This is a genomic window from Citrobacter youngae (genome assembly GCF_003818115.1).
Taxonomy (GTDB): Bacteria; Pseudomonadota; Gammaproteobacteria; order Enterobacterales; family Enterobacteriaceae; genus Citrobacter; species Citrobacter youngae.
Genome location: NZ_RPOI01000023.1, coordinates 115,344 through 173,014, shown reverse-complemented (window position 1 = coordinate 173,014; position 57,671 = coordinate 115,344). Strand labels below are relative to the sequence as shown.

The 57,671-nt window shown below is 51.3% G+C and carries 55 protein-coding genes and 1 pseudogene (2 of these 56 cut by a window edge); 31 read left to right on the top strand and 25 right to left on the bottom strand.

Annotated features, from left to right (window positions below; translation table 11 throughout):
- The 3 genes from mtlA to mtlR all read left to right on the top strand — a co-directional run.
- Positions 1-1,668: the 3' portion of a PTS mannitol transporter subunit IICBA gene (mtlA, locus tag EHN13_RS19365; RefSeq protein WP_061066820.1), read on the top strand. Its footprint begins 249 nt before the window's first position; only the last 1,668 of its 1,917 coding nucleotides appear in the window; the start codon falls outside the window, past its left edge; its stop codon occupies positions 1,666-1,668.
- Positions 1,669-1,888: 220 nt separating this feature from the next.
- Complete coding sequence (gene mtlD, locus EHN13_RS19360) at positions 1,889-3,037, top strand: mannitol-1-phosphate 5-dehydrogenase (protein ID WP_124021920.1); 1,149 nt, start codon at positions 1,889-1,891, stop codon at positions 3,035-3,037.
- Positions 3,034-3,624, top strand: coding sequence for a mannitol operon repressor MtlR (gene mtlR / locus EHN13_RS19355; RefSeq protein ID WP_048213698.1), 591 nt, complete (start codon positions 3,034-3,036; stop codon positions 3,622-3,624). The genes mtlD and mtlR overlap by 4 nt, the downstream gene beginning before the upstream one ends.
- 12 nt (positions 3,625-3,636) lie before the next feature.
- Here the strand turns inward: mtlR and EHN13_RS19350 are convergent, their stop codons facing one another.
- Complete coding sequence (locus EHN13_RS19350; RefSeq protein ID WP_124021919.1) at positions 3,637-3,843, bottom strand: hypothetical protein; 207 nt, start codon at positions 3,841-3,843, stop codon at positions 3,637-3,639.
- 292 nt (positions 3,844-4,135) lie between these two features.
- On the opposite strand from EHN13_RS19350, the gene EHN13_RS19345 reads away from it, so the two are divergent.
- The 6 genes and pseudogenes from EHN13_RS19345 (at position 4,136) to trmL (ending at position 10,432) form a co-directional block, all read left to right on the top strand.
- The gene (locus EHN13_RS19345; protein ID WP_048213700.1) at positions 4,136-4,498 is read left to right on the top strand and encodes a YibL family ribosome-associated protein; all 363 of its coding nucleotides are present in this window, start codon (positions 4,136-4,138) and stop codon (positions 4,496-4,498) included.
- 262 nt (positions 4,499-4,760) lie between these two features.
- A pseudogene (lldP, locus tag EHN13_RS19340) lies at positions 4,761-6,415 on the top strand (L-lactate permease).
- A complete protein-coding gene (lldR, locus tag EHN13_RS19335) occupies positions 6,412-7,188 on the top strand; it encodes a transcriptional regulator LldR (protein ID WP_048213701.1) in 777 nt (258 codons plus the stop codon). The pseudogene lldP and the gene lldR overlap by 4 nt, the downstream one beginning before the upstream one ends.
- The gene (lldD, locus tag EHN13_RS19330) at positions 7,185-8,375 is read left to right on the top strand and encodes an FMN-dependent L-lactate dehydrogenase LldD (protein ID WP_124021918.1); all 1,191 of its coding nucleotides are present in this window, start codon (positions 7,185-7,187) and stop codon (positions 8,373-8,375) included. The genes lldR and lldD overlap by 4 nt, the downstream gene beginning before the upstream one ends.
- A gap of 196 nt (positions 8,376-8,571) precedes the next feature.
- Positions 8,572-9,912 carry an MFS transporter gene (locus EHN13_RS19325; RefSeq protein WP_101742502.1) on the top strand — a complete coding sequence of 447 codons (1,341 nt, stop codon included), beginning with the start codon at positions 8,572-8,574 and terminating at the stop codon, positions 9,910-9,912.
- Positions 9,913-9,958: 46 nt separating this feature from the next.
- On the top strand, positions 9,959-10,432 hold the full coding sequence (gene trmL / locus EHN13_RS19320; RefSeq protein ID WP_003024163.1) for a tRNA (uridine(34)/cytosine(34)/5-carboxymethylaminomethyluridine(34)-2'-O)-methyltransferase TrmL: 474 nt from the start codon (positions 9,959-9,961) through the stop codon (positions 10,430-10,432).
- 86 nt (positions 10,433-10,518) lie between these two features.
- Here the strand turns inward: trmL and cysE are convergent, their stop codons facing one another.
- The 5 genes from cysE to EHN13_RS19295 form a co-directional block, all read right to left on the bottom strand.
- Complete coding sequence (cysE, locus tag EHN13_RS19315; RefSeq protein ID WP_003024160.1) at positions 10,519-11,340, bottom strand: serine O-acetyltransferase; 822 nt, start codon at positions 11,338-11,340, stop codon at positions 10,519-10,521.
- A 78-nt stretch (positions 11,341-11,418) separates the two neighbouring features.
- Complete coding sequence (gene gpsA, locus EHN13_RS19310) at positions 11,419-12,438, bottom strand: NAD(P)H-dependent glycerol-3-phosphate dehydrogenase (protein WP_061066824.1); 1,020 nt, start codon at positions 12,436-12,438, stop codon at positions 11,419-11,421.
- Positions 12,438-12,905 (bottom strand): protein-export chaperone SecB, encoded by a 468-nt coding sequence (gene secB / locus EHN13_RS19305; protein ID WP_003024155.1) that lies wholly within the window; start codon positions 12,903-12,905, stop codon positions 12,438-12,440. The genes gpsA and secB overlap by 1 nt, the downstream gene beginning before the upstream one ends.
- 47 nt (positions 12,906-12,952) lie before the next feature.
- On the bottom strand, positions 12,953-13,204 hold the full coding sequence (gene grxC, locus EHN13_RS19300) for a glutaredoxin 3 (protein ID WP_003024152.1): 252 nt from the start codon (positions 13,202-13,204) through the stop codon (positions 12,953-12,955).
- Positions 13,205-13,255: 51 nt separating this feature from the next.
- Positions 13,256-13,687: a rhodanese-like domain-containing protein gene (locus tag EHN13_RS19295; RefSeq protein WP_005120473.1), complete on the bottom strand. Its 432-nt coding sequence runs from the start codon at positions 13,685-13,687 to the stop codon at positions 13,256-13,258.
- 249 nt (positions 13,688-13,936) lie between these two features.
- On the opposite strand from EHN13_RS19295, the gene gpmM reads away from it, so the two are divergent.
- Genes gpmM through EHN13_RS19280 form a run of 3 tightly spaced genes read left to right on the top strand, consistent with a single transcriptional unit; the run spans position 13,937 to position 17,749 of the window.
- Positions 13,937-15,481 (top strand): 2,3-bisphosphoglycerate-independent phosphoglycerate mutase, encoded by a 1,545-nt coding sequence (gene gpmM / locus EHN13_RS19290; protein WP_061068778.1) that lies wholly within the window; start codon positions 13,937-13,939, stop codon positions 15,479-15,481.
- Positions 15,482-15,514: 33 nt separating this feature from the next.
- Positions 15,515-16,774 carry a murein hydrolase activator EnvC gene (gene envC, locus EHN13_RS19285; protein ID WP_232034726.1) on the top strand — a complete coding sequence of 420 codons (1,260 nt, stop codon included), beginning with the start codon at positions 15,515-15,517 and terminating at the stop codon, positions 16,772-16,774.
- A gap of 3 nt (positions 16,775-16,777) precedes the next feature.
- Positions 16,778-17,749 carry a divergent polysaccharide deacetylase family protein gene (locus EHN13_RS19280; RefSeq protein ID WP_124021916.1) on the top strand — a complete coding sequence of 324 codons (972 nt, stop codon included), beginning with the start codon at positions 16,778-16,780 and terminating at the stop codon, positions 17,747-17,749.
- On the opposite strand, the gene EHN13_RS19275 is transcribed toward EHN13_RS19280, so the two are convergent.
- A complete protein-coding gene (locus EHN13_RS19275; protein WP_124021915.1) occupies positions 17,736-18,770 on the bottom strand; it encodes a glycosyltransferase in 1,035 nt (344 codons plus the stop codon). The genes EHN13_RS19280 and EHN13_RS19275 overlap by 14 nt on opposite strands.
- A gap of 247 nt (positions 18,771-19,017) precedes the next feature.
- Between EHN13_RS19275 and rfaY the strand changes: the two genes are divergently transcribed.
- Positions 19,018-19,704 carry a lipopolysaccharide core heptose(II) kinase RfaY gene (rfaY, locus tag EHN13_RS19270; RefSeq protein ID WP_124021914.1) on the top strand — a complete coding sequence of 229 codons (687 nt, stop codon included), beginning with the start codon at positions 19,018-19,020 and terminating at the stop codon, positions 19,702-19,704.
- A gap of 67 nt (positions 19,705-19,771) precedes the next feature.
- Here the strand turns inward: rfaY and tdh are convergent, their stop codons facing one another.
- The 3 genes from tdh to EHN13_RS19255 form a co-directional block, all read right to left on the bottom strand.
- Positions 19,772-20,797 carry an L-threonine 3-dehydrogenase gene (gene tdh, locus EHN13_RS19265; RefSeq protein ID WP_005120462.1) on the bottom strand — a complete coding sequence of 342 codons (1,026 nt, stop codon included), beginning with the start codon at positions 20,795-20,797 and terminating at the stop codon, positions 19,772-19,774.
- 9 nt (positions 20,798-20,806) lie between these two features.
- Positions 20,807-22,003, bottom strand: coding sequence for a glycine C-acetyltransferase (gene kbl / locus EHN13_RS19260; protein WP_101742506.1), 1,197 nt, complete (start codon positions 22,001-22,003; stop codon positions 20,807-20,809).
- A gap of 153 nt (positions 22,004-22,156) precedes the next feature.
- Positions 22,157-23,308, bottom strand: a complete 1,152-nt coding sequence (locus tag EHN13_RS19255; RefSeq protein ID WP_115601299.1) for a glycosyltransferase — start codon at positions 23,306-23,308, stop codon at positions 22,157-22,159.
- A 297-nt stretch (positions 23,309-23,605) separates the two neighbouring features.
- On the opposite strand from EHN13_RS19255, the gene rfaD reads away from it, so the two are divergent.
- From rfaD to rfaC, 3 genes are read left to right on the top strand one after another with little or no spacing between them, the layout of a single operon-like run.
- Positions 23,606-24,538 carry an ADP-glyceromanno-heptose 6-epimerase gene (rfaD, locus tag EHN13_RS19250; RefSeq protein ID WP_124021913.1) on the top strand — a complete coding sequence of 311 codons (933 nt, stop codon included), beginning with the start codon at positions 23,606-23,608 and terminating at the stop codon, positions 24,536-24,538.
- Positions 24,539-24,550: 12 nt separating this feature from the next.
- Positions 24,551-25,597, top strand: coding sequence for an ADP-heptose--LPS heptosyltransferase RfaF (rfaF, locus tag EHN13_RS19245; RefSeq protein ID WP_048213711.1), 1,047 nt, complete (start codon positions 24,551-24,553; stop codon positions 25,595-25,597).
- A 3-nt stretch (positions 25,598-25,600) separates the two neighbouring features.
- Positions 25,601-26,560: a lipopolysaccharide heptosyltransferase RfaC gene (gene rfaC, locus EHN13_RS19240; RefSeq protein ID WP_115601298.1), complete on the top strand. Its 960-nt coding sequence runs from the start codon at positions 25,601-25,603 to the stop codon at positions 26,558-26,560.
- 128 nt (positions 26,561-26,688) lie between these two features.
- Here rfaC and EHN13_RS19235 read toward each other — a convergent pair whose 3' ends face one another.
- The 5 genes from EHN13_RS19235 to EHN13_RS19215 form a co-directional block, all read right to left on the bottom strand.
- Entirely contained in the window at positions 26,689-27,459 is a 771-nt protein-coding gene (locus EHN13_RS19235) for a glycosyltransferase family 25 protein (protein ID WP_048213713.1), read from the bottom strand.
- Positions 27,460-27,586: 127 nt separating this feature from the next.
- Positions 27,587-28,384, bottom strand: coding sequence for a lipopolysaccharide core heptose(I) kinase RfaP (gene rfaP, locus EHN13_RS19230; protein ID WP_048213714.1), 798 nt, complete (start codon positions 28,382-28,384; stop codon positions 27,587-27,589).
- Entirely contained in the window at positions 28,377-29,501 is a 1,125-nt protein-coding gene (locus EHN13_RS19225; protein ID WP_124021912.1) for a glycosyltransferase family 4 protein, read from the bottom strand. Before EHN13_RS19225 ends, rfaP begins: the two co-directional genes overlap by 8 nt.
- A 21-nt stretch (positions 29,502-29,522) precedes the next feature.
- Positions 29,523-30,527, bottom strand: a complete 1,005-nt coding sequence (gene rfaQ / locus EHN13_RS19220; protein WP_061068779.1) for a lipopolysaccharide core heptosyltransferase RfaQ — start codon at positions 30,525-30,527, stop codon at positions 29,523-29,525.
- Between the two features lie 280 nt (positions 30,528-30,807).
- On the bottom strand, positions 30,808-32,058 hold the full coding sequence (locus tag EHN13_RS19215) for an O-antigen ligase family protein (protein WP_124021911.1): 1,251 nt from the start codon (positions 32,056-32,058) through the stop codon (positions 30,808-30,810).
- A 310-nt stretch (positions 32,059-32,368) separates the two neighbouring features.
- On the opposite strand from EHN13_RS19215, the gene EHN13_RS19210 reads away from it, so the two are divergent.
- The 3 genes from EHN13_RS19210 (at position 32,369) to coaD (ending at position 35,369) form a co-directional block, all read left to right on the top strand.
- On the top strand, positions 32,369-33,358 hold the full coding sequence (locus tag EHN13_RS19210; protein ID WP_124021910.1) for a glycosyltransferase: 990 nt from the start codon (positions 32,369-32,371) through the stop codon (positions 33,356-33,358).
- 245 nt (positions 33,359-33,603) lie between these two features.
- On the top strand, positions 33,604-34,881 hold the full coding sequence (waaA, locus tag EHN13_RS19205; RefSeq protein WP_048213717.1) for a lipid IV(A) 3-deoxy-D-manno-octulosonic acid transferase: 1,278 nt from the start codon (positions 33,604-33,606) through the stop codon (positions 34,879-34,881).
- Positions 34,882-34,889: 8 nt separating this feature from the next.
- Positions 34,890-35,369, top strand: a complete 480-nt coding sequence (gene coaD / locus EHN13_RS19200; RefSeq protein WP_048213718.1) for a pantetheine-phosphate adenylyltransferase — start codon at positions 34,890-34,892, stop codon at positions 35,367-35,369.
- A 49-nt stretch (positions 35,370-35,418) separates the two neighbouring features.
- On the opposite strand, the gene mutM is transcribed toward coaD, so the two are convergent.
- The 4 genes from mutM to radC all read right to left on the bottom strand — a co-directional run bounded on the left by mutM (position 35,419) and on the right by radC (position 37,637).
- On the bottom strand, positions 35,419-36,228 hold the full coding sequence (gene mutM / locus EHN13_RS19195) for a bifunctional DNA-formamidopyrimidine glycosylase/DNA-(apurinic or apyrimidinic site) lyase (protein WP_061066832.1): 810 nt from the start codon (positions 36,226-36,228) through the stop codon (positions 35,419-35,421).
- A gap of 98 nt (positions 36,229-36,326) precedes the next feature.
- On the bottom strand, positions 36,327-36,494 hold the full coding sequence (gene rpmG / locus EHN13_RS19190; protein ID WP_003024094.1) for a 50S ribosomal protein L33: 168 nt from the start codon (positions 36,492-36,494) through the stop codon (positions 36,327-36,329).
- Between the two features lie 22 nt (positions 36,495-36,516).
- Complete coding sequence (gene rpmB, locus EHN13_RS19185; RefSeq protein ID WP_002436699.1) at positions 36,517-36,753, bottom strand: 50S ribosomal protein L28; 237 nt, start codon at positions 36,751-36,753, stop codon at positions 36,517-36,519.
- 218 nt (positions 36,754-36,971) lie between these two features.
- Positions 36,972-37,637: a RadC family protein gene (radC, locus tag EHN13_RS19180; protein WP_124021909.1), complete on the bottom strand. Its 666-nt coding sequence runs from the start codon at positions 37,635-37,637 to the stop codon at positions 36,972-36,974.
- A gap of 171 nt (positions 37,638-37,808) precedes the next feature.
- Between radC and coaBC the strand changes: the two genes are divergently transcribed.
- From coaBC to slmA, 3 genes are all read left to right on the top strand, one after another.
- Positions 37,809-39,029, top strand: coding sequence for a bifunctional phosphopantothenoylcysteine decarboxylase/phosphopantothenate--cysteine ligase CoaBC (coaBC, locus tag EHN13_RS19175; protein WP_124021943.1), 1,221 nt, complete (start codon positions 37,809-37,811; stop codon positions 39,027-39,029).
- Positions 39,007-39,465 carry a dUTP diphosphatase gene (dut, locus tag EHN13_RS19170; RefSeq protein ID WP_061066835.1) on the top strand — a complete coding sequence of 153 codons (459 nt, stop codon included), beginning with the start codon at positions 39,007-39,009 and terminating at the stop codon, positions 39,463-39,465. The genes coaBC and dut overlap by 23 nt, the downstream gene beginning before the upstream one ends.
- A gap of 116 nt (positions 39,466-39,581) precedes the next feature.
- Positions 39,582-40,178 (top strand): nucleoid occlusion factor SlmA, encoded by a 597-nt coding sequence (gene slmA / locus EHN13_RS19160; RefSeq protein WP_048213722.1) that lies wholly within the window; start codon positions 39,582-39,584, stop codon positions 40,176-40,178.
- Positions 40,179-40,260: 82 nt separating this feature from the next.
- On the opposite strand, the gene pyrE is transcribed toward slmA, so the two are convergent.
- Positions 40,261-40,902, bottom strand: coding sequence for an orotate phosphoribosyltransferase (pyrE, locus tag EHN13_RS19155; protein ID WP_061066836.1), 642 nt, complete (start codon positions 40,900-40,902; stop codon positions 40,261-40,263).
- A 65-nt stretch (positions 40,903-40,967) separates the two neighbouring features.
- Complete coding sequence (gene rph, locus EHN13_RS19150; RefSeq protein WP_003024054.1) at positions 40,968-41,684, bottom strand: ribonuclease PH; 717 nt, start codon at positions 41,682-41,684, stop codon at positions 40,968-40,970.
- Positions 41,685-41,809: 125 nt separating this feature from the next.
- Between rph and EHN13_RS19145 the strand changes: the two genes are divergently transcribed.
- Together EHN13_RS19145 and EHN13_RS19140 are read left to right on the top strand one after the other, a co-directional pair.
- Entirely contained in the window at positions 41,810-42,673 is an 864-nt protein-coding gene (locus EHN13_RS19145; protein ID WP_005122606.1) for a YicC/YloC family endoribonuclease, read from the top strand.
- A gap of 258 nt (positions 42,674-42,931) precedes the next feature.
- Positions 42,932-43,549, top strand: coding sequence for a trimeric intracellular cation channel family protein (locus tag EHN13_RS19140; RefSeq protein WP_003024049.1), 618 nt, complete (start codon positions 42,932-42,934; stop codon positions 43,547-43,549).
- Here the strand turns inward: EHN13_RS19140 and ligB are convergent.
- Complete coding sequence (ligB, locus tag EHN13_RS19135) at positions 43,546-45,225, bottom strand: NAD-dependent DNA ligase LigB (RefSeq protein WP_124021908.1); 1,680 nt, start codon at positions 45,223-45,225, stop codon at positions 43,546-43,548. The genes EHN13_RS19140 and ligB overlap by 4 nt on opposite strands.
- A gap of 261 nt (positions 45,226-45,486) precedes the next feature.
- Between ligB and gmk the strand changes: the two genes are divergently transcribed.
- The 5 genes from gmk (at position 45,487) to recG (ending at position 51,479) form a co-directional block, all read left to right on the top strand.
- On the top strand, positions 45,487-46,110 hold the full coding sequence (gmk, locus tag EHN13_RS19130) for a guanylate kinase (RefSeq protein ID WP_124021907.1): 624 nt from the start codon (positions 45,487-45,489) through the stop codon (positions 46,108-46,110).
- Positions 46,111-46,164: 54 nt separating this feature from the next.
- Complete coding sequence (rpoZ, locus tag EHN13_RS19125) at positions 46,165-46,440, top strand: DNA-directed RNA polymerase subunit omega (protein ID WP_000135058.1); 276 nt, start codon at positions 46,165-46,167, stop codon at positions 46,438-46,440.
- 18 nt (positions 46,441-46,458) lie between these two features.
- Positions 46,459-48,573, top strand: coding sequence for a bifunctional GTP diphosphokinase/guanosine-3',5'-bis pyrophosphate 3'-pyrophosphohydrolase (gene spoT, locus EHN13_RS19120; RefSeq protein ID WP_003024038.1), 2,115 nt, complete (start codon positions 46,459-46,461; stop codon positions 48,571-48,573).
- A gap of 129 nt (positions 48,574-48,702) precedes the next feature.
- Positions 48,703-49,392, top strand: coding sequence for a tRNA (guanosine(18)-2'-O)-methyltransferase TrmH (trmH, locus tag EHN13_RS19115; protein ID WP_061066857.1), 690 nt, complete (start codon positions 48,703-48,705; stop codon positions 49,390-49,392).
- A gap of 5 nt (positions 49,393-49,397) precedes the next feature.
- On the top strand, positions 49,398-51,479 hold the full coding sequence (gene recG / locus EHN13_RS19110; protein WP_003837591.1) for an ATP-dependent DNA helicase RecG: 2,082 nt from the start codon (positions 49,398-49,400) through the stop codon (positions 51,477-51,479).
- 42 nt (positions 51,480-51,521) lie between these two features.
- Here the strand turns inward: recG and gltS are convergent, their stop codons facing one another.
- A complete protein-coding gene (gene gltS / locus EHN13_RS19105) occupies positions 51,522-52,727 on the bottom strand; it encodes a sodium/glutamate symporter (RefSeq protein ID WP_003024029.1) in 1,206 nt (401 codons plus the stop codon).
- A gap of 225 nt (positions 52,728-52,952) precedes the next feature.
- On the opposite strand from gltS, the gene xanP reads away from it, so the two are divergent.
- Positions 52,953-54,344, top strand: coding sequence for a xanthine/proton symporter XanP (xanP, locus tag EHN13_RS19100; protein ID WP_003024026.1), 1,392 nt, complete (start codon positions 52,953-52,955; stop codon positions 54,342-54,344).
- Positions 54,345-54,465: 121 nt separating this feature from the next.
- Positions 54,466-56,175 (top strand): AsmA family protein, encoded by a 1,710-nt coding sequence (locus EHN13_RS19095; RefSeq protein WP_003844524.1) that lies wholly within the window; start codon positions 54,466-54,468, stop codon positions 56,173-56,175.
- A gap of 42 nt (positions 56,176-56,217) precedes the next feature.
- Here EHN13_RS19095 and EHN13_RS19090 read toward each other — a convergent pair whose 3' ends face one another.
- Both EHN13_RS19090 and EHN13_RS19085 read right to left on the bottom strand, forming a co-directional pair.
- Positions 56,218-56,895 carry a D-lyxose/D-mannose family sugar isomerase gene (locus EHN13_RS19090; protein WP_124021906.1) on the bottom strand — a complete coding sequence of 226 codons (678 nt, stop codon included), beginning with the start codon at positions 56,893-56,895 and terminating at the stop codon, positions 56,218-56,220.
- 49 nt (positions 56,896-56,944) lie between these two features.
- Positions 56,945-57,671 carry the 3' portion of a ketose-bisphosphate aldolase gene (locus EHN13_RS19085; RefSeq protein WP_124021905.1) on the bottom strand. It continues 134 nt past the right edge of the window, so only the last 727 of its 861 coding nucleotides appear in the window; the start codon falls outside the window, past its right edge — the gene reads right to left on this strand; the stop codon is at positions 56,945-56,947.

Sequence of the window (57,671 nt, the reverse complement as noted above, 5' to 3'; positions counted from 1 at the left end):
ACCACCATGGGCGTGATCGTCGGTGCTGATATGCCGATGTTCCTCGGTGCGATGATCGCAGGTCCGCTGGGCGGCTGGGCTATCAAGCATTTCGACGGCTGGGTAGACGGTAAGATCAAGTCCGGTTTTGAGATGCTGGTGAATAACTTCTCCGCTGGCATCATCGGGATGATCCTCGCCATTCTGGCATTCCTTGGCATTGGCCCATTGGTTGAAGCACTGTCCAAAATCCTGGCGGCAGGCGTTAACTTCATGGTTGTCCATGACATGCTGCCGCTGGCGTCTATCTTCGTTGAACCGGCGAAAATCCTGTTCCTCAACAACGCCATCAACCACGGTATTTTCTCACCGCTGGGCATTCAGCAGTCCCATGAGATGGGTAAATCCATCTTCTTCCTGATTGAAGCTAACCCGGGTCCGGGTATGGGCGTTCTGCTGGCATACATGTTCTTCGGTCGCGGCAGCGCTAAGCAGTCTGCAGGCGGCGCGGCTATCATCCACTTCCTGGGTGGTATCCACGAAATTTACTTCCCGTACGTGCTGATGAACCCGCGTCTGATCCTGGCCGTTATCCTCGGCGGTATGACTGGCGTATTTACGCTGACTATCCTGAACGGTGGTCTGGTGTCTCCGGCCTCTCCGGGTTCTATCCTGGCCGTACTGGCAATGACGCCGAAGGGCGCTTACTTCGCCAACATCGCGGCAATTTGTGCGGCAATGGCGGTCTCCTTTGTGGTCTCGGCGATTCTGCTGAAAACCAGCAAAGTGAAAGAAGAAGATGACATTGAAGCCGCAACCCGTCGTATGAACGACATGAAAGCGGAATCCAAAGGCGCATCTCCGCTAGCAGCGGGCGACGTAACCAACGACCTGAGCCATGTGCGTAAAATCATCGTCGCCTGCGATGCCGGCATGGGTTCCAGTGCCATGGGTGCGGGCGTACTGCGTAAGAAAGTGCAGGATGCCGGCCTGTCGCAGATTTCCGTCACCAACAGCGCGATTAACAATCTGCCGCCGGATGTGGATCTGGTCATTACCCACCGTGACCTGACCGAACGCGCTATGCGCCAGGTTCCGCAGGCACAGCACATTTCGCTGACCAACTTCCTCGACAGCGGTCTGTACTCCAATCTGACCGAACGTCTGGTCGCTGCACAGCGCCACAACGTAAACGAAGAGAAAGTCCGCGACCACCTGAAAGACAGCTTTGAAGAGGGTGATACCCACCTGTTCAAACTGGGTGCGGAGAATATCTTCCTGGGCCGTAAAGCCACCAACAAAGAAGAAGCGATTCGCTTTGCCGGTGAGCAACTGGTGAAAGGCGGCTATGTTGAGCCAGAGTACGTCGAGGCGATGCTGGACCGCGAAAAACTGACCCCGACTTACCTCGGCGAGTCCATCGCTGTACCGCACGGTACGGTTGAAGCCAAAGACCGCGTGCTGAAAACCGGCGTGGTGTTCTGCCAGTATCCGCAAGGCGTACGCTTCGGCGAAGAAGAAGACGATATCGCCCGTCTGGTCATTGGTATCGCTGCACGTAACAACGAGCACATCCAGGTGATTACCAGCCTGACCAACGCGCTGGATGACGAATCCGTGATCGAACGTCTGGCTCATACCACCAGCGTGGATGAAGTTCTGGCGCTGCTGGCGGGTAAAAAAGCTTAACGGTTAAGTATCTCCAAAATAGTTCGAGCTGCAGGAAGGCGGCAACGCAGTGAATCCCCAGGAGCGTACATAAGTACGTGACTGGGGTGAGCGAGGAGAGCCAACGCATCTGCAGTTCGAAATATGAAGGCGATATCCTCTCCCTTGTGGAGAGGGTTAGGTTGAGGGAAAAGCCTCACCCCAGCCCTCTTGGGTAAAAACATTAATGAAGGTTAATACTATGAAAGCATTACATTTTGGCGCAGGTAATATCGGTCGTGGCTTTATCGGCAAACTGCTGGCGGACGCGGGGATACAGCTGACGTTCGCGGATGTAAACCAGGTCGTGCTCGATGCCCTGAATGCCCGTCATAGCTATCAGGTTCATGTGGTCGGTGAAAACGAGCAGGTTGATACCGTTTCCGGCGTCAACGCGGTGAGCAGCATCGGCGATGATGTCGTTGAACTGATTGCCCACGTAGATTTAGTCACCACCGCCGTTGGTCCGGTCGTGCTTGAGCGCATCGCACCTGCCATCGCTAAAGGGCTGGTTAAACGCAAGGCGCAAGGCATCGCGACTCCGCTGAATATCATCGCCTGTGAGAACATGGTGCGCGGCACGACCCAGTTGAAAGGCCACGTCATGAACGCGCTGGCAGATGAAGACAAAGCCTGGGTCGAAGAACACGTTGGTTTTGTCGATTCCGCCGTAGACCGCATCGTTCCCCCTTCCGCTTCTGCGACCAACGATCCGCTGGAAGTCACCGTCGAAACCTTCAGCGAGTGGATTGTCGACAAAACGCAATTTAAAGGCGAACTGCCAAACATCCCGGGAATGGAATTAACTGATAACCTGATGGCATTTGTCGAACGTAAACTCTTCACGCTGAACACCGGGCATGCTATAACCGCGTACCTCGGAAAATTGACCGGTCATCAGACCATCCGTGACGCGATTCTCGACGAGAAAATCCGCGCAGTGGTAAAAGGTGCGATGGAAGAGAGCGGCGCGGTACTGATCAAACGCTATGGCTTTGATGCGGCAAAACATGCAGCATATATTCAGAAAATCCTCGGTCGCTTTGAAAACCCGTATCTGAAAGATGACGTTGAGCGCGTTGGCCGTCAGCCACTGCGTAAACTGAGCGCGGGCGACCGTCTGATTAAACCGCTGCTGGGCACGCTGGAGTACGGCCTGCCGCACACGAATCTGGTTATCGGTATTGCGGCAGCAATGCACTATCGCAGCGAAGAAGATCCGCAGGCACAGGAACTGGCCGCGCTGATTGACGAAAAAGATCCGCAGGCCGCGCTGGCGCAGGTTTCCGGTCTGGATGCCAATAGTGATGTGGTGGCGGAGGCGGTTAACGCATATAACGCGACCAAATGATTGAGAATGTGGCGCAGGTCTGCCTGCGCCCAAATGACAGATTGTCAGATATGCAGGCAATAATGGAACAAACGCAGGCCTTTGAAAATCGTGTGCTTGAGCGTCTGAATGCTGGCAAAACCGTACGCAGCTTCCTCATCACCGCCGTAGAACTGCTCACCGAGGCGGTGAATATCCTTGTGCTTCAGGTATTTCGCAAAGATGACTATGCGGTAAAATATGCCGTAGAACCGTTGCTCGACGGCGACGGTCCGCTGGGCGATCTTTCCGTTCGTCTCAAGCTCATCTACGGTCTGGGCGTACTCAGCCGCCCGGAGTATGAAGATGCGGAACTACTGATGGCGCTGCGGGAAGAGTTAAACCATGACGGCAATGAATACGCGTTCACCGACGATGAGATTCTTGGTCCGTTTGGCGAACTTCACTGCGTAGCAGCACTCCCGCCGCCACCGCAGTTTGATACCTCAGACTCAGGTCTGCACGCCATGCAAATCCAGCGCTACCAGCAAATGGTACGCTCCACGATGGTACTTTCCCTGACCGAGCTGATTTCTAAAATCAGCTTAAAAAAAGCCTTTCAAAAATAAGACCCTGCAGGCTTACTTCTCTTCCTGCTGCGGTCGATACAGTTGCCGATAGTACGCCAGACGTTGCAGATACAGCTGCGCGCTCTCCTGTGGTATTTCAGAAGGGACTACGTCGCGCGGCGGTGTTTTATTCAGATATTCGCGAAAAGCCTGGCTGGAAGCCATAAAATCGACCGTCTTATCAATCAGAACCGAAACGTTCTCACCTATTTTCGCCATAATCTTCCCTCCTCCATGTATTAACCGCGCTCAGCCTGTGCGGTTGCTCATTTAAGTTTAGGATCGGTTGGGCGATTATATTGAGGAAAACGTGCTTCGCTATAAACCCGCCAATAAAAAGCGCCATGGCCAATCTTATCGCTTAAAGTTCCTTATTAATCAAAAAAGTAGCATTACCATTAGCTTAATAATACTTGCGGCATTTGATTATTTATCTTCGATTAGTTGTGAATAATCCCGCTCTGCGCGCATACTATAGGATATTCATCCTATTTTTATCAGAAGCTATCCTATGAAAGAAGTCGAAAAAAACGAAATTAAACGCCTGAGCGATCGTCTTGACGCTATCCGCCACCAGCAGGCTGACCTGTCCCTGGTTGAAGCCGCCGACAAATATGCCGAGCTGGAGCAAGAGAAAGAAACTCTGGAAACTGAGATCGCACGACTGCGTGAAGTACACGGCCAGAAGCTGAGCAAAGAAGCGCAAAAGCTCAGCAAACTCCCGTTCCGTCGTGCCATCACCAAAAAAGAACAGGCCGACATGGGCAAGCTGAAGAAGAGCGTGCGCGGCCTGATCGTCGTTCACCCGATGACCGAGCTTGGCCGTGAAATGGGCCTGAAAGAGATGACGGGCTTCGCGAAAAGCGAGTTCTAATCTGTCACCGGGCAACACTCGCTTGCCCGGTCCTTCGCTTCCCCTCGCAATTGGCCCTACCAATTTCAGTCAGATCCTACCAATACCTCACATTTCATTAAAATGTGCGTACAATACCGTTGCCAATAAATAACATTTGATTAACCATTCATTGTCATTACCCCTACACAACAATATTGGCAGGGCCACTTTTACACATAGTGTGACGAAGAGATGAGCACAGACTCATTGCATTATGTCAGCGACCCCCAGGAGACCTGCAATGAATCTCTGGCAACAAAACTACGACCGGCCGGTAACATCTGGCTTTCCAGTCTGATCGCATCGCTCCCCATCCTGTTCTTTTTCTTCGCCCTGATTAAGCTCAAGCTGAAAGGCTACGTTGCGGCGTCATGGACGGTGGTGATCGCTTTGTCGGTCGCCCTGCTGTTTTACAAAATGCCGGTCGATCACGCGCTGGCCTCCGTGGTGTACGGTTTCTTCTACGGTCTGTGGCCAATTGCCTGGATCATTATCGCCGCGGTATTCGTCTATAAAATCTCGGTAAAGACCGGGCAGTTCGACATCATCCGCTCCTCGATACTCTCGATTACCCCAGACCAGCGTCTGCAAATGCTGATTGTCGGTTTCTCCTTTGGGGCATTCCTCGAAGGGGCCGCGGGCTTCGGTGCGCCGGTGGCGATAACCGCCGCGCTGCTGGTTGGCCTTGGCTTTAACCCACTGTATGCAGCAGGTTTGTGCCTGATCGTAAACACCGCGCCAGTAGCGTTTGGCGCGATGGGAATTCCTATTCTGGTTGCCGGTCAGGTCACCGGGCTGGACAGCTTTGAGATTGGTCAGATGGTTGGCCGCCAACTACCGTTCCTGACGATTATCGTACTGTTCTGGATCATGGCGATTATGGACGGCTGGCGCGGCGTGAAAGAGACCTGGCCTGCGGTGATGGTCGCGGGCGGCTCGTTTGCTATCGCGCAGTACCTCAGCTCTAACTTTATCGGGCCGGAACTGCCGGACATCATCTCTTCTCTGGTTTCTCTGGTGTGTCTGACGCTGTTCCTGAAGCGCTGGCAGCCGGTACGCATCTTCCGTTTTGGCGATATGGGGGCTTCACAGGTCGATATGGACCTGTCGCGCACCCGCTACACCGCCGGGCAAATCATCCGCGCCTGGTCGCCGTTCCTGTTCCTGACCGCCACCGTCACACTGTGGAGCATCCCGCCGTTTAAAGCGCTGTTTGCCCCTGGCGGGGCGATGTACCACTGGGTCGTCAACATTCCGGTTCCGTTCCTCGATAAGCTGGTAGCCCGCATGCCGCCGGTGGTACACGAAGCCACAGCCTACGCGGCGGTGTACAAGTTCGACTGGTTCTCGGCAACCGGCACCGCCATCCTGTTTGCCGCGCTGCTGTCTATCGTCTGGCTGAAGATGAAACCCTCCGCCGCTCTGCAGACCTTTGGCAGTACGCTGAAAGATCTGGCGCTGCCTATTTACTCCATCGGAATGGTGCTGGCATTCGCCTTTATCTCTAATTACTCCGGGCTGTCTTCAACGCTGGCGTTAGCACTGGCTCACACGGGCAGCGCGTTCACTTTCTTCTCGCCGTTCCTCGGCTGGCTGGGGGTATTCCTGACGGGCTCTGATACCTCGTCAAACGCCTTGTTCGCAGCGCTACAGGCAACGGCAGCGCAGCAAATCGGTGTTTCTGACGTATTGATGGTGGCTGCAAATACCACCGGCGGCGTGACCGGAAAGATGATCTCTCCGCAGTCTATCGCCATCGCCTGTGCGGCAGTGGGACTGGTTGGCAAAGAGTCTGATCTGTTCCGCTTCACCGTCAAACACAGCCTGATTTTCACCTGCATGGTGGGTGTGATTACCACGCTGCAGGCCTATGTCTTAACCTGGATGATTCCATGATTGTGATGCCCAGACGCCTGTCAGACGAGGTCGCATCTCGTGTGCGGGCGCTGATTGAAGAACAACAGCTGGAAGCGGGCATGAAGTTGCCCGCCGAGCGCCAGCTGGCCGTACAGCTCGGCGTGTCGCGCAATTCGCTGCGCGAGGCGCTGGCAAAGCTGGTAAGTGAAGGCGTGCTGATTAGCCGTCGTGGTGGTGGGACGTTTATCCGCTGGCAGCATGAAGCGTGGTCCGAACAAAACATCGTTCAGCCGCTGAAAAGCCTGATGGCGGACGACCCTGATTACAGCTTCGATATTCTCGAAGCCCGCCACGCCATTGAGGCCAGCACCGCCTGGCACGCCGCCATGCGCGCCACAGCCGCCGACAAAGAGAAAATCAGGCTCTGTTTCGAGGCCACACAAAGTGAAGATCCGGATCTCGCTTCACAAGCAGACGTTCGCTTTCACCTTGCCATCGCTGAAGCCTCGCACAACGTGGTGCTGCTACAGACCATGCGCGGTTTCTTCGACGTATTGCAGTCTTCGGTAAAACAGAGTCGCCAGCGTATGTACCTGGTGCCACCGGTATTTTCACAGCTCACAGAACAACACCTTGCTGTGCTGGACGCGATTGTCGCCGGGGATGCCGATGGCGCGCGTAAGGCGATGATGGCGCACCTCAGTTTTGTCCATACCACCATTAAACGCTTTGATGAAGACCAGGCCCGCCAGGCGCGTATCACCCGTCTGCCCGGTGACCATAATGAAATTAGCAGGGAGAACAACACATGATTATTTCAGCAGCCAGCGATTATCGCGCCGCAGCCCAGCGCATTCTGCCCCCTTTCCTGTTCCACTACATTGACGGTGGCGCGTACGCGGAGCATACCCTGCGCCGTAACGTGGAAGATTTATCAGAGGTGGCACTCCGCCAGCGCGTGCTGAAGAACATGTCAGATCTCAGTCTGGAAACCACCCTGTTTAACGAAAAACTGTCGATGCCGGTGGCCCTCGCGCCTGTCGGTTTATGCGGCATGTATGCACGCCGGGGCGAAGTTCAGGCCGCCGCCGCCGCTGATGCTAAAGGCATTCCGTTTACGCTTTCGACGGTATCCGTCTGCCCAATTGAAGAAGTCGCCCCGACCATCAAGCGTCCAATGTGGTTCCAGCTGTATGTCCTGCGCGATCGCGGCTTTATGCGTAACGCCCTGGAGCGAGCCAAAGCGGCGGGCTGCTCCACGCTGGTCTTTACCGTCGATATGCCCACGCCCGGCGCACGTTACCGTGACGCGCATTCCGGTATGAGCGGTCCAAATGCGGCACTGCGTCGCTACTGGCAGGCAGTCACCCATCCACAATGGGCATGGGACGTTGGCCTGAACGGTCGGCCGCATGATTTAGGCAATATTTCGACGTATCTTGGCAAACCCACCGGCCTTGAGGATTACATCGGTTGGCTGGCGAATAACTTCGATCCGTCCATCTCCTGGAAAGACCTCGAGTGGATCCGCGAATTCTGGGAGGGTCCGATGGTGATCAAAGGGATCCTCGATCCAGAAGATGCCCGCGACGCCGTACGCTTTGGCGCAGATGGCATCGTTGTTTCTAACCACGGTGGGCGCCAGTTAGATGGCGTGCTGTCTTCCGCCCGCGCACTGCCCACCATTGCCGATGCGGTGAAGGGCGATATCACTATTCTGGCCGACAGCGGGATCCGTAACGGCCTGGACGTGGTGCGTATGATTGCACTGGGTGCCGATAGCGTGCTGCTGGGCCGTGCTTATCTGTACGCGCTGGCAACACACGGACAGGCTGGTGTGGCGAATCTGCTGAACCTGATCGAGAAAGAGATGAAGGTGGCAATGACCCTGACCGGTGCAAAAACCATTAGCGAAATCAGCCGCGATTCGCTGGTACAGGAACTGGGCAAGAGCCTGCCTGCCGCATTGGCTCCCCTGGCCCAGGGTAGCGCAGCGTAACAATCCCCCGTAACCCCCCTTTTTCTCAATGGTCGGCCTGTTTCCAGCCCGACCATTTTTTATTCGAAAAATAACGATTGGTTAACACTTACAACCAATATATTTGACAACTTTTTATCCACCTGCCAAATGTATATACAAGCTAATACAACAACAATTCACACGTATAACTTCCATCATAACGGGCGAGGGTGACATGGCTTATTCCGGCAAAGTGAATATCCAGCAGGCGATAGATGACAGTCCTTTTTCGCGCTTCCACTGGGTCATTATTGTCCTGGGCTTTCTGGTTTTAGCCATTGACGGCTTCGATACGGCGGCGATGGGCTATATTGCCCCCACGCTCTCAGCCGACTGGGGCATCAAGAAGCAGGATCTTGGACCGGTGTTAAGCGCCGCACTACTGGGCCTCTCCTTTGGCGCCCTGCTGGCCGGGCCGATTTCCGATCGTTTGGGCCGTAAGCGCGTGCTGGTCTTTTCCTGTCTGTTCTTTGGCCTCGCCAGTCTGGGTACTGCCTATGCCGAGACGCTGAATATGCTCACATTTTGGCGCTTTCTCACCGGCCTGGGCCTTGGCGCGGCAATGCCCAATGCCATCACCCTGGTCTCAGAATTTGCACCAAAACGCTGTCGTTCAATGGCGATTAACACCATGTACTGCGGCTTTCCGTTAGGGGCTGCGGGCGGCGGGGTGATCTCCTCCTGGCTTATCCCCAACTACGGCTGGCACAGCGTCCTGCTTGCTGGCGCGATCGCCCCGCTGGCTCTTACCGTACTGTTGGTACTGTTCCTGCCGGAATCGGTTAAGTATCTGGTTCATCGCGGTAAAGGGGTAGCACAGGTTAAACGCATTGCTCAACGCTTTATATCGGGAAGCCTGGAACAGGTAACCCAGTTTTATCTGGATGAAGACCGCGTCACGGTCAAAAAAGGCAGCGTGGCACAGCTATTCAGCATGCCCTGGCTGCCGGGAACGCTGATGCTCTGGATGACCTACTTTATGGGGTTGGTTATCTATTACGTGCTGCTGAGCTGGATGCCAACGCTGATGCTGGGAATGGGCTATCCGCTGGCCGAATCCGCCTGGCTGACGTCGCTATTTACCTTCGGCGGTACCGCAGGGATCCTGCTGGCCGGTTGGTTAATGGATCGCTGGGAAGCGCATAAAGTGGTGTCACTCGGCTTTATTCTGACGATGCTGTTTGCCCTCGCTCTCGGGTTTGAACATAACCACATCATCCTGTTCGGCGCGCTGATCTTCCTGATGGGAATTACCATGAACGGCGCGCAGTCCGGACTGCAGACGCTAGCCGCCACGTTTTATCCAACCCACTGCCGCGCAACGGGCATTGCCTGGATGCAGGGCGTGGGCCGCTTTGGCGGCGTCGCCGGGACCATGACCAGCGCCCAACTGCTGTCTATGCAATGGCAGGCTGATAGCATACTGATGTTCCTCAGCGTTCCGGCGCTGGCCGCCGCTGCCGCGACGATTTACAAGCTGCAACGCTATAAACCTCACGCGCTGACCGTCGCATAGTACCCGCTCTTTCTGCTATTCTGCCCCCCGCTATCAAGGGGGCAGTATGCTTAACATCGTTTTGTTCGAACCAGAAATCCCGCCAAATACCGGCAATATTATCCGTCTTTGCGCCAACACCGGCTTTCGTCTGCATATTATTGAGCCAATGGGCTTTACCTGGGACGACAAGCGCCTGCGTCGCGCGGGGCTGGATTACCATGAGTTTACCGCCGTGCTGCGCCACCCTGATTACGCCAGCTTCGTCGCCGCAGAAAATCCGCAACGTCTGTTTGCCCTGACCACCAAAGGTACGCCAGCGCATAGCGCGGTAAGCTATCAGGATGGGGATTATCTGATGTTTGGCCCGGAAACTCGCGGTCTGCCACCCAGCATCCTCGACGCGTTGCCTGCCGAACAAAAAATTCGTATTCCGATGATGCCGGACAGCCGCAGCATGAATCTGTCTAACGCGGTGTCAGTAGTGGTGTATGAGGCCTGGCGCCAGTTAGGTTATCCTGGCGCGGTATTACGCAGTTGATTTATGTCGGATGGCGGTTGACGCCTTATCCGACCTACGAGGTTTGTAGGCCCGGTAAGCACTGCGCCGCCGGGCATAGCTCGAAATCAGATGCCATCGCCATACTCGAACGTATGATGAATCCCGTTGAAATGCTGATCCATATCCATAGATGGCTTATCGCTGTCAGGCTTGCCGACGATGCGCGCCGGAACGCCTGCGGCGGTTGTATGCGGGGGTACCGGCTGTAAAACGACGGAACCTGCGCCAATCTTCGCGCCGCGTCCAACCTCGATATTGCCAAGGATTTTCGCGCCAGCGCCAATCATCACGCCTTCACGAATTTTCGGATGACGGTCGCCGCCTGCTTTACCGGTTCCGCCAAGCGTGACGGATTGCAAAATAGAGACGTCGTTTTCAATGACCGCCGTTTCGCCCACCACAATACCGGTGGCGTGATCGAGCATAATCCCCCGGCCAATTTTTGCTGCCGGGTGGATGTCCACCTGGAAGGTAACAGAGACCTGATTTTGCAGGAAGATCGCCAGTGCCTGACGCCCCTGATGCCATAGCCAGTGGCCGATGCGGTATGCCTGCAGCGCATGGAAGCCTTTCAGGTACAGAAGTGGGGTGGAATATTTATCGACTGCCGGGTCACGCGTACGTACCGCCTGGATATCGCAAGCCGCCGAGGCAATCATTTCAGGATCGGCCGCGTAGGCCTCTTCCACGACTTCGCGAATCGCAATAGCAGGCATGATCGGAGAGGCGAGTTTATTCGCCAGCATATAGCTCAGCGCACTGCCGAGGTTTTCATGCTTGAGCAGCGTTGCGTGGTAAAAACTGGCCAGCATTGGCTCACATTCCGCCAGTGCACGGGCTTCCGCTTTAATGTTTTTCCAGACGATATCCAGTTCTTCACACGGCATTGCGTACTCCAGAAGGTAGCAAAACGACCGACCCGTTCTTCGCGGGTCGGGTCGTTAGATTGAAACGGTTCCTTACGGCTAGTGGCTGCTTCGCTCGTCCTTGCGCGCACGACCTAATAACGTCAATGCTGCCTCGCGCGCATTTTTTCCGCAATACAATACTTGATAAATTTCCTCGGTTATTGGCATCTCGACACCAAAACGGTGCGCCAATTCACGAACTTCTTTCGTATTGCGGTAGCCTTCAACCACCTGACCAATCTTGTCCTGCGCGCCCTGCACGTCCATACCCTGGCCGAGCATCATGCCAAAACGACGGTTACGCGACTGGTTGTCGGTACAGGTCAGCACCAGATCGCCTAAACCCGCCATCCCCATAAAGGTGGCAGGATCGGCACCCAGCGCCGCGCCAAGGCGAGACATTTCGGTAAGCCCACGGGTGATCAATGCCGTTCGTGCGTTTGCACCAAAGCCGATGCCGTCAGACATCCCCGCGCCAATCGCAATGACGTTTTTCACCGCGCCGCCAAGCTGCACGCCAATGAAATCCGGGTTGCTGTAAACGCGAAAGCTTTTGCCGCAGTGCAGCAACTGCTGGAGATCGTCAGCAAAGGCGTCGTCCGTCGAGGCCAGAGAAATCGCCGTCGGCATGCCCGCAGCCAGCTCTTTAGCGAACGTCGGGCCGGAAATAACCGCCAGTGGAATGGAGTCCCCCAGCGCTTCACGCGCGACGTCCTGCAGCAGACGCCCTGTTTCCGCTTCCAGACCTTTTGTCGCCCAGACCAGCCGCGCGTCAGGACGCATCAGCGGTTTGATATTACGCAGCACTTCGCCAAAGACATGGCTCGGCACCACCACCAGAATATTACGACTGGCGGCCAGCGCAGTGGCTAAATCACTTTCCAGGCGCAGCGTTTCGGGAAAAGGCACATCAGGGAGGAACGCGACGTTGCAGCGATCGCGCTCAAGGGTCGCGATATGTTTCGGATCATGGCCCCACAGGACAACCTGGTGGCCGTTTCTTGCCAGGGTGATAGCAAGAGCGGTGCCGTACGAGCCGGCACCAATCACAGTCATTGAAGCATTACTTTGGTTCATCAGGCATCCTGATGTTCTTCAGTACCTTCGCCAGCCTGCTGCTGTAAATAGTTCATGAACAGCGCATCAAAGTTGACCGGCGCAAGGTTCAGTTGCGGGAATGTACCGCGTGAAACCAGGCTGGTGATGCATTCGCGGGCATACGGGAACAGAATGTTCGGGCAGTATGCGCCAAGGCAATGCGCCATCTGAGTCCCTTCAATACCACTGATGGAGAAAATACCGCCCTGCTGAACTTCGCACAGAAACGCAGTTTCTTCACCCAAAGAAGCCGTTACGGTGACACGCAGCACTACTTCATACACATCATCTGCCAGTTGGGTAGATGCGGTATCTAGATCCAGTTTAACCTCTGGCTGCCAATCTTTCTGGAAAACATGCGGTGCATTTGGCGCTTCGAAAGACACATCCTTGGTATAAATACGTTGGATCTGGAAAGCCATTTCAGTGTTATTTTGTTCTGACATGTTGAGAAAACCCTTTAGTGTTGTCCTTTAAATACTATCCGTACGCCTTAACGCAGCAGGGGATCCAGTCCACCACGCGCATCCAACGCATACAAGTCGTCACAACCACCAATGTGCTGTGCATCAATAAAAATCTGCGGAACCGTTGTACGGCCACTGCGCTTGATCATCTCTTCACGCTTCACGGCATCGCCGTCAATCGGAAGTTCCTGGAAACTCACACCCTTACTGTTCAACAGCGCCTTTGCGCGATGGCAAAACGGGCAGGTTGCTTTGGTATAGATCTCAATATTGGCCATGACTTATCTCCAGTGTTCTTTTACCCAGCGGTACGAAAGAAGACGGGTAAATTACTTGCCGCGAACCAGTGGCAGATTCTCGCCACTCCAGCCCGCTACGCCGTCTTTCAGTACAGATACCTGCTCAAAACCGGCTTTAATCAGCGCAGTTGCTGAATCCTGGCACTGCATACCAGAGCCATCAACCACAATAACAGGTTTGTTTTTGTGTTTTTCCAGCTCGCCAAAATTGTTGGCTTTGATTTCGCTCGGCAGCAGGTTCGTGGAGCCTGCGATATGACCTTTGCGGAAGTCGTCGCGCTGACGTAAATCAACAATCACCGCATCTTCTTTATTGATGAGACGTGTCGCTTCGCCGCGTGTAATCACCTTCACTTTTGAGGTCAGGCTCTTAAACGTGGTAAACAATACCGCCGCCAGTAACGCAATCCAGGCGATACTCAAGACAGGGTGGCGGCTAACAAATTGCATAATTTCTTGCATGGGGGGTAACAACTCCCGACTCAGTGATTAAAAAAACCAGGAAAGGAGTATACCTGCGCGTTGGCGCAAATACAGCCAGAGCGTGCATTGGATTGCATTTTTGCGGGGCGCTACGGAAAAAAAAATGTAAATCAGTGTTCCCCCTGGCACGCGATCCCTCATTATTTGATCTTCTGGGGCTACTTTATCGATTCAGCTGTAGTAAAATTACGCAATTATTTTTTATCTATTAAGTGTGAGGTTGTCGCAATGTCGGTTTCTAAAAAGCCTATGGTACTGGTGATTCTGGATGGCTACGGCTATCGTGAAGACAGCCAGGATAACGCTATTTTTAATGCCAAAACCCCGGTAATGGATGCTCTGTGGGCAAAACGTCCGCATACCCTGATTGATGCGTCTGGCCTGGAAGTCGGCCTGCCCGATCGCCAGATGGGCAACTCCGAAGTGGGTCACGTCAACCTGGGCGCGGGCCGTATCGTGTATCAGGATCTGACCCGTCTGGATGTGGAAATTAAAGAACGTACTTTCTTCGCTAACCCGGTGCTGACCGCCGCAGTTGATCAGGCAAAAAATAGCGGCAAAGCGGTACACATCATGGGTCTGCTGTCTGCCGGTGGCGTACACAGCCACGAAGATCACATCATGGCGATGGTAGAAATGGCAGCTGAACGCGGTGCTGAGAAAATCTATCTGCACGCTTTCCTTGATGGTCGTGATACCCCGCCGCGCAGCGCTGAACATTCACTGCAGAAATTCGAAGAGAAATTTGCCGCGCTGGGCAAAGGCCGCGTAGCGTCCATTATCGGTCGTTACTACGCTATGGACCGCGACAACCGTTGGGATCGCGTGGAACAGGCTTACGATCTGATGACGCTGGCGAAGGGCGAGTTCCAGTTCGCTACGGCGGTTGAAGGTCTGCAGGCTGCTTATGCCCGCGATGAAAACGACGAATTCGTCAAAGCGACCGTGATCCGTGCCGAAGGTCAGGCAGATGCTGCTATGGAAGATGGCGATACGCTGATTTTCATGAACTTCCGTGCTGACCGTGCGCGTGAAATCACCCGTGCGTTTGTTAACGCTGATTTCGACGGCTTCGCCCGTAAGAAAGTCGTTAACCTCAACTTTGTAATGCTGACCGAATACGCGGCAGACATCAAAACTGCGGTTGCTTACCCACCAGCATCTCTGGCCAACACCCTTGGCGAGTGGATGGCGAAGAATGACAAAACGCAGTTGCGTATTTCCGAAACCGAAAAATACGCGCACGTAACCTTCTTCTTTAACGGCGGCGTAGAAGAGCCGTTCAAAGGCGAAGACCGTATTCTGATCAACTCGCCAAAAGTCGCCACCTACGATCTGCAGCCGGAAATGAGCTCCGCAGAGCTGACCGAAAAACTGGTTGCGGCGATTGAGAGCGGGAAATACGACACCATCATTTGTAACTACCCGAACGGCGACATGGTCGGCCATACCGGGGTGATGGAAGCAGCGGTTAAAGCGGTTGAAGCGCTGGATCACTGCGTTGAGCAGGTGGCTAAAGCGGTTGAATCCGTTGGCGGCCAGCTGCTGATCACCGCTGACCACGGGAACGCAGAGCAAATGCGCGATCCGTCCACCGGTCAGGCGCATACCGCGCACACCAACCTGCCGGTTCCACTGATTTATGTCGGTGGTAAAAACGTCAAAGCAGTTGAAGGTGGCAAACTTTCTGATATCGCCCCAACCATGCTGACGCTGATGGGTATGGAAATCCCGCAAGAGATGACTGGTAAGCCGCTGTTCATCGTGGAATAATCCCTCCCCATGAGGGGAAAGGCGATTAATACCATCACTCGGGCCGTGAAACTGCGTAAGTTTTCAGTCAGGTCCTTGTTCTACGCCAGCGCGCTTAGCGCTGGCGTATTGTTGTGCGCCTTTTCCGCCCACGCGGACGAACGCGATCAACTCAAATCTATTCAGGCCGATATCGCGGCAAAAGAACGCGCGGTACGCCAACAGCAACAACAACGCGCCACCCTCCTTGCTCAGCTTAAAGCTCAGGAACAGGCTATCGCCGTTGCCGCAAGGCAGCTGCGCGAAACGCAAAACTCCCTGGCACAGCTGAATGCGCAAATCGCTGAGATGAATGCCGCACTCGCGAAGCTGGAAAAGCAGCGGGCAGCGCAAGAGCGCAGTCTGGCAGCCCAGTTGGATGCTGCGTTTCGCCAGGGTGAACATACTGGTATTCAGCTCATCCTCAGCGGTGAAGAGACTCAGCGCGGGCAACGCCTGCAGGCCTATTTCGGCTATCTGAACCAGGCGCGCCAGGAGACTATCGCACAGCTGAAGCAAACCCGCGAAGAGGTCGACTCGCAGAAAGCCGAGCTGGAAGATAAGCAAAGCGAACAGCAGACGCTGTTGTACGAACAGCGTGCACAGCAGGCGAAACTGGAGCAGGCGCGAAATGAACGCCAAAAAACGCTCGCGGGTCTGGAGTCGTCGATTCAACAAGGTCAGCAGCAGTTAGGCGAGATGCGCGCCAACGAATCCCGCCTGCGCAACAGCATTGCTCGCGCCGAAGCCGCAGCCAAAGCACGCGCAGAGCGTGAAGCACGTGAGGCGCAGGCTGTACGTGATAAGCAACAGGAAGCATCACGCAAAGGCTCGACCTATAAGCCAACCGAAAGCGAGAAATCACTGATGTCTCGTACCGGCGGGTTAGGTTCACCACGCGGTCAGGCGTTCTGGCCCGTTCGTGGTCCAACGCTGCATCGCTATGGCGAACAGCTGCAAGGTGAGCTACGTTGGAAAGGGATGGTTATTGGCGCATCCGAAGGTACCGAAGTCAAAGCCATCGCCGATGGTCGCGTCATTCTGGCGGACTGGCTGCAGGGCTATGGCCTGGTGGTCGTCGTTGAGCACGGTAAAGGCGATATGAGCCTCTACGGTTATAACCAGAGCGCGCTGGTCAGCGTCGGTACGCAGGTTCGCGCCGGGCAGCCTATTGCACTTGTGGGTAGCAGCGGCGGTCAGGGCAGGCCGGCGCTCTATTTCGAAATTCGTCGCCAGGGTCAGGCGGTCAATCCACAGCCGTGGTTGGGAAGATAAGTTTTGCCTCAGTTTCGTCGTACTTTGCTCTCACTCGCCAGCCTGCTGGCATTCGCAACACCTGTTTTCGCCGGCAAACTTGCTATCGTTATTGATGATTTCGGCTACCGTCCGCACACAGAAAATCAGGTGCTGGCAATGCCTTCCACTGTCTCTGTTGCCGTTCTGCCAAACGCGCCACATGCGCGTGAAATGGCGACTAAAGCGCATAACAGTGGACATGAAGTGTTGATCCATCTGCCGATGGCCCCACTGAGCAAGCAACCGCTGGAAAAAGACACGTTACGCCCGGAGATGAGCAGCGAAGAAATTGAACGGATTATTCGCGACGCGGTAAGCAAAGTGCCGTATGCAGTGGGACTGAACAATCACATGGGGAGTGCGATGACGTCCAGCCTGTTCGGCATGCAGAAGGTGATGCAAGCTCTGGAGCGCTACGACCTCTACTTCCTCGACAGTATGACCATCGGCAACAGCCAGGCCATGCGCGCGGCGGCAGGAACCGGGGTGAAGGTCATCAAACGCAAAGTCTTCCTCGACGATACACAAAACGAAGCGGATATTCGCCGTCAGTTTAATCGTGCCGTCGAACTTGCGCGTCGTAACGGGTCAGCGATTGCCATCGGGCACCCCCACCCTTCTACGGTACGAGTGTTGCAGCAGATGCTGTATAGCCTGCCAGCCGATATTATGCTGGTTCGTCCGAGCAGCCTGCTTAATGAGCCGCAGGTAGATACTTCCAGACCTAATCTCACTCCACCGAGAAACGGTACGCCAGATGCGCCGCGTAATCCTTTCCGCGGGGTGAAATTATGCAAGCCGAAGCAGCCGTTAGAGCCGGTTTACGCCAGCCGATTCTTTAGCGTGCTAGGAGAAAGCATCACACAAAGCACGCTGGTGCAGTATATGAGACTGCAGTGGCAAGGCTGGGGGAACACATCTTCACCCAGCACCATGAACGCTAACGTAGATTAAGCGCTTTTCGGGCAATACGCGAAGGCGTTGATTTTTTATCGCGCCATTTCCATAGACGGAATGACCATAGCAGTGCCTGGTACAATACTTTGGCACTGCGGACGTTAGTTATCATGCGCTTATACATACCAGAGACAAAAATCTCTGCGATCATACGCTGACGAATATGCACATCCTGTTCTTTACGGACTGCATGGCATACGCGCAATGCTTCATAGGTAACTTGCTGATGAAATTCCGGATAAATAGTAATCCGATCGGCATATTCACGATTCAACCTATCCAATAACCGCGTAATTTTAATATAGTGCCGCTGGTAGTTGAGATTTTTTAAACCTTGTCGTTTAAGACGGCTGATTGATTGATCATGTAAGAAGTATTTATATAAAGATTGCTCGGTATATCGCACTCGTACAGCGTTAAACATAAACTCCGTCGTCCAGACAATATCCTGGTGATGTAACCCCGGAATAAATGTTATTTTATTTTTCTCAATAACATCCCGGCGATAAATTCCCATCCAGACCACATGTGTCCAGCGGCGTGAAGCCAACGCCATACGTAACCAGTCAGGGCCGGTCAACACCCCCGTAGACCGAAGACGATCCGTCGGTATTGATTGCCAGGTGTGCCCCGTTTCAAGAATGCACCAGTCGGAATTACACTGAGCTAAATCCAGGTCATCCTGAATTGCCATGGTCATCAGGGTTTCGTACATATTGGGATAAACCAGGTCATCGGCATCGACAAATGCAACATAATCCCCTTTGGCCGCTTCCAGGCCACGGTTACGCGCTACGGATGCCCCTGCGTTAGCCTGATGCAACAACCGCACATGGGGATAGTTATCCGCATAATGTTGTGCAATATCAACAGAGTTATCCGTTGAACCATCATTCACAATGATGATCTCTAGCGCAGTCCATGTCTGTACGATCAAAGATTCCATGCAATCCCGAAAACTATCACCCACGTTATATAACGGAATAATAACACTCAACATATTTGTGCAGTTTCTCATCAGCTAACCCAGGTTTGTCATTACGCTGATGACTTTTACTACAGTTTCATTAAGGAATTATTAAGGTTAGAACGTATTTATGGGCAGAAACGCTGCAGCGAAAGCGTCCGGTTTGAGAAAGATACCCTGCTACGCCTGCGTTCAGCAGGTTGATGATAGCTCAGATCGTCTACATATTGAGGTACACAACCTGTATACTCTATCCCTATGAATTAACGTACTCTATAGGCTGATATTGAGGGAAAAGATGGCCATCAGTAAGACACACGAAAAAGGTTTTACGGTCTATTGCAAAGAGACCAGAAAAGATCTTAAGTCACTGATGAATAAATACATCAAAAAAGAAATCAGTGGCAAACCGCTGAGCAGTGGTAACGCATTGCGCAGCGTGGAGTTGGTCGAGTACAACTCACAAAAATTTATCATCAAAAACGACCGTGAAGTTGATCCACGATTTGAGAAAAAATTACAGAACTTTACCTCCGGCCCTTTCTATTCCCGACTGATCAGGAAGCTGGACAGGCTCCCGCCGGAAATGCGCATCTGCACTGCCGATCTCTACTATGCTGCTGAGAAAACACGTTTTCGCCAGTGCCATGATGTTTATACTATTCATGAATATATTGAAGGGGTTCCTTTAAGGGAAATTAACCAGCAGAATGCTGACGAGGTAAAGCAATGCGTACTGCGTCTTCACAAGGCAGGACTGGCATCAAATGACATTCACCCAGGGAATTTCATTCGCACACCAACGGGTGAGTTAAGGATTATTGACCTGTCCTGTAAGGGAAATATGAAGGTCTGCCAGGCAAATGACATTCTGGCATTACAACGAAAATATAATATTAACGTTAAAGGCAGAGGGTTAATTTATAAACTCATCCTGCTTAAAGAAAATATAAGATCGTTATCCAGAAAGATCCGCGAAAAATAAAATCTATGGTTTATACGGCCAGATAGCGATATCTGGCCGTAATTAACATTGAATGCACCTTGCGCATTCAATCCCAGCTCAGGATCACTTTCCCTGACTGGCCTGAACGCATCGCGTCAAAGCCCTGCTGGAATTCATCGATGGAGAATCGATGGGTGATGATCGGCGACAAATCCAGACCAGACTGGATCAGTGCAGCCATTTTGTACCATGTCTCAAACATCTCACGACCGTAGATACCTTTAATAAACAGTCCTTTAAAGATAACTTTCGTCCAGTCGATGGACATATCAGATGGCGGAATACCCAGCATAGCAATACGGCCACCGTGATTCATGGTGTCCAGCATGGTGCGGAACGCTGGCGGCGCCCCAGACATTTCCAGACCCACATCGAACCCTTCGGTCATCCCCAGCTCGGCCATCACGTCGGTCAGGTTCTCTTTCGAGACGTTGACTGCGCGGGTAATGCCCATTTTACGCGCCAGCTCCAGACGGTACTCATTAACATCTGTAATCACTACGTGGCGAGCACCAACGTGCTTCGCTACCGCTGCAGCCATAATGCCAATCGGACCCGCACCGGAAACCAGCACATCTTCGCCAACCAAATCAAACGACAGCGCCGTGTGTACCGCGTTACCGAATGGATCGAAGATGGAAGCTAAATCATCGGAGATATTGTCCGGGATTTTAAAGGCGTTAAACGCCGGGATCACCAGATATTGTGCAAAACAGCCTGGACGGTTTACGCCGACACCGGTGGTATTGCGGCACAGGTGAGTACGGCCACCGCGACAGTTACGGCAATGTCCGCAGGTAATGTGGCCTTCACCGGAAACGCGATCGCCGATTTTGAAGCCTTTAACTTCCTGGCCGATGCCAACAACTTCACCGACATATTCATGCCCTACAACCATTGGAACCGGGATGGTTTTTTGCGACCATTCATCCCAGTTATAAATGTGAACGTCAGTCCCGCAGATGGCTGTTTTACGGATTTTAATCAGCAAATCGTTATGGCCGACTTCCGGTTCAGGAACGTCGGTCATCCAAATGCCTTCTTCCGCTTTCAGTTTGGATAACGCTTTCATTTCACATCCTCAGGCAATTACGCCCAGTTGTTTACCAATGCGTGTGAACGCGTCGACTGCACGCGTAATCTGCTCAGGGGTATGTGCCGCAGACATCTGGGTACGAATACGCGCCTGGCCTTTTGGAACCACTGGATAAAAGAATCCAGTAACGTAAATCCCCTCTTTTTGCAGTTCGCGGGCAAACGCCTGCGCAACAACCGCATCACCCAGCATTACCGGAATAATCGCGTGATCGGCCCCTGCCAGCGTGAAGCCTGCTGCGGACATTTGCTCACGGAATTGACGCGCATTCGCCCACAGACGATCGCGCAGGTCGCTACCCGCCTCAACCATCTCCAGCACCTTAATGGAAGCAGCAACAATTGCCGGAGCCAGTGAGTTAGAGAACAAATACGGACGGGAACGTTGACGCAGCCACTCAACAACTTCTTTACGTGCCGCAGTGTAACCACCAGATGCGCCGCCGAGTGCTTTGCCCAGCGTGCCGGTGATGATGTCCACACGACCCATCACGTCACAGTATTCATGGGAGCCACGACCATTTTCACCGACAAAACCGACGGCATGGGAATCATCAACCATGACCAGCGCGTCGTATTTATCCGCCAGATCGCAAACGCCTTTCAGGTTAGCGATCACACCATCCATAGAGAACACGCCATCAGTGGCGATCAGGATATGACGAGCGCCCGCTTCACGTGCTTCTTTCAGACGCGCTTCCAGTTCCTGCATATCGTTGTTGGCGTAGCGGAAACGCTTCGCTTTACACAGACGAACGCCATCAATGATAGAAGCGTGGTTCAGAGCATCAGAGATAATGGCATCTTCTGCTCCCAGCAGCGTTTCAAACAGGCCGCCGTTGGCGTCAAAGCAAGAAGAGTAAAGAATGGCATCTTCCATACCGAGGAATGCCGCCAGTTTTTGCTCCAGTTGCTTATGGGTGTCCTGAGTGCCACAAATAAAGCGCACCGAGGCCATACCAAATCCGTGAGAATCCATACCCGCTTTTGCCGCTGCAATCAGTTCCGGGTGGTTAGCCAGCCCTAAGTAGTTGTTCGCACAAAAGTTAATAACATGGCTTCCGTCAGCCACGGTGATATCAGCCTGCTGAGCAGACGTAATAATGCGCTCTTCTTTAAACAACCCCTCCGCGCGTGCGGTTTCCAGATCGTTCGTTAACTGCTTATAAAAATTCCCACGCATTGCAATTCTCCAGACTGGGCAAATTTCAGCACATATTACCCAATGCTATTGGTTTGTACGAGATGACTCATCATGACTTGTCTAAAATGCAGCATAAATCACGTGTACCCACATAACCTTTCAGGAATGACAGACCTGGCATCACAACCTGACTTACGTTGTCGCGTCATCAATGGCCTGAGACGCTGATGACGGTGCCAGAGTAAATCCTGCCATAGCAAAGGCCTTATTAACCTTAATGATATAGTTATCTTCGTAGAATTCCTCAATCGCCTGCTGAATCTGTTCGCCGGCAGGCAACGTTTTTCCATCAACAATACCTTGTAGCAAGGAAACAAATTTTTCCGGTTCATCAGTAGGGTATAAATTACCGTTTATCCCTTCTTTGATAATGTCTGCAGGCCCCGTTTCGCAATCAGAGCTAATGGCATAAACACCGTGAGCACTGGCTTCAACCAAAACCATAACGAAACCTTCAAAATGAGAAGTTAGCAGCAGGCAGGTGATATTTTTTAGCGTATTTTGAATATATTCCCATGGTGATTTCTGCCAACCATGCCAGTGAATATTTCCACTAATCCCCAACGTTTCAGCTAATGCCGTTAAGGTATCAACATCCGGGCCGGTGCCGACAATATCTAAGGACCACTTCCCTTTTAGTTTAGCCAACCCGTTGAAAAGACTGCGTACATTTTTCTGTCCATCTGCCACAACCCTGCCTACATACACAAACCGGGCATGCTTCTCAGGGGTAGGGATACGGATATCGCATCGCGCAACGGGATTGTAAATCGTTGCAATAGTGCTTTTTTCTATTCCCATCTCAATGAGCTGCTGAGTTATCCCTGAGCTAATTGAAAGATGATAGTCAGCTTTATTAATATACTTGATTTTTTTCTTATAATTATTTTTGTAGAAGTTAAAAATAGAGAAGTGAAACCATGAAAATATTTTCACCTGCTTGCTTGTATATTTCCTTGCAACGTGACTGATGTAACATGAAAGCGTATCCAGGGAAACAATTATATCTGGACTTTCCTGAAGAATAATTTTTCGCAAACCATAAGCAAAACTTAGTCTTCTTAATTTAGTTATTTTTATATTAGAAGATAGATGACAATAGCGCTGCCCTGTGAGCCAGTCATTATTGACATTGCTATTATTATTTTTCTTAAAAAAAACAAAAGAGACATCAATATCAGGGTCTTGCGTTCGCAGCAGCTTCACCAAATTAATACATACCGTCTCCATACCTCCGAGGCCACTGGTTTCATAACCTGTAATAATTATCTTCTTAAGTTGCATATATTATTTTCATTCCAACGACTATTGTCAGTCCCAACACAGTGCTTTACCTTGCTTATTCATTCGTTGATGGCTCCGAAAAAGCCGGCACCGCGCGCCTGAACATCCATTTACGACGTGAATCATACACCACCAGACCCTAACTATTTCAATTAAGAATGACTGAAGCAATAATCAGTACACATGTCACACGCCACATGACGCGACGTACTGCTGAAGCCGAAGCCATGTAGTGATATGATTAGAGGTATTCGTGTCTGAGATTGTCTCTGACTCCATAATTCGAAGGTTACATTTATGATCATCGTTACCGGCGGCGCGGGCTTTATCGGCAGCAACATCGTTAAGTCCCTGAATGACAAAGGCATCACCGATATTCTGGTGGTGGACAACCTGAAAGACGGCACCAAGTTTGTGAATCTGGTGGATCTGAATATTGCTGACTATATGGACAAGGAAGACTTCCTGATCCAGATTATGGCCGGGGAAGATTTTGGCGATATCGAAGCGATTTTCCACGAAGGCGCATGCTCTTCCACCACCGAGTGGGATGGCAAGTATATGATGGACAACAACTATCAATACTCCAAAGAGCTGCTGCACTACTGTCTGGAGCGTGAAATTCCTTTCCTGTATGCCTCTTCTGCAGCAACGTACGGCGGTCGTACCTCTGACTTCATCGAATCTCGTGAATATGAGAAGCCGCTGAACGTCTATGGCTACTCAAAATTCCTGTTCGACGAATATGTACGCCAGATCCTGCCAGAAGCAAATTCTCAGATCGTTGGCTTCCGTTATTTCAACGTCTACGGACCGCGCGAAGGTCACAAAGGCAGTATGGCGAGCGTCGCTTTCCATCTCAATACTCAGCTCAATAACGGCGAAACACCCAAGCTGTTCGAAGGAAGCGAAAACTTCAAACGTGATTTCGTCTATGTCGGCGATGTTGCAGCAGTAAACCTGTGGTTCCTGGAAAACGGGGTTTCCGGCATCTTTAACCTCGGTACTGGTCGCGCAGAGTCTTTCCAGGCCGTCGCGGATGCCACGCTGGCATACCACAAAAAAGGCAGCATTGAGTACATTCCGTTCCCGGAAAAACTGAAGGGCCGCTATCAGGCATTTACTCAGGCGGATCTGACTAACCTGCGCGCTGCAGGCTATGACAAGCCGTTTAAGACCGTTGCTGAAGGCGTAACGGAATATATGGCCTGGCTGAAGCGCGACGCTTAAGGCAGGCAATCTATGAGGATTCTGGTGGTTGGCCCGTCCTGGGTGGGCGACATGATGATGTCGCAAAGTCTCTATCGCACGCTCAAGGCGCGCTATCCCCAGGCCATAATCGACGTGATGGCACCTGCATGGTGCCGTCCGCTGCTGTCGCGTATGCCTGAAGTCAACGACGCCATCGCCATGCCGCTGGGACACGGCGCGCTGGAGATTGGCGAGCGCCGCAAACTGGGCCACAGTTTGCGTGATAAACGCTACGATCGCGCGTATGTCCTGCCGAACTCGTTTAAATCCGCACTGGTACCCTTCTTCGCGGGTATTCCTCATCGTACCGGTTGGCGTGGCGAAATGCGCTATGGTCTGCTGAACGATGCGCGTGTGCTGGATAAAGATGCATGGCCGCTGATGGTCGAACGCTATGTGGCCCTGGCCTACGATAAAGGCGTGATGCTGTCGGCTAAAGATTTGCCGCAGCCTCTGCTGTGGCCACAATTGCAGGTCAGTGAAGGTGAAAAGTCTCTGACCTGTAGTCAGTTCTCCCTTTCTGCCGAACGCCCCATCATCGGTTTTTGCCCTGGTGCGGAATTTGGTCCGGCGAAACGCTGGCCACACTACCATTATGCTGAACTGGCAAAACAGCTGATCGACGAAGGTCATCAGATTGTGCTGTTTGGCTCGGCAAAAGATCATGAAGCCGGAAATGAAATCCTGGCAACGTTAAGCGTTGAGCAGCAGGCCTGGTGTCGTAATCTGGCGGGCGAAACGCAGCTGGAGCAGGCCGTTATTCTGCTCGCCGCCTGCAAAGCCGTGGTCACCAATGACTCCGGTTTGATGCACGTGGCTGCCGCACTAAATCGTCCGCTGGTCGCTCTGTATGGCCCTAGTAGCCCGGATTTCACTCCACCACTCTCCCACAAAGCTCGCGTGATTCGCCTGATTACGGGCTATCATAAAGTGCGTAAGGGGGATGCTGCACAAGGGTATCACCAGAGCCTGATTGACATCACACCTCAGCGCGTACTGGAAGAACTGAATGACCTGTTGTTACAAGAGGAAGTCTGACGGATGCGGGTTCTGATCGTTAAAACATCGTCAATGGGCGATGTACTGCATACGTTGCCCGCATTAACAGATGCGCAGCAGGCCATTGCGGATATTCAGTTTGATTGGGTAGTGGAAGAAGGGTTTGCTCAAATCCCCTCCTGGCATCCGACCGTTGACCGTGTGATCCCGGTGGCGATTCGCCGCTGGCGTAAAGCCTGGTTTTCCGCCCCCATTAAAGCTGAGCGCAAAGCTTTTCGCGAGGCGGTGCGTTTACAGAACTATGACGTGGTTATCGATGCGCAGGGGCTGGTAAAAAGCGCCGCGCTGGTCACACGTCTGGCGCATGGCATTAAGCATGGTATGGACTGGAGTACCGCGCGCGAACCGCTGGCGAGTCTGTTTTATAACCGTAAGCATCATATCGCCAAACAACAGCATGCTGTTGAACGCACTCGTGAGCTGTTCGCGAAAAGTCTGGGATATACCAAATCCCAGTCGCAGGGGGATTACGCTATTGCGCAGCATTTTCTGAATGAACGCAATGCCGATGCAGGGCAGTATGCCGTCTTCCTGCACGCCACCACTCGTGATGACAAGCACTGGCCGGAAGCGAAGTGGCGGGAGCTCATTGGCTTATTAAATCACGCAGAAATACGTATTAAGCTCCCCTGGGGGGCTCCGCATGAAGAAGCGCGAGCCAGACGACTGGCAGAAGGATTTGATTACGTAGATGTTTTACCGCGAATGAGTCTTGGGGATGTAGCCCGGATATTAGCCGGCGCTAAATTTGTGGTATCCGTTGATACCGGATTAAGCCACTTGACCGCCGCACTGGATCGGCCAAATGTTACGCTATATGGCCCTACGGACCCGGGGTTGATTGGGGGATACGGGAAGAATCAGGTCACATGTCGTGCCCCGGAAGGAAAGCTTGCTTTGCTTGAACCCACTCAAGTTTATTCTCACATAGCGCTGCTGTAATTATTCAGGTATCGCAGATATGTTAAATTCGTTCTTATACAGTCGCTTTGCTATTTAACATATCTGCAGCTGACTAAAACTATGCACTATATCGTATTTCATCCACGATTAAGCATTATTGCGTTCATCTACTTCCACCAACATAATCCAAGAATAATTCGTCGGGCATGCCAGTATGAGGATGAAATTTTACGTCTGAAAAGTGATTTCTGCTTTTTCTTGTGACTCTTTATCTCTTTACGTTCTTTCTCTAACCAGCTCCCGGACAACTCTTCAGGATGATGGACAAAGTTTGCCAAGTATATATCAGAAAAATATCCCTGACGCATCAGATATGCCCATTCATCTATGATGAAAAAGTTATTTTCAAAACGGGAAACAAGTTTTTGAGCAGTTACCGAATTCATCAAATAACCGCAGGCTCGCAAAACATATCCATGACCAAATATGACTTTGCCGAAGGTCTGGCCACCAATTTTTTTGAGTTTAAGCAAATTTAAGACAACTTTATTCTTATACCTTAAACCATCTTGCCCACCAAGTAGGTATAACGCATCTTTATTGAGAACACTTTCATCAATTGTCGATATAAATTCCTTAAAATTCTGATCGATTATTGCGTCATCCTCAAGAATACAAACCCAATCTTGTCCACTCTGCCCAAACTGTTTAAATGCCTTCATATGGCTTAGTGAGCAACCCAGTTCACCATCAGTAGGCGTATGGTTTTCCCTGTGCTGAAAGTCAGTTAACGGTATCTTGCGCTTTTCTTCGGCAGACAAATTTTTCCCATAGATAGCATCAACGAACGAATACTCGATATTTAATTCATTCATTATATCTGATACGCGTTTTCGTCGGGCATCGTCAAAAGGAAGCGAAATGACCAGCACGTACATGAGTTCAAACCCTCTAATATAATTAAGCCAGCACAGTCATCGTGAAATAAAGGTTAACAATTGCTGGCCAGCTGAATAAACTTAATTAACTATTCTATGTAGCTATACAAAGTCTATTATTTCATATTTATAGTTTATTCTTTGATGTATGATTAATAATTTTATCAGTTTTTTTTGCATAGGTTGCAAAGAGATCAGACTCATCACGAATAATTTTATTAATGTCTTTTTCAAAGTATATCTTCAAAAATCTGAAGTAGTCTCTTTGCGTTAACCCGATGTTCAACGAGGAGAAGTACAAACCAATCAGATCTTTATTGCGCCAACGAACAGGAACCGCATTTCTTATCTGAGCTCGGTGCAGATCAATAACCGACAGTTTGAACGTATTATCCTCAAAATTGGCCGGTTGATGCAATAAGAAGTGGCAGAGATAGCAATCACGGTGATTAACGCCTCCCTGATGCATTCTTCTGACCATAATGGCAAGACGCTCAATTAATGCCATTTTAATTTTCCGCGAAGGTGGATTCACCAACCAATCTGCGCAATAGTCTTCCAGGCTAACCGCCGGGCTCAGATCTTCAGTTATAATAAATGAGATACGGTTGAGCGGATTTATACCTTGTTGCCCGAAACCAACACCGTGCATTGTATCAACATCCAGTTCCTGCAAACGGTGTATAGCATTCCACTCTCTATCAGCTCCGAGTACCGGCAAACGTAAAGAGAACAAGTTTTTGATAACTTCCTTCAGTTTAGTTCCCTGGTGCCATTTCAGGAAATAGCTTTTACCTGCAATCTCAAACCTTATCGTTCTACGCGTTTCGAGCTGTCTAAATGTTTCTCCCTGCAGCTTCTGCACTTCAGAAAAAGCATCTTTCCCTTTCCACAAGGATAAAAATGGTTCTTTTAATTCAACCATGGGCACCACCTATAATAATATCAGCTGCTTTCTCAGGTAGACTATAAAGGTCTTGAGTATCAGCAAAGTGTCGTGCATTCTCTTTCCATGCATTTCTCTGCTCTGAGTCAGTTAAAGAAAAATAAACAGCTTCATTTAATAATTTTTGTTCAAACGGTTCATCAATAACAATGCCGCACTCAGCATCTTTAACATAATGAGCATATCCGCAAACTGCCGTTGTTATGACAGGTAAACCTGCTACAATTGCTTCAACCAGCACGATCCCTGCGGCTTCCTGGTATGCCGGATGAATCAATAGATCGGCCGCTGCCATTAACTCTGAGACATCATTACGGCCAGGGAAGAACTTGATATTGTCAGCAACACCATTCTCTGTTGCCAGCTTTATATAGCGATCAGGCTTATCCTGACCCACAACAAATAGAATCGTTTGTTTGCGGACAGCTTCCGGTAAGGAAGCAATCGCCTTGATAGTTCTGTCGACACCTTTACGGGTAAAATCAGAACCGATTTGTATAATTAAATACTGGGAATCACTGATATCATTTTCTTTCCTGAAGCTAGCTCTGCAATTTGCTGCCTGAGAGCTGTATTTTCTGTCAGGATAAATCCCCGGCGGAAGGATATGGAAACGCGTTGACTCAGTATGATAGTGCTTCTGAAAATCCGCAATTTGCTTATCTGTTAGCATCAACAGCTGTGTTGATTTTCCCTCAGCAAATGTTGCTTTCTCAAAGGCGGCATAATGTCGGTATCGTGGTGTCAGACGATAGAGCAAACCTTTTTCTTGCGCGACTTTTTCTGCGTAGCAGACATCAGCAGCATAATAAACATCTAATCCAGGCATTTTATTGAACCCAACAACCCGATCTGCTGGATTACTCTCAAGATGTTTACTTACCCACCGATGATACTCAGCATTTTTCCCGTTGTTGGAGCATGACCTCACAGGAACAATGATGATCTCCAGGCTGTCTGGAATATTTCCTTGCCATGATTGTGTGTAAACCCGAACATGATGTCCACGTGATGCGACTGTCGACGCTATACGCAAAAAATCACGCTGTAACCCACCAAAAGGGAAATATTTATACAAACAGAAAGCAATAACCATTTTATATATCCGGATGCTTTATTAGTCGAGTTTAGGTAACCGTGACGCTATGGCTGCAATCACGTCTTCCGCAGGTATAGCAGATAAATATTTCTTACTTCGATCAAGTTTTTCACGCACTGGCATTGGTTGGTAATCACCAGCCCAAAATTGAACCACATCATCAGACCATGGTCGCCAGGCGATATGATCGGTGGCGCCGAAAAGGCAAATGATGGGGGTTTTAACAGCTGCAGCAATATGCATCGGGGCAGAGTCGACACCAATAAAAAGTACAGCATGATCAATTAATGCAGCAAGCTCAGGGAATGTTGTCTTCCCGGCAATTTCAGTTAAAGGTTTGGTTTCACATGCCCTGGCAATCTCATCGACGCAGGCAATATCGCTGGCACCGGGTCCAGAAGTCAGTACAACCTGATACCCCAAATGATGTATCGCATCAATAACCAGGGAGAATCTATCATTCTCCCACGACTTGAATTCTTGTCTCGCCGTAGGCTGTATAACGACATACTTCTGGGTATCAACCTGAGGAAGTTTTTTCCGAACAGATTGCCAGACTTGCTCACCATAAACCATTTTCAGTACCGGGACTGATTCTTTTAAATTTAATGGCATCAACACAGACAAATTGCGTTCAACCCAATGCTCGCCACTTAGAGGAACGTGATGAGTAAAACTGTCGCGCCAGAATTTTTTATTTCTGTGTGAGAAATCATGTGTCAACTTTATTGGGCAATCCAAACAACGACACAATAAAGCAACTATCCACTGATCGGTAAGATTGACCACTAAATCATAATGATTGCCACGTAGTACCTTGATCAGCGCTAAGAAATTTTTTGCTTTCTCAAAAGCAGAGCTCTTTTTATTTTTTATGCCATACAAAGCATGGATATCGGGGTTTTCAGATAAAATAGGAATGGTATCTTCGTAGAGTAGAACATCAATATCAGCATCAGGATAATTTTTTTTAAGCGTGCTGATGACCGGTGTGGTTAGCAACATATCGCCGTGAAAGCGCATTTTTATTACCAGGATCTTTTTCACACTATACCCTTTCAGGTTATTGTTAATTTTCAAATCACGCTACCGCCCCAGGCTCAACAGCTACCTGTGTACTGCAGATCACACCATCTTATTTTATCGCTTATATTATACCACTATTCACTTGACAATTCGATATCTATGGAAATTTTCTATGTGAATTAGAGAAAAATTAATATTTACAATATATGAGACTATTTATCATATTATGAAAATTGAGCCTATATTCTCAACGACATCACATAGGTTCATTTTGATGTTAATTTGTTATTTTTCCTGGCTCATTTTTGCCATACAACATCAGGATGGCTATGCTGTATAATAAAAAGACATTTATGAACATCTTTTCAAATAAACAATATACCAGAATATAGCCAACAAGAGAGCACAGTAATGAAATGCTAAAAATATCTTTTTGGCTTCTGGCTCGGATATATATGTCTTTAAATGTAATGAAAAAAGCCGCAGTAAATAAGAAGAGACCAATGGCCCCAACATTATAAAGAATTATCATAAAAAACGGTTCATCTATATTATAGCCGTTATTTCGTTCAGAATACACCCCGCCATTTTTCGGCGCATTATGGTCCTCTAAATACTGATTGTATGTAGAATTCCCATATCCAATACCAAAGATGGCATTGTTGATATTCTCCATTACTAAAGGGAAACGGTCTAAGATGATTTCATCACGACTGGATGTGACGTTATTCATTTGCAGAGTTTGATCGACTTTCATTTTTACCTGACCCACTGTGTTGTAGGCCCCGATAAGCAAAGCAGCCATTATAAATAGCAAACCACAGGTAGCAGCCATAAATCTCTTGATGGTTTTACTCACCAGAAATGAAATCAGAAAAATCTCTACAACAACTGCCAAGATCCCTGCGCGGCTCCCGGTGTATGATAAAAAGACGAATGCAAGCGCAGAAATGATATATAATACTGTTTTCAGGAAGTGATTCTTGAATAAAATCGCTCCTGTTAATACAAAAGGAAATAGCATAACAACATAGAATGCGAAACCATAGCGAAGCTGTAGATACAGTTCCTGCGGGTTATTTTTTATAATTCTTAAAATCGGCACTACTAAGACAATATAGGATAGAGTAAGTATCGCCCCAATAATAAAGACCTGTCTCAGTGAGGTTATATGCTTACTGAATGCTCCAAAAAATAACATCATCACTAACGGGTAACGCCAGTCTTTTATCAATATGATAAAGGCATCAAGAGATTTATCTTCATAGGTGAAAAATACAATACAAAAAACACACCACAACGTGAAGAGTAACAATAGTTTTCTCTTCTGCATGAGATCGAGCACAATGTTTTTAATATCTATTTTATTGGCTTTAATATAGTAAATAGATAAAACTACAGCGAGCAAAGAGGTCATATTTAGCACCCCTTGATTATCTATCGTAAATAACCCAAAAATCATTAAAACCAATACAACTTTGCTTAAAATCAAGATATTACCATTTTGACTGTATCTTACTTGATTCATAAAATTCAAATCTCACTTCTTCAAATTGCCTTGTTAATCAACAACAAACACTCGCTAGCACGATTTATGGGGCATATCTTATTATATAACATCGTAAAAATCCCCCATTAATTTAAGTCTCTTCCTCTCACTGTGTACCCTCACTCTAATCACAAAAATATTTTCACATAACATAATGATTAATAAAGAAATTTAATCACCAAGTATCTCTTTCCTTCCTTTACAGTTTGTTCTATTCTATGCCGACAGGAGCGCCATTTTGTCTTACATAAACACGCGTGCACTCTGAAAGAATCAAAAGGAAAAAGATGTGAAAGAAAATATAATAAAATATATTAAGAATGCACATATTGAAAATGACGATAAAAAAAACACATGTATCAATATTACCTATGGCGCTGACAGGCCCTTTCTTTACGGTACGGGTGTTTCAATTACATCGGTACTTTTAAATAATCGGGACCTGAACTTCCATTTCCATATTTTCACTAATTATCTTGACGAACATCAACTTCATCTTTTTTCTGTCCTGGCAAGCCAATATAATACCCGCATTACGTTTTATGTACTGGATGATAATGAATTAAAAAATCTACCTACTGCATCTAAGGCATGGAATTATTCAATCTATTTCAGACTTATTGCAATAGATTACTTTGCCGATAAACTCAGCAGCATTATATATCTTGACTCTGATATTATATGTAAAGGAAGCCTTGCCTCGTTACTCACGGAAGAATTTAATGGCAATGTATTAATGGCTGTCCATGATAGCTTTGTCGATACATCTGCTGTTGCCGGCATAAATCCAGGCCAGTACTTCAACTCAGGCTTCATGTATTTTAACCTTTCAGAATTAAAAGATACTAATTTGACTCTGCAAGTCATTTCAAAGGTTAATGAAAACCGTTTCTCACATCCCGATCAGGATGCGTTGAACGTCCTCTTCAATGATCACGTAAAAATCCTGGACCATAAATTCAATTCATTCTTTAACATCGATACGTTAGCCAGGAAAGGGGGTGATGCCTTTAAAATCACATCACAAACGGTATTCATTCACTATGTCGGCGTCACTAAACCCTGGCATGACTGGGCACAATATTATGCTGAAGTCGAATACTTCAAAATAGCCAGAGAGAATTCGCCGTGGAAAGATATTCCTTTATTGGCACCCACTACGTATAAACAGCTATCACGAAAAAGCACACATTTAAAACACAATGGGCAACTCTTCGGTGCTTTTATTTTCTATGTAAAGTATTTAGTTAAGAAATACCAAACACAGAAAAAACGCTAATGCATTGATATTATTGTCTTTTAGGAATGGTTATGTTTCTGGCATATTCCATAAAAAGATCGGTTTTTATGACCATAACCATTCCGTTTTTAGCCTTCCACTGCTGAGATTACCAAGCGGGACAACACAACTCAGGCCCCCTTTCTCGTGATCCGTACAGTTTCCTCAAAAAATCAGCAAAAATGATGGTAAAGCCATAGTTAAATACATAGAATCCCCAGCACATCCATAAGCCAGCTACTATTATGCTAGAATTGCTTTACACCGCCCTTTTCTACCTTATTCAGCCTTTGATCTGGATACGGCTTTGGGTGCGCGGACGTAAAGCTCCGGCGTACCGTAAACGCTGGGGTGAACGCTACGGTTTTTATCGCCGCCCACTGAAACCAGGCGGTATCATGCTCCATTCAGTTTCCGTGGGTGAAACGCTGGCAGCAATCCCATTAGTCCGCGCTCTGCGACATCGTTACCCGGATTTGCCGATCACGGTAACCACCATGACGCCAACCGGTTCAGAGCGCGTGCAATCTGCTTTTGGCACAGACGTTCAACATATTTATCTTCCCTATGATTTACCGGATGCGTTGAACCGTTTCCTGAATAAAGTTGACCCCAAACTGGTGTTAATTATGGAAACCGAGCTCTGGCCAAATCTGATCGCTGCACTGCATAAGCGCCATATCCCGCTGGTCATCGCCAACGCGCGCCTTTCCGCGCGTTCAGCCGCTGGCTACGCTAAATTAGGAAAATTTGTTAGCAGGCTATTACGCCGCATTACGCTGATTGCTGCGCAAAACGAAGAGGATGGCGCTCGCTTCATTACATTGGGTGCCAAAAGCAATCAGGTCACCGTCACCGGTAGCCTGAAGTTTGATATTTCTGTCACCCCACAGCTGGCCGCTAAAGCAGTTACGTTGCGACGCCAGTGGGCACCGCATCGCCCGGTATGGATTGCGACCAGCACGCATGACGGGGAAGAAAGCATCATCATCGCTGCTCATCAGGCGCTGTTACACCAGTTCCCGAATCTTTTATTGATTCTGGTTCCCAGACACCCTGAGCGCTTCCCGGATGCCATTAACCTCGTACGCCAGGCTGGTCTAAGCTTTACCACACGTTCTTCAGGCGAAGTGCCGTCCTCAAGTACCCAGGTGGTTATTGGCGACACGATGGGTGAGCTGATGCTACTGTACGGAATTGCCGATCTTGCTTTTGTCGGTGGCTCTCTGGTTGAGCGTGGTGGACACAACCCACTGGAAGCAGCGGCACATGCCATTCCCGTATTGATGGGCCCGCATACCTTTAACTTCAAAGACATTTGCGCCCGACTGGAACAGGCAAGTGGGTTGATCACCGTCACTGACGTCACCACGCTGGTGAAAGAGGTTTCGTCCCTTCTGACCGATGAAGATTATCGTAATTTTTATGGTCGCCATGCTGTTGAAGTACTGTACCAAAATCAGGGCGCGCTACAGCGTCTGCTGCAGCTGCTGGAACCTTACCTGCCACCCAAAACGCATTGAGGGCTGTCATGCAAAAACGGGCGATTTATCCAGGAACCTTCGATCCCATAACTAACGGCCATCTTGATATCGTGACACGTGCGACGAGCATGTTTGATCACGTGATCCTGGCAATTGCCGCAAGCCCCAGTAAAAAACCGATGTTCACGCTGGAAGAACGCGTTCAGCTGGCACAGCAGGCAACGGCGCATCTGGGTAATATAGAAGTCATGGGATTTAGCGATTTAATGGCAAACTTTGCCCGCGATAATCAGGCTAATATTCTGATTCGTGGCCTGCGTGCCGTGGCTGATTTTGAGTATGAAATGCAGCTGGCCCATATGAACCGTCATCTCATGCCGCAACTGGAAAGCGTCTTTTTGATGCCATCTAAAGAGTGGTCGTTTATTTCATCATCACTGGTTAAAGAAGTCGCCCGCCACCAGGGTGACGTAACCCACTTCCTGCCGAAAAATGTTCACCAGGCGCTAATGGATAAGTTGAAGTAGCGCATTTAGCCGGGTAAGCCAACAAGGTTTATCCGGCCTGCAATGAATATTATTTCTGACAGCGACGGCAGTAGAACGTTGTACGCTGAGCGTGTTTTGTCGCAATGACTGACGCTCCGCATACGCGACAGGGTTCGCCTTCTCTCCCATAGACCTGCAGCTCCTGAGCAAAATAGCCTGGCTTACCGTCACTTTGCAGAAAATCCTTCAGCGTCGTTCCACCCTGCTCGATAGAGCGCAGCAATACAGCCTTAATAACGCGTACCAGCAGCTCACACTCATCTTTCGACAGCGATGATGCCAGGCGGTCAGGATGAATACCAGCCGCAAAGAGAGACTCACTGGCGTAGATATTTCCCACCCCCACCACCAGCTTGTTATCCATCAGCCAGGGTTTTATCGCCGTTTTCTTCTTTGCGCATTTCTGCTGGAGATAAGCAGTGTTGAAATCGTCGCTCAGCGGCTCTGGGCCAAGATGAGCGAGCACATTATGTCCATCCAGTTCTTTTGTCCACAGCCAGGCGCCAAAACGCCGAGGATCGGTATACCGCAGAACTTTGCCATTACTCATCACTAAGTCGACGTGATCATGCTTTTCTGCGGGAAGTTCTTCAGGAAGAATACGCAGACTACCCGACATCCCCAGATGAATGATAATCCAGCCATCCGTCAGCTCCAGCAGCAGGTATTTCGCGCGGCGCTGTACGCTCAGGACAGGTTTATCGCTCAGACGATAGATTTCCTCGGATACCGGCCAGCGCAAACGACCATTACGCACAGTGGCGTGTAAAATCTTCGCCCCTACCAGATGCGGCTCAATACCACGGCGACTGGTTTCGACTTCAGGTAATTCAGGCATAGCATCTCCGGCGCTGTATCAGGTCTCATTAATATGGGGACGGCCAGAAAACAAAAAACCCCGCCGAGGCAGGGTTTTTCTTTACATCAAAACGAAAATTATTTGATTTTCGCTTCTTTGTACAGTACGTGCTGGCGTACAACTGGATCGAATTTTTTCAGTTCCAGTTTTTCCGGCTTAGTACGTTTGTTCTTCGTGGTGGTGTAGAAGTGACCTGTACCAGCAGAAGAAACCAGCTTGATTTTCTCGCGAATACCTTTAGCCATGATTTATTTCCTCTTTAAGTACTTAGTACTTTTCGCCACGGGCACGCAGTTCAGACAGAACTGTATCGATGCCTTTCTTATCGATTACACGCATACCTTTAGCAGATACGCGCAGGGTGACAAAACGCTTCTCGCTCTCAACCCAGAAACGGTGAGAGTGCAGGTTCGGCAGGAAACGGCGTTTAGTCGCGTTCAGTGCGTGGGAACGGTTGTTACCGGTCACCGGACGCTTGCCAGTAACTTGGCAGACTCGGGACATGTCTATTCTCCAAAAATCAAATTAGCTCGAGCTTCGTATGGGGTATCGGCGCCTCGTCAGGCTTTACAGCCCGGTCATCGCATAGTTCTAAGTGAACTCTCGATTGCCAGGCCCAAATGCCAAACCCGAGATTCTCAAAGGTGGCGTAGTATACGCTGACCCGGCGTTATGCTCAAGTCCCGAACAGACAAAGATCCCGATGGATCGCGTAAAGTGTGTTAAATCCAACCGCGTTCCGCAAAAGAAACGTACTCTCCGCGCCCAATTATCAGATGATCAAGCACCCGGATATCCATGAACTGACAGCATTTCACAACACGCTCGGTGATGAGTTTATCTGCTTTGCTCGGCTCTGCACACCCCGAAGGGTGATTATGCGCAAGGATCACCGCGGAAGCATTCATTTTTATCGCTGCGCGGACAATTTCTCGCGGATGCACCTCTACATGGCTAAGCGTCCCGGAAAAAAGTTTGCTGTGTTTTATCACTCGATGTTGTGAATCCATGAAGATCACCAAAAAGATCTCGCGCTCTTCTTGCGACAGCTGACTTTGCAGAAACTCACGTGCCATTTCCGGGCTAAGTATCGACCTTTCTTCTATCACCCGCACGTCGTAGTAACGTCTTGCCAACTCAGCAATTCCCTTAAGCTGAGCGTACTTCGCAAGGCCAATGCCCTGGACCAGGCTAAAATCCATGTAGTCAGCCGACAACAGACCGTAAAGCGAATCAAATTGTTGTAGCATTTCTTTCGCCAGCGTCAGGACATCTTTACCCAGCATCCCGGTGCGTAAAAAAAGCGCCAGCAGCTCAACGTCGGTCAGCGAGCCTGCCCCCTGCGCCAACAGCTTTTCCCGAGGCATTATACGTCCTGTATTTTCCATGCTTTCCCCTCCTTTCGCATCCGCATGGTGGCATAACACCAGCGGCAGATCGACGTTCTGTTCTCCATTCCTCGTGGCGCTTCGCAAAGTGGATCACGGTCAAAAGCACGATAAATGATGGAGTGTGATAAAATATCCGCCTTCTGGTGTAACCCAACAGGAAAGATCATGATGAGCCTGGCCGGTAAAAAAATCGTACTTGGCGTCAGTGGCGGTATTGCTGCGTACAAAACCCCTGAGCTGGTGCGTCGTTTACGGGAACGCGGCGCAGACGTCCGCGTGGCGATGACCGAAGCGGCAAAAGCCTTTATTACCCCCCTGAGCTTACAGGCAGTTTCGGGCTATCCGGTATCTGACAGCCTGCTCGACCCCGCTGCCGAAGCCGCGATGGGCCATATTGAGCTGGGGAAATGGGCCGATTTGGTTATTCTGGCTCCCGCGACGGCAGACCTGATTGCCCGCATTGCCGCCGGTATGGCTAACGATCTGGTGTCTACGATTTGTCTGGCAACACCCGCGCCTGTTGCCGTGCTGCCGGCCATGAACCAGCAGATGTATCGCGCTGCCGCGACCCAGCACAATCTGGGCATTCTTGCTTCGCGCGGTTTGCTCATTTGGGGCCCTGACAGCGGTAGCCAGGCATGTGGTGATATCGGTCCTGGACGTATGCTGGATCCGTTAACGATTGTGGATATGGCGGCAGAACATTTTTCACCTGTCAACTCCCTGCAACATCTCAACATCATGATTACGGCGGGCCCGACGCGTGAACCGCTTGATCCCGTGCGGTATATTTCCAACCACAGCTCCGGGAAAATGGGATTTGCTATCGCGGCCGCTGCAGCAAAACGCGGGGCAAACGTCACGCTGGTGTCGGGTCCGGTTTCGTTACCCACACCGCCATTTGTCCAGCGCGTTGATGTGGTGACCGCACTGGAAATGGAAGCCGCCGTGCAATCTGCGGTGCAACAACAGCATATTTTTATCGGCTGCGCCGCAGTCGCGGATTACCGCGCTGAAACTGTCGCCCACGAAAAAATCAAAAAACAGGCGACGCAGGGCGATGAATTAACAGTAAAAATGGTCAAGAACCCGGATATTATTGCCGGCGTTGCCGCACTGGATGCTAACCGTCCCTTTGTCGTTGGGTTTGCCGCCGAAACAAATAATGTGGAAGAATATGCCCGGCAAAAACGCCTCCGCAAAAACCTTGATGTGATCTGTGCAAACGATGTTTCGCTTTCTACTCAAGGATTTAACAGCGATAGCAACGCATTACACCTTTTTTGGCAGGATGGAGATAAAGTCTTACCGCTTGAGCGCAAAGAACTCCTGGGCCAATTATTACTCGACGAGATCGTGACCCGTTATGATGAAAAAAATCGACGTTAAAATTCTGGACCCGCGCGTAGGGAAACAATTTCCGCTCCCGACGTACGCCACCTCTGGTTCTGCCGGACTTGACCTGCGAGCCTGTCTTGATGACGCCGTAGAACTGGCGCCTGGCGCAACGACGCTGGTGCCAACTGGGTTAGCCATCCATATCGCCGATCCCTCACTGGCCGCGGTGATGTTGCCACGCTCTGGTCTGGGTCATAAGCACGGTATCGTACTGGGTAACCTGGTCGGTTTGATTGATTCCGACTATCAGGGTCAGCTGATGGTATCCATCTGGAACCGTGGCCAGGATAGCTTCACCATTGAACCAGGTGAACGTATTGCACAGATGGTCTTTGTACCGGTTGTGCAGGCTGAATTTAATCTGGTGGAAGAGTTTGAAGCCACCGATCGTGGCGAAGGCGGCTTCGGCCATTCCGGGCGCAAGTAACCCGTAAAGAAGCATCCCGTAGCGTAATAACGCAATAACATACCGCAAACAGTCGTTTGCGGTCGCTGTGTGGATGCCTGCCTGGCAAGTGCTTATTTTCAGGGGTATTTTGTAACATGGTAGAAAAGCAAACTGCGAAAAGGAATCGTCGCGAAGAAATACTTCAGTCGCTGGCGCTGATGCTGGAATCCAGTGATGGAAGCCAGCGTATCACGACAGCAAAACTGGCAGCCTCTGTGGGCGTTTCCGAAGCGGCATTGTATCGCCATTTTCCCAGCAAGACCCGCATGTTCGATAGCCTGATTGAGTTTATCGAAGATAGTCTGATTACCCGTATCAATCTGATCTTAAAAGATGAAAAGGACACCGGCGCACGTCTGCGTCTGATCGTTCTGCTGATTTTAGGGTTCGGTGAACGTAACCCCGGTCTGACGCGCATTCTGACCGGGCATGCGCTCATGTTTGAACAGGATCGTCTGCAAGGCCGTATTAACCAGCTTTTTGAACGTATTGAGGCACAGTTGCGCCAGGTTCTGCGAGAAAAAAGAATGCGTGAAGGCGAAGGTTACGCCGTAGATGAAACGCTGCTGGCCAGTCAGTTACTGGCTTTCTGTGAAGGTATGTTATCTCGTTTCGTGCGCAGCGAATTTAAATACCGTCCAACGGATGACTTTGACACCCGCTGGCCGTTGGTTGCCGCACAGTTGCAGTAACGACTTCGTTTTATCCGGCCTACGTAAGCCGTAGGCCCGGTAAGTGCGTAGGCCGGATAAGCGCAGCGCCATCCGGCAGTTCTTATACCCCAAACTCTTCGCGATACGCCCGTACTGCGGCCAGGTGTTCTGCCATTTCAGGTTTTTCTTCCAGATAAGCAATCAGATCTTTCAGGGTAATGATAGAAATCACCTTGCAACCATAATCGCGTTCCACTTCCTGAATCGCTGAAATTTCGCCGCGGCCGCGCTCCTGACGATCGAGAGAAATGAGTACCCCTGCCAACGTCGCGCCATTTGCCTGGATTATCTCCATGGATTCACGAATCGCAGTACCGGCAGTGATCACGTCATCCACCAGCATGACACGCCCCTCAAGTGCGCTACCGACCAGATTGCCACCTTCACCGTGGGTCTTCGCCTCTTTACGGTTAAAGCAGTACGGCAAATCTTTATCGTGGTGTTCAGCCAGCGCAACGGCCGTTGTAGTCGCAATCGGAATACCTTTGTACGCTGGGCCAAACAGCAAATCGAACTCAATACCGGAATCCACCAGCGCTTCAGCGTAAAAACGGCCTAACAGAGCCAGGTCGCGCCCGGTATTAAACAGTCCGGCGTTGAAGAAATAGGGGCTTTTACGCCCGGATTTCAGCGTAAACTCGCCAAACTTTAGTACCTGCTTGCTAAGCGCAAACTCAATAAACTGGCGCTGATACGGTTTCATGGATTCGCTCCTCATCTCACTTTATTACAGACAAAAAAAAGGCGACTCATCAGTCGCCTTTAAAATCAATTTTCTAACGCCGCCTTCTGCGTCGCTACAATGGATTCGATTCCCCCTCGGGCCAACGCCAGTAGGGTGAGAAGTTCTTCATGGCTGAATGGCTCGCCTTCCGCCGTGCCTTGTACTTCAATAATACGGCCGTCTTCAGTCATCACCACGTTCATGTCGGTTTCTGCGGCAGAATCTTCAACGTACTCGAGGTCACAGAGCGCTTCACCGTTAACAATCCCCACGGAAACCGCTGCAACCATCCCTTTCATCGGGTTAGTTTTCAGTTTACCGCTCGCGACCAGCTTGTTCAGCGCATCAGCTAACGCAACACATGCACCGGTAATTGATGCGGTGCGCGTACCGCCATCTGCCTGGATAACATCGCAATCCAGCGTAATGGTGAACTCACCGAGCGTCTTCAGATCAACAGCGGCGCGCAGCGCGCGAGCGATCAGACGCTGGATTTCCATGGTACGACCGCCCTGCTTACCTTTTGCCGCTTCACGGGCGTTACGGGTGTGCGTGGCGCGTGGCAGCATGCCATATTCTGCGGTGATCCAACCCTGGCCCTGACCTTTCAGAAAACGCGGTACGCCTTCATCAATAGAAGCGGTACACAGCACTTTGGTATCACCAAATTCGACCAGCACGGAGCCTTCAGCGTGTTTTGTATAATTACGGGTCAGGGTGACGGGACGCACCTGATTGGCACTACGACCTGCTGGACGCATGATAAAATCTCCGGCTTGAAACGAATGTGGCTGCGCATTATACGGACTTCCGACTGTTATTCCTATCCTGACAAGACGTGGATGGCTATAATCCTCCCATCTCATCTTTAAAAACAGGAACGTCTATGATCCGCAGCATGACCGCTTACGCCCGGCGTGAAATCAAGGGTGAATGGGGTAGCGCTACCTGGGAAATGCGCTCGGTAAACCAGCGTTATCTGGAAACTTATTTTCGCCTGCCGGAACAGTTCCGTAGTCTCGAACCCGTAGTTCGCGAACGTATTCGCACGCGTCTGACGCGCGGTAAAGTCGAATGTACGCTGCGTTTTGAGCCTGATGCCAGCGCTCAGGGCGAGCTGATTCTGAATGAAAAACTCGCTAAACAGCTCGTTAGCGCTGCTAACTGGGTCAAAATGCAGAGTGATGAAGGTGAAATTAACCCGGTTGATATCCTGCGTTGGCCTGGCGTAATGGCAGCCCAGGAGCAAGATCTGGACGCCATTGCCGCCGAAATCCTCGCCGCGCTTGACGGTACGCTGGATGACTTCGTCGTCGCGCGTGAAACCGAAGGTCAGGCGCTAAAAGCGCTGATCGAGCAGCGTCTGGAAGGCGTCAGCGCTGAAGTCACCAAAGTGCGCGCACATATGCCGGAAATCCTGCAATGGCAGCGCGAGCGTCTGGTAGCCAAACTGGAAGATGCTCAGGTGCAGCTGGAAAATAACCGCCTTGAGCAAGAGCTGGTGCTGATGGCACAGCGTATCGACGTGGCTGAGGAACTGGATCGCCTGGAAGCCCACGTCAAAGAAACCTACAACATCCTGAAGAAAAAAGAGGCCGTTGGCCGTCGTCTGGACTTCATGATGCAGGAATTCAACCGTGAGTCGAACACTCTGGCATCAAAGTCTATCAATGCCGAAGTGACTAATTCCGCGATTGAACTGAAGGTATTGATCGAGCAAATGCGCGAACAGATTCAGAATATCGAGTAAGTCACCATCTCACGTAGCCCGTCAATAAACGGCGGCGCTACGTGCCTTTCCCGACGCTTCAGTTCTCATCTATGCGACCAGAATTATATTTTCTCATCATTTATCATCACCACCCATATCACAAAGCGCATGCCATAACGTGTTTACAACAATTTCGCATTAGCTGTAGTTATTAAAATCACTTCACCTTAGAAAATCTCAATCGTGACAGTGCGCACAAATCGTTAACCTTAGCCCCCAGCAAATCAGGGGGAATACATGCTGTTACACGTTTTATATTTAATTGGTATTACTGCCGAAGCCATGACCGGTGCGCTTGCGGCTGGGCGTCGTCGTATGGATACATTTGGCGTCATTATCATTGCCACCGCGACAGCCATTGGCGGTGGTTCAGTACGCGATATTCTTCTCGGCCATTATCCGCTCGGCTGGGTAAAGCACCCTGAATACGTCATTATCGTAGCCACTGCCGCGGTACTGACCACCATTATTGCTCCCGTTATGCCCTATCTGCGTAAAATATTCCTCGTATTGGATGCGCTGGGCCTGGTGGTCTTTTCTATTATTGGCGCTCAGGTGGCGCTGGATATGGGCCATGGTCCGATTATCGCCGTGGTCGCTGCGGTCACTACCGGGGTTTTCGGCGGCGTATTACGCGATATGTTCTGTAAACGCATCCCGCTGGTGTTCCAGAAAGAACTGTATGCCGGCGTATCATTTGCCGCTGCCGTGCTGTACATCGTGCTGCAGCATTATGTCTCCAGCCACGATGTAGTAGTTATCTCCACCCTGCTTTTCGGCTTTACCGCCCGACTACTGGCGCTGCGCCTGAAGTTAGGTCTGCCGGTATTTTACTATCGCCATGAAGGCCATTAAGGCATAAAGCCCGCGATCCGCTGAGCAGCTAACCAGTTGCTCAGCGCTGTGATCTCCCTATTCTCCAGCCACTGCATCACCTGCCGAGCCCGCCGCTCCCCCATGAAAGGAAGCTGCCGCCAGCTTTGTTCATCGCGTTCTTGCAATTGCTGCCACGAACCATCCCTGCAGGCATTCAGCGTTGCCTGTGTTAACGGTATTCCCATGGCAATCACCCAGCGCGTGAACGGAAGATCGCGTGACAGGTTGAATTGATGCCATAACTTCTCCCCTTTGCTTACACCAAATGTGGATTGTAGTTGTTCCTGAGTTAGCCCGAGCCAGGAAAAGATATGCTCAAAGCGATACGCCTGGTGGAGCTCCCGCCATCCCGCCTCGCCGATGCCCTCGAGCCCTAAGACCTCTTTGGCCCCCAGCCAGACCAGCCTTGCGACAAACTGCGCATAACACTCCCGGGTAGCATAAAAACAGGTTAATGAATTGAAGCGACCCTCAGGTGGCGTTGGCTTAGTACGTTGAGTACTGCGCCAGACGACTTCGTCTATACGGGGGATCCCCTGCCCGGCAAGGCTTATCAGAATCTGATCGCCAGGTGCGATATCCCATTCATTCCAGCGTCGGACAGAGCCAATATTGACGCGCTGCACCCGCTTATCATCCAGCATGACGGGCTTCAACATAGCAACAACGGCAATTTTCCCGCTTTTGCCAACAGAGAACTGAATACCCGTCACCTCAGACACTATGGCCACGGGAGGATATTTCCACGCTGCCAGCCAGTCTCCCTGTCCAGGGAGCCAGTATCGCGCCTGCGGCTCTTTTCCCGTTCGCACAACTACGCCATCCGTCACAAAAGGTAATGCTGAACTCCACCAACTGGCGCGTGCTTGCTCGACATCATCTGCACTCTTCACGGCCCTGGTAAAATGTTGCGTAAAACTGAAACCGGCAGCAGTGAGTTGTTCCAGTCTTTCCGACATGGCAGCCGGTCCATCGGGCCACGCCCAGATAAAAATAGCCAGCGAGCGTAACATTTCCGGATTGCTCTGGCGCATCATCATTCCAGCAACTTTTGAACGGGCGTTCATTCCCCCTCTCTGCTGTTGGATATGCCCTTCCTGCTGTAAAAATATCTCACCCTGCAGAGTACTGTTAGCGAGCTGTCCCTTGGTGATATGGGGTACGGAAGGGATCTGAAGAACCTTTTGCGTCCAGTCTTCACCTTTCAGGCCGTTACCACGGCTAATCGCCCGGACCAAATTGCCATTGCGATAAACCAGCGTCACCGCCACACCATCCACCTTCGGCTGTACCCAGAGATCGCTGCGGGCTTTCATCCATTGCTGTAGCGCTTGCTTATCGGCAAGTTTTCGAACTCCCGTATGGGGAACAGGGTGCGAGACGGTGCCACTTATTGGGGGCGCAGACAGATCTGTTTTGGCTTCATCGCCAAAACAACGTTGCCATTGGATGAGTTGCGCATTGAGCTGGTCATAAACGCCGTCGTCTACGGCACTTTCACCCTGTTTCCAGTAACTGTCATTCCACTGTGTTATCTGCTGCTGTAGTCGTGAAATTTCCTCATTTGCCCGGGCAGGCGACCAGACGGGGCAAACCGCCCATACAGGTAAATTCCAGACCAGCAAAACCAGCCCTATGCATTTCCATGATCCCATGCTACCTCCGCTGAACACTGCATTTCCCGGCAGATATAGCGCGAAGTGAAAGGGAAGCAGAGCGGCAAATATTCACTCTGCGGGCAGCATTCCTGACATTTGCACGTATTGCTGCAAATCGCGGATAAAACAGGAAACTGGTACGCAAAACGCAATAAACATGCGCAAAAAGTGTGACAAAGGCTACGTAGCAAAGCGGCTACGTGTATAATAAGCCCGTATGTAGGCTCTCTTTCGACAATCACATACATTAAGATACTCATGGCTCAAGGCACGCTTTATATTGTTTCTGCCCCCAGTGGCGCGGGTAAATCCAGCCTGATTCAGGCTTTATTAAAGACCCAACCGTTGTATGACACCCAGGTTTCTGTTTCGCACACCACGCGCGCACCGCGCCCGGGGGAAGTGCACGGTGAACACTATTTCTTTGTGAACCATGATGAATTCAGAACCATGATTGGCAGAGACGCGTTCCTGGAACACGCGGAGGTTTTCGGTAATTACTACGGCACCTCACGTGAAACCATTGAGCAAGTATTGGCATCCGGCGTAGACGTCTTTTTAGATATCGACTGGCAAGGTGCGCAGCAAATTCGTGAAAAAATGCCGCATGCGCGCAGTATTTTTATTTTGCCGCCATCTAAGATTGAGTTGGATCGCCGTCTGCGTGGCCGCGGTCAGGATAGCGAAGACGTGATCGCAAAACGTATGGCGCAAGCTGTTGCAGAAATGAGCCATTACGCCGAATATGATTATCTTATTGTGAACGATGATTTCGATACCGCCCTGGGCGATTTGAAAACCATCATTCGCGCCGAACGTCTGCGCATGAACCGCCAAAAGCAGCGTCATGACGCTTTAATCAGCAAACTGTTGGCAGACTGAACCCACATTCAGTATCATGCCCAGTCATTTCTTCACCTGTGGAGCATTTTAAGTATGGCACGCGTAACTGTTCAGGACGCTGTAGAGAAAATTGGTAACCGTTTTGACCTGGTACTGGTCGCCGCGCGTCGCGCTCGTCAGATGCAGGTAGGCGGAAAGGATCCGCTCGTACCGGAAGAAAACGATAAAACTACCGTTATCGCGCTGCGCGAAATCGAAGAAGGTCTGATCAACAACCAGATCCTCGACGTGCGTGAGCGCCAGGAACAGCAAGAGCAGGAAGCCGCTGAATTACAAGCCGTTACCGCTATTGCTGAAGGTCGTCGTTAATCACAAAGCGGGTCGCCCTTGTATCTGTTTGAAAGCCTGAATCAACTGATTCAAAACTACCTGCCGGAAGACCAGATTAAGCGTCTTCGGCAGGCGTATCTCGTTGCACGTGACGCTCACGAGGGCCAGACACGTTCAAGCGGTGAACCCTATATCACGCACCCGGTAGCGGTAGCCTGCATTCTGGCCGAGATGAAACTCGACTACGAAACGCTGATGGCTGCGCTGCTGCATGACGTGATTGAAGATACCCCAGCCACCTACCAGGACATGGAGCAGCTTTTTGGTAAAAGCGTTGCAGAGCTGGTAGAGGGGGTATCGAAGCTTGATAAGCTTAAGTTTCGCGATAAGAAAGAGGCGCAAGCTGAAAACTTTCGCAAGATGATTATGGCGATGGTGCAGGATATCCGCGTCATTCTCATCAAACTTGCTGACCGTACCCACAATATGCGCACGCTGGGCTCATTACGCCCGGACAAGCGTCGCCGCATCGCCCGTGAAACCCTCGAAATCTATAGTCCGCTGGCACACCGTTTAGGTATTCATCACATTAAAACCGAGCTGGAAGAGCTGGGTTTTGAAGCGCTGTACCCGAACCGCTATCGCGTGATTAAAGAAGTGGTTAAAGCCGCTCGCGGTAACCGTAAAGAGATGATCCAAAAAATCCTCTCGGAAATCGAAGGGCGTTTGCAAGAGGCAGGCATTCCGTGTCGCGTAAGCGGGCGTGAGAAGCACCTGTACTCTATCTACTGCAAAATGGTGCTCAAAGAGCAGCGTTTTCACTCCATCATGGATATCTACGCTTTTCGCGTTATCGTTCATGATTCCGATACCTGCTATCGCGTACTCGGCCAGATGCATAGCCTGTACAAACCACGTCCTGGTCGCGTGAAAGACTATATCGCCATTCCAAAAGCGAACGGATATCAGTCTTTGCACACCTCAATGATCGGCCCTCACGGCGTTCCGGTTGAAGTACAGATTCGTACTGAAGACATGGACCAGATGGCAGAGATGGGTGTCGCAGCGCACTGGGCTTACAAAGAACACGGCGGCGAAAGCAGCACCACTGCGCAAATCCGCGCTCAGCGCTGGATGCAAAGCCTGCTGGAACTGCAGCAGAGCGCCGGTAGCTCATTTGAATTTATTGAAAGCGTCAAATCTGATCTCTTCCCGGATGAGATTTATGTTTTCACACCGGAAGGGCGCATTGTCGAACTGCCCGCTGGTGCAACGCCTGTCGACTTCGCCTACGCCGTGCATACCGATATCGGTCACGCCTGCGTCGGCGCGCGCGTCGACAGACAGCCTTACCCGCTTTCACAACCGCTCTTTAGCGGTCAGACAGTTGAGATTATTACCGCCCCGGGTGCGCGCCCGAATGCAGCATGGCTCAACTTCGTCGTCAGTTCGAAAGCGCGCGCCAAAATTCGCCAGTTGCTGAAAAACCTCAAGCGCGATGATTCCGTGAGTCTGGGTCGTCGACTGCTCAACCATGCACTGGGCGGTAGCCGTAAACTGGCTGAGATCCCGCCAGAGAGCATCCAGCGTGAGCTTGAGCGCATGAAGCTCGCCACGCTTGACGATCTGCTCGCAGAAATCGGTCTGGGTAACGCCATGAGCGTGGTGGTAGCGAAAAACCTCCAGCAGGGCGAAGCAACAGCGAACGTCCCAGCACAATCTGGCCATGGTCATCTGCCGATCAAAGGCGCAGACGGCGTGCTGATCACCTTCGCGAAATGCTGCCGTCCAATTCCAGGCGATCCCATCATTGCCCACGTCAGTCCGGGCAAAGGTCTGGTGATTCACCATGAGTCCTGCCGTAATATTCGTGGCTACCAGAAAGAGCCAGAGAAATTTATGGCGGTGGAATGGGATAAAGAAACAGAGCAGGAATTCATCACCGAGATTAAGGTGGATATGTTTAACCACCAGGGTGCTCTGGCGAACCTGACGGCGGCAATTAACACGACCACCTCCAATATTCAAAGTTTGAATACGGAAGAGAAAGATGGCCGCGTTTATAGCGCCTTTATTCGCCTGACCGCTCGCGATCGCGTGCACCTGGCGAATATCATGCGCAAAATTCGCGTCATGCCGGACGTGATAAAAGTCACCCGTAACCGAAACTAATTTTCTACACGAAATCATTCGAATTGCATCAAGGCGGCAAACGAATGAATCCCCATGAGCGTACTAAAGTACGTGATTGGGGTGAGTGAGAGCAGCTAACGCCGAGGCAATTTGAAGGATGATGTGTATATGAATGAACAGCGCTATGCACGTATCCGCGAGATGCTCGCACGTCGTCAGCCCGATCTGACCGTCTGCATGGAGCAGGTTCACAAACCTCATAACGTTTCTGCGATTATTCGTACTGCAGATGCGGTCGGCGTGCATGAAGTCCACGCCGTCTGGCCGGGTAGTCGTATGCGCACCATGGCCTCTTCTGCCGCAGGCAGCAACAGTTGGGTGCAGGTGAAAACTCACCTTACCATTGGCGATGCGGTCACACATTTAAAAAGCCAGGGCATGCAGGTCCTGGCAACCCATCTGTCAGATAAAGCCGTGGATTTTCGCGAGATTGATTACACGCGTCCCACCTGCATCCTGATGGGCCAGGAGAAAACCGGCATCACTCAGGAAGCGTTGGATCTGGCTGATCAGGACATCATCATTCCCATGACTGGCATGGTGCAGTCGCTGAACGTTTCGGTCGCCTCCGCGCTGATTCTGTACGAAGCACAGCGCCAGCGGCAAAACGCTGGGATGTACCGACGAGAAAACAGCATGCTGCCACAAGACGAGCAGCAGCGCTTACTGTTTGAAGGCGGCTATCCGGTGCTGGCGAATGTCGCTAAGCGCAAAGGCCTTCCCTACCCTCACGTAAACACGCAGGGCGAAATTGAAGCCGATGCAACGTGGTGGGCCACTATGCAGTCTGCGAGATAAACGCGATGAAAGGCCGTTTACTGGATGCCATCCCACTCAACTCTCTGACCGGCGTTGGCGCAGCGCAAAGCAGTAAACTGGCGAAAATTGGCCTGCACACCGTACAGGACCTCCTGCTACACCTCCCCCTGCGTTACGAAGACCGTACCCATCTGTACCCAATTGGCGAACTGCTGCCGGGCGTCTATGCCACCGTTGAAGGCGAAGTGCTGAACTGCAATATCACCTTCGGCGGTCGCCGGATGATGACCTGTCAGATCAGCGATGGTTCCGGCATTCTCACCATGCGCTTTTTCAATTTCAGCGCAGCAATGAAAAACAGTCTCGCCACCGGGCGTCGGGTACTGGCCTATGGCGAAGCCAAACGCGGGAAATACGGCGCAGAGATGATCCACCCGGAATACCGCGTGCAGGGCGATCTCAGCACGCCGGAATTGCAGGAAACTCTCACTCCGGTTTACCCGACAACCGAAGGCGTGAAGCAGGCCACGCTGCGCAAGCTGACCGATCAGGCACTGGATCTGCTCGATACCTGCGCCATTGCCGAACTGCTGCCACCAGAGCTGTTACAGGGCATGATGAGCCTGCCCGAAGCACTGCGCACGTTGCACCGCCCCCCACCGTCGCTGCAACTCAGCGATCTGGAAACAGGACAACATCCGGCGCAGCGACGTCTGATTCTCGAAGAACTGCTCGCACATAACCTCAGCATGCTGGCATTACGCGCCGGGGCGCAGCGTTTTCATGCCCAGCCGTTAAGTGCTAACAACGCGCTAAAAGATAAGCTGTTGGCAGCATTGCCGTTCAAACCTACTGGCGCGCAAGCTCGCGTCACCGCGGAGATAGAACGCGACATGGCGCTGGATGTGCCGATGATGCGCCTGGTGCAGGGCGATGTCGGCTCCGGTAAAACCCTGGTTGCAGCGTTAGCCGCCCTGCGAGCTATCGCACATGGTAAGCAGGTTGCGCTGATGGCCCCCACCGAATTATTGGCTGAACAACATGCGAATAACTTCCGCAGCTGGTTCGCGCCACTGGGCGTTGAAGTGGGCTGGCTGGCGGGCAAACAGAAAGGCAAAGCGCGTCTGGCGCAACAGGAAGCCATCGCCAGCGGTCAGGTGCAGATGATTGTCGGTACTCATGCAATTTTCCAGGAACAGGTTCAGTTCAACGGTCTGGCACTGGTTATCATCGACGAACAGCACCGCTTCGGGGTGCATCAACGTCTGGCGCTGTGGGAAAAAGGTCAGCAGCAGGGTTTCCACCCGCACCAGCTCATCATGACCGCCACGCCGATTCCGCGCACCCTGGCGATGACGGCCTATGCTGACCTCGACACATCGGTCATTGACGAACTGCCTCCGGGACGTACGCCGGTCACCACGGTCGCCATTCCGGATACCCGCCGCAGCGATATTATTGATCGCGTGCGCAACGCCTGTACCCACGAAGCGCGCCAGGCATACTGGGTCTGTACGCTGATTGAAGAGTCTGATCTGTTAGAAGCTCAGGCAGCAGAAGCAACGTGGGAAGAGCTTAAGATTGCGCTGCCAGAACTCAATATTGGCCTGGTACACGGCCGTATGAAGCCCGCCGAGAAGCAGTCAGTAATGGCGGCCTTTAAGCAGGGTGAACTGCATCTGTTGGTTGCCACCACGGTGATTGAAGTGGGCGTGGACGTGCCAAACGCCAGCCTGATGATTATTGAAAACCCGGAGCGCCTGGGCCTGGCCCAGCTGCATCAACTACGTGGCCGCGTAGGTCGTGGCGCGGTGGCCTCCCACTGCGTCCTGCTGTACAAATCACCGCTGTCAAAAACTGCGCAAAAACGCCTGCAGGTTCTGCGCGACAGCAACGACGGATTCGTGATTGCGCAAAAAGATTTAGAGATCCGCGGCCCCGGCGAGCTGTTAGGTACTCGCCAGACCGGAACGGCAGAATTCAAGGTCGCAGATTTACTGCGTGATCAGGCGATTATCCCGGAAGTTCAGCGCATTGCTCGCCATATTCACGAACGTTATCCGCAACAGGCCGTGGCGCTAATAGAGCGCTGGATGCCGGAAACCGAACGCTACTCCAACGCATAGTCGATTCATAGCGGCGGCGGATGTTACCCCGCCGCACAGCCGTTATTGCGCAAAAATCGGTAACAGCAGATACAGCTTAATCACCAGTGCGTTGACGATATCGATAAAGAATGCCCCCACCATCGGCACCACCAGAAACGCCATATGGGATGGCCCAAAGCGTTCGGTAATCGCCTGCATGTTGGCAATCGCCGTCGGCGTCGCGCCGAGGCCAAAACCGCAGTGTCCGGCAGCCAGCACAGCGGCATCGTAGTTCTTACCCATCATGCGCCAGGTAACGAATATCGCATACAGCGCCATGAAAATGGTCTGCACAACCAGGATTGCCAGCATCGGCAAGGCCAGAGAAGCCAGCTCCCACAGCTTCAGGCTCATCAGCGCCATCGCCAGGAACAGCGACAGGCTAACGTTACCCAGCACAGAAACCGCACGCTCGAACACCCGATAAAAGCCCAGTAGTGCCAGACCGTTACTGAGGATCACCCCAACAAACAGCACGCAAACGAAGGTCGGCAGTTCCAGCACCGTTCCAACCAGCATTTGCGCAACGATTTTACCCACCGTCAGACAGATAGCGATCAGCGCGATGGTTTCAATCAACACCAGTGAGGTGATCATGCGCCCAACGTCCGGCTTTTCAAATGCGGTCGGCACAGCCTGATCGTCCGGCATACCGTCTGGCGTGGTGGAGTGTTTGACCAGATAGCGCGCCACCGGACCGCCAATCAGCCCACCCAGCACCAGGCCAAACGTTGCGCAAGCCATCGCCACTTCAGTCGCATTGGTGAAGCCATAACGTTCAATAAACAGCTTGCTCCATGCTGCCCCGGTTCCATGTCCACCAGAGAGGGTGATCGAGCCAGCGATCAGACCCATCAGCGGGTCCAGACCCAGCAGGGTCGCCATACCAATACCGATTGCGTTTTGCATCAGCAACAGGCCAACAACCACAATCAGAAAAATACCCACCACGCGGCCGCCAGCACGCAAACTTGCGATATTGGCGTTCAGACCGATAGTGGCGAAGAAGGCCAGCATCAACGGATCACGCAGGGTCATATCGAAGTTAACTTCCCAACCCATGCTTTTTTTCAGCACCAGCAGCGCAATCGCCACCAGCAGGCCGCCCGCTACGGGTTCGGGAATGGTGTATTTTTTCAGGAAGGAAACAGACTGGACGAGCTTACGTCCCAGCAGCAACACAAGGGTTGCCGCAACCAGCGTTGATAACGTATCGAGATAAAACATTTACAGCTCCATTAGTGCGTTTAGCACAATCACGCACGATGCATTCCAGACCGATTTTTAGCTCTTATTGAGTTTTCGGGGTGGATTTTAAGCAGAAAATGATGAAAAGTTATATAAAAATGTTTGTTTATCCGTTTTAAATATTAAAAACACCTGCTAGCAAACGTTTGCTTTTCTGCCCTGGTCAGATAAAATCACCGCTTTTCCACCATGGGATTGCCTCTGATGTCCGTTAACGCCGTAGAGTCAACAAATGCGCAACCGGTTGCGCAGACTCACAACAGTGAACTGATTTACCGTCTTGAAGATCGCCCCCCGTTAGCCCAGACCTTGTTTGCCGCCTGTCAGCATCTGTTGGCCATGTTCGTCGCGGTAATTACTCCCGCTCTGTTAATTTGCCAGGCGCTTGGTTTACCGGCTCAGGATACTCAACACATTATCAGTATGTCGCTGTTCGCCTCCGGCGTAGCTTCTATCATTCAGATCAAAGCCTGGGGGCCGGTAGGCTCAGGGCTGCTATCCATTCAGGGCACCAGCTTTAACTTTGTTGCGCCACTGATTATGGGCGGTACGGCGCTAAAAACCGGTGGCGCAGATGTCCCAACCATGATGGCGGCGCTGTTCGGTACGCTGATGCTGGCAAGCTGCACCGAGATGGTTATCTCACGCGTACTGCATCTGGCGCGGCGGATCATTACCCCATTGGTCTCAGGCGTGGTGGTGATGATTATCGGCCTGTCGCTGATTCAGGTGGGTCTGACATCGATTGGTGGTGGCTATGCCGCAATGAGCGACAACACCTTTGGTGCACCGAAAAATTTACTGTTGGCAGGCGTGGTGCTGGCACTAATCATCCTGCTTAACCGTCAACGCAATCCTTACCTGCGTGTTGCGTCATTGGTGATTGCGATGGCGGCAGGCTATCTGCTGGCCTGGTTTATGGACATGCTGCCGCAAAATACCGCACCGGTAAGCCAGGACCTGCTAATGGTGCCAACGCCGCTGTATTATGGCCTGGGTATCGACTGGAGTTTACTGCTGCCGCTGATGCTGGTCTTTATGATCACCTCGCTGGAAACCATCGGCGATATTACGGCCACCTCTGATGTCTCCGAGCAGCCGGTTTCTGGTCCGCTGTATATGAAACGCCTGAAAGGCGGCGTGCTGGCGAACGGTCTGAACTCGTTTGTTTCCGCTGTGTTCAACACCTTCCCGAACTCCTGTTTTGGGCAGAACAACGGGGTTATTCAATTAACGGGCGTTGCCAGCCGCTACGTCGGTTTTGTGGTGGCGTTGATGTTGATCGCGCTGGGCCTGTTCCCGGCGGTTAGCGGTTTTGTACAGCATATTCCTGAGCCAGTACTGGGCGGGGCAACGCTGGTAATGTTCGGTACTATCGCCGCATCCGGCGTGCGTATTGTGTCCCGCGAGCCACTGAACCGCCGCGCGATTCTGATTATCGCGTTGTCGCTGGCCGTCGGCCTGGGCGTCTCCCAGCAGCCGTTGATCCTGCAGTTCGCCCCGGACTGGGTGAAAAACCTGCTCTCTTCCGGCATTGCCGCAGGCGGTATTACCGCTATCGTTCTGAACCTGGTGTTCCCGCCAGAGAAGCAATAAGCAAAATGCGGCGTTGATTCTGAATCAACGCCGCTGTAACGCTCTTTCACCATTCCCGCCTTGAGCATTGCGTCTAAATCGTGCATAACTTGACTATGTGCACTTCGCGGGATGGAAGACCATGAAATTTATTGGAAAGCTGCTTCTTTACGTGCTGATCGCCCTTGCAGTGGCGATCCTCGGCCTTTATTTTCTACTGCAAACCCGCTGGGGCGCAGAGCACGTCAGTGCCTGGGTTTCACAGAACAGCAGCTACCATCTGGCCTTTGATGCCATCGATCACCGGTTTTCTTCCCCTTCCCATATTCTGCTGGAAAACGTCACCTTTGGCCGGGATGGTCAGCCCGCCACGCTGGTCGCCAAAACGGTCGATATTGGACTCAGTAGCCGCCAAATCACCGACCCGCTGCACGTAGACACCATTTTGTTGCAAAACGGCACGCTGAATCTTTCCCAGCAAACCGCGCCGTTACCGTTTCAGGCCGATCGCCTGCAATTGCAGGATATGGCGCTTAACAGCCCCGGTAGCGAGTGGAACCTCAGCGCCCAGCGCGTTAACGGCGGCGTCATTCCCTGGAGCCCTGAAGCAGGTAAAATTCTCGGCAGCAAAGCGCAAATTCAGCTCAGCGCCAGTTCGTTGACGCTCAACGATGTCCCGACCACCAACGTCTTGATTGAAGGCAGCATTGACCATGACCGGGTGACGCTTAGCAATATTGGCGCAGACGTGGCGCGTGGAGCATTAACCGGCGTAGCGCAACGCAATGCCGACGGGAGCTGGGTAGTGGAGAATCTGCGCCTGAACGATATCCGGCTGCAAAGCGACAAATCGCTGGCCGACTTTTTTGCCCCGTTAAGCACCATTCCTTCCCTGCAAATTGGTCGTCTGGAAGTAACGGATGCCCGTCTGCAAGGCCCTGACTGGGCGGTGACGGATCTCGATCTGAGCTTGCGCAACATGACCTTCAGCAAGGACGACTGGCAAACTCAGGAAGGAAAATTGTCGATGAACGCCAGCGAGTTTATCTACGGCTCTCTGCACTTCTTCGATCCGATTCTGAACGCCGAGTTCTCACCACAGGGCATTGCGCTGCGCCAGTTCACCACCCGCTGGGAAGGCGGTATGGTCAGAACATCCGGAAACTGGCTACGCAGCAACAAAGCGCTGGTCCTCGATGATGCCGCTATTGCCGGTCTGGAATACACGCTACCGGAAAACTGGAAGCAGCAGTGGATGAAACCTCTGCCAACATGGCTAAACAGCCTGACGCTGAAGAAATTCAGCGCCAGCCGCAATCTGGTAATTGATATCGACCCGAGTTTCCCGTGGCAGCTCACCGCGCTTGACGGTTACGGCGCTAACCTCGGGCTGGTACAGAACAATCAGTGGGGGATCTGGAGCGGGAGCGCCACCCTCAACGCCGCTGCTGCTACCTTTAACCGCACGGATGTACGTCGTCCTTCGCTGGCGCTGACGGCGAACAACAGCACCATCAATATCAGTGAACTGAGCGCCTATACGGAAAAAGGGCTGCTGGAGGCCACTGCCAGTATTTCGCAGTTGCCTCAGCGCCAGGCTCAGATCAGCCTGAACGGACGCGGCGTGCCAATGACGATCCTGCAGCAGTGGGGCTGGCCCGCACTGCCGCTTTCCGGTGATGGTAATATTCAGCTTACCGCCAGCGGCAATATTCAGGCCGATGCGCCGCTCAAGCCAACGGTCAGCGGGCAACTGCATGCGGTGAACGTGGAGAAACAGCAGGTCACGCAGACTATGCAGGCGGGTGTGGTTTCAGGGAGTGAAGTCACAGCACCACCACCTGCGCAATAATTTATTGCCCGGTGGCGCTTCGCTTACCGGGCTTACTCACGCTCATAAACGAATATATTCACTGCACAACAGCCACTTCACCGGCTCATCCTCTTCAATCGCCGGGAAGCGACCGCCAGGTTCCAGAAAGTGGTTGTCATGCTGGTCGTCATTGACCATCGAGATTTCCCAGCCCAGCACGAACGCCTTCTCCGCCCAAAAGCGATGATACAAGCGCGGCGGCAGGCACACCCCCTGTCCCGGTTTCAATACCAGCGTCTCGCCAGCGTCAACGGTACGCCGCTGACCATCGACGCTAACTTCAACAATACGCCGTGCGTCATACCCGTCATCAGGCGTGGCCCATGCCAGCTGCATACATAAGTCACCGCCGCCGCGATTCACGATATCTTCCATTTTATGGCGATGAAAATGCCATGGTGTTTGCTGATCCTGCTGAATTTGCAGCATCTTTTCGGCGTACGGTTTGGGGTAATTAGCTGAGCCTGGCAGACCATTGCGCAACGTCAGTAACGTCAGTCCCGTTTGCGCAAAATCTCCACGCCCAAAGTCGGTAATATCCCAGCCCAACTGGAGATCGCGCACTTCACGCCACAGAGATTGATCCTGTTGCCGCCAGGCATCGATCGTAAAATACGCAAAATCAGGCAGACAGATCCGAAAAGTCTCGGCGATGGCATGCGCTTTATCGACGGCATAATTAATATGTGAACGCTTCATTCCACTTTTCCTTGTTGCGAAAGAGGCGGGTCGCCCCGCCTGCATGCCGTTAGTAAAGTGATGCTTTGCCGGTTGAACCGAACAATTTCATTTTGTGGCGGATCACGTCACGCGCGGCGCTAATGGCTTCTGGGTAGATTACGTTCGGGTCCCACCAGGTTTCTTTCGCCAGGATTTCGCGGACTTTCTGGAAGTAGGCGTATTTCATATCACTGGAAATGTTGATTTTGCCAACACCCAGCGTCACGGATTCGGCAATTTCCGCATCCGGATTCGCTGAACCACCGTGCAACACCAGCGGAATGTCTACACGCCCGGCGATATCGCGCAGGATGTTCATTTGCAGCTCTGGCTGCATCCCTTTCGGGTAGATCCCGTGTGCCGTACCAATCGCCACCGCCAGCGTGTCTGCGCCGGTGCGGGCGATAAAATCCTGAGCCTGAGCAGGATCGGTATAGGTGACCTTCGACACGCCGCCTTCCACTGACGTCCCGGTCTGACCAATCGTACCCAACTCCCCTTCCACAGAAACACCTACCGCATGCGCCAGCTTGACCACTTCGCGGGTCAGCGCCACGTTCTCTTCATACGGCAGCAGCGAGCCATCAATCATCACCGAGGTAAACCCACACTGAATCGCCCGCAGCACATGCTCAACCGAAGCACCGTGGTCCAGATGCAGAGTAAACGGCACTGGGCTACGCATCGTGATATCACGGACGTAGCTAAAAAACGCATCGCCGACAAAATCATGTTCGCTGGGGTGAATGGAGATA

Bases quoted from the DNA above. Each gene is read 5' to 3' on its own strand.
- coaD (WP_048213718.1), top strand. From the start codon at position 34,890: ATGCAAAAACGGGCGATTTATCCAGGAACCTTCGATCCCATAACTAAC.
- xanP (WP_003024026.1), top strand. From the start codon at position 52,953: ATGTCCGTTAACGCCGTAGAGTCAACAAATGCGCAACCGGTTGCGCAG.
- rfaC (WP_115601298.1), top strand. From the start codon at position 25,601: ATGCGGGTTCTGATCGTTAAAACATCGTCAATGGGCGATGTACTGCAT.
- rfaF (WP_048213711.1), top strand. From the start codon at position 24,551: ATGAGGATTCTGGTGGTTGGCCCGTCCTGGGTGGGCGACATGATGATG.
- rfaQ (WP_061068779.1), bottom strand. From the start codon at position 30,527: ATGCGCTTTCACGGCGATATGTTGCTAACCACACCGGTCATCAGCACG.
- dut (WP_061066835.1), top strand. From the start codon at position 39,007: ATGATGAAAAAAATCGACGTTAAAATTCTGGACCCGCGCGTAGGGAAA.
- grxC (WP_003024152.1), bottom strand. From the start codon at position 13,204: ATGGCCAATATTGAGATCTATACCAAAGCAACCTGCCCGTTTTGCCAT.
- EHN13_RS19235 (WP_048213713.1), bottom strand. From the start codon at position 27,459: ATGTACGTGCTGGTCATTTCGCTTCCTTTTGACGATGCCCGACGAAAA.
- lldD (WP_124021918.1), top strand. From the start codon at position 7,185: ATGATTATTTCAGCAGCCAGCGATTATCGCGCCGCAGCCCAGCGCATT.
- secB (WP_003024155.1), bottom strand. From the start codon at position 12,905: ATGTCAGAACAAAATAACACTGAAATGGCTTTCCAGATCCAACGTATT.
- rph (WP_003024054.1), bottom strand. From the start codon at position 41,684: ATGCGTCCAGCAGGTCGTAGTGCCAATCAGGTGCGTCCCGTCACCCTG.
- gmk (WP_124021907.1), top strand. From the start codon at position 45,487: ATGGCTCAAGGCACGCTTTATATTGTTTCTGCCCCCAGTGGCGCGGGT.
- coaBC (WP_124021943.1), top strand. From the start codon at position 37,809: ATGAGCCTGGCCGGTAAAAAAATCGTACTTGGCGTCAGTGGCGGTATT.
- slmA (WP_048213722.1), top strand. From the start codon at position 39,582: ATGGTAGAAAAGCAAACTGCGAAAAGGAATCGTCGCGAAGAAATACTT.
- pyrE (WP_061066836.1), bottom strand. From the start codon at position 40,902: ATGAAACCGTATCAGCGCCAGTTTATTGAGTTTGCGCTTAGCAAGCAG.
- rfaY (WP_124021914.1), top strand. From the start codon at position 19,018: ATGGCCATCAGTAAGACACACGAAAAAGGTTTTACGGTCTATTGCAAA.
- EHN13_RS19225 (WP_124021912.1), bottom strand. From the start codon at position 29,501: ATGGTTATTGCTTTCTGTTTGTATAAATATTTCCCTTTTGGTGGGTTA.
- EHN13_RS19345 (WP_048213700.1), top strand. From the start codon at position 4,136: ATGAAAGAAGTCGAAAAAAACGAAATTAAACGCCTGAGCGATCGTCTT.
- rfaP (WP_048213714.1), bottom strand. From the start codon at position 28,384: ATGGTTGAATTAAAAGAACCATTTTTATCCTTGTGGAAAGGGAAAGAT.
- rfaD (WP_124021913.1), top strand. From the start codon at position 23,606: ATGATCATCGTTACCGGCGGCGCGGGCTTTATCGGCAGCAACATCGTT.
- trmH (WP_061066857.1), top strand. From the start codon at position 48,703: ATGAATGAACAGCGCTATGCACGTATCCGCGAGATGCTCGCACGTCGT.
- gpmM (WP_061068778.1), top strand. From the start codon at position 13,937: ATGTCGGTTTCTAAAAAGCCTATGGTACTGGTGATTCTGGATGGCTAC.
- trmL (WP_003024163.1), top strand. From the start codon at position 9,959: ATGCTTAACATCGTTTTGTTCGAACCAGAAATCCCGCCAAATACCGGC.
- rpmG (WP_003024094.1), bottom strand. From the start codon at position 36,494: ATGGCTAAAGGTATTCGCGAGAAAATCAAGCTGGTTTCTTCTGCTGGT.
- gpsA (WP_061066824.1), bottom strand. From the start codon at position 12,438: ATGAACCAAAGTAATGCTTCAATGACTGTGATTGGTGCCGGCTCGTAC.
- EHN13_RS19145 (WP_005122606.1), top strand. From the start codon at position 41,810: ATGATCCGCAGCATGACCGCTTACGCCCGGCGTGAAATCAAGGGTGAA.
- EHN13_RS19275 (WP_124021915.1), bottom strand. From the start codon at position 18,770: ATGAGAAACTGCACAAATATGTTGAGTGTTATTATTCCGTTATATAAC.
- EHN13_RS19295 (WP_005120473.1), bottom strand. From the start codon at position 13,687: ATGCAAGAAATTATGCAATTTGTTAGCCGCCACCCTGTCTTGAGTATC.
- mtlR (WP_048213698.1), top strand. From the start codon at position 3,034: ATGATTGAGAATGTGGCGCAGGTCTGCCTGCGCCCAAATGACAGATTG.
- tdh (WP_005120462.1), bottom strand. From the start codon at position 20,797: ATGAAAGCGTTATCCAAACTGAAAGCGGAAGAAGGCATTTGGATGACC.
- mtlD (WP_124021920.1), top strand. From the start codon at position 1,889: ATGAAAGCATTACATTTTGGCGCAGGTAATATCGGTCGTGGCTTTATC.
- rpoZ (WP_000135058.1), top strand. From the start codon at position 46,165: ATGGCACGCGTAACTGTTCAGGACGCTGTAGAGAAAATTGGTAACCGT.
- rpmB (WP_002436699.1), bottom strand. From the start codon at position 36,753: ATGTCCCGAGTCTGCCAAGTTACTGGCAAGCGTCCGGTGACCGGTAAC.
- EHN13_RS19090 (WP_124021906.1), bottom strand. From the start codon at position 56,895: ATGAAGCGTTCACATATTAATTATGCCGTCGATAAAGCGCATGCCATC.
- EHN13_RS19215 (WP_124021911.1), bottom strand. From the start codon at position 32,058: ATGAATCAAGTAAGATACAGTCAAAATGGTAATATCTTGATTTTAAGC.
- EHN13_RS19325 (WP_101742502.1), top strand. From the start codon at position 8,572: ATGGCTTATTCCGGCAAAGTGAATATCCAGCAGGCGATAGATGACAGT.
- mutM (WP_061066832.1), bottom strand. From the start codon at position 36,228: ATGCCTGAATTACCTGAAGTCGAAACCAGTCGCCGTGGTATTGAGCCG.
- recG (WP_003837591.1), top strand. From the start codon at position 49,398: ATGAAAGGCCGTTTACTGGATGCCATCCCACTCAACTCTCTGACCGGC.
- EHN13_RS19350 (WP_124021919.1), bottom strand. From the start codon at position 3,843: ATGGCGAAAATAGGTGAGAACGTTTCGGTTCTGATTGATAAGACGGTC.
- radC (WP_124021909.1), bottom strand. From the start codon at position 37,637: ATGGAAAATACAGGACGTATAATGCCTCGGGAAAAGCTGTTGGCGCAG.
- lldR (WP_048213701.1), top strand. From the start codon at position 6,412: ATGATTGTGATGCCCAGACGCCTGTCAGACGAGGTCGCATCTCGTGTG.
- waaA (WP_048213717.1), top strand. From the start codon at position 33,604: ATGCTAGAATTGCTTTACACCGCCCTTTTCTACCTTATTCAGCCTTTG.
- gltS (WP_003024029.1), bottom strand. From the start codon at position 52,727: ATGTTTTATCTCGATACGTTATCAACGCTGGTTGCGGCAACCCTTGTG.
- EHN13_RS19255 (WP_115601299.1), bottom strand. From the start codon at position 23,308: ATGCAACTTAAGAAGATAATTATTACAGGTTATGAAACCAGTGGCCTC.
- ligB (WP_124021908.1), bottom strand. From the start codon at position 45,225: ATGGGATCATGGAAATGCATAGGGCTGGTTTTGCTGGTCTGGAATTTA.
- EHN13_RS19140 (WP_003024049.1), top strand. From the start codon at position 42,932: ATGCTGTTACACGTTTTATATTTAATTGGTATTACTGCCGAAGCCATG.
- cysE (WP_003024160.1), bottom strand. From the start codon at position 11,340: ATGCCGTGTGAAGAACTGGATATCGTCTGGAAAAACATTAAAGCGGAA.
- kbl (WP_101742506.1), bottom strand. From the start codon at position 22,003: ATGCGTGGGAATTTTTATAAGCAGTTAACGAACGATCTGGAAACCGCA.
- EHN13_RS19095 (WP_003844524.1), top strand. From the start codon at position 54,466: ATGAAATTTATTGGAAAGCTGCTTCTTTACGTGCTGATCGCCCTTGCA.